Below are 55,819 nucleotides of genomic sequence, written 5' to 3'. Positions count from 1 at the left end.
TTATCTTCTAGAATTATAAAACTTTTCTATAAGATTTAAAATAGCATACATAATCCAAGCGCAAAATGCAAGTACAAATACTCCCATCATAACCAAATCTAACTTAAATACCTGGCTTCCATAAACTATTAAATAACCAATGCCAGCTCTTTAATGGGAAAAATACTTAGATTACTTTGTTAATTAAACTCTCTAATTTATATTTATTATTAATTGTCGCCTTTTTGTCGCCTAATTTAAAAGTATTATAGCATAGACTCAAAGATATTGATAGACTCTCTTTCTAATTTTTTTGTAACATGCGTATAAATATCCATTGTTGTAGAGATATTACTATGACCCAAACGTTCAGATACTGCCTTCATAGGAACACCACCTTCTATCAGCATAGTAGCATGACTATGTCTTAAAGAATGCAAATCAAAGTGTATTCCAAATTTTTGCTGAGTTCTAAGGTTCATATATTTTGTATCGTATATATTTATAAGTTTACCCGTTATAGGTTTAATACATACGAAATCTGTATTAGGATGTAACTTATTCATCTTTGTTTTATGCTTTCTAAGAATATTAACTAGAGTATCTCCTATAGCTATTTTTCTAAAAGATGTTCTAGTTTTGGGAGAATTTAATTCCCAAACACCACCATTTTTAAATGTAATACTGTGTTTTATGTGTATTGTTTTATTATCTAAATCGATATCATCCCAACGCAAAGCCAAAATCTCACCACGTCTAGCACCAGTGTGCCAAGCGATTTCTATAACTATATAAAAGTAATGGTTTTCATTTTTATAATAAGTTGCAACTCTATTAAAATCATTTTTAGATATGAATTTTATCTCACTATTATCATCATATCTGTAATCTCTTAAAGTAACATGTTCCATGGGGTTTTGCTTTAAGAATCCATAAGGGTAGACAGCCATTTTAAATGATTTACTTAAAACTCCATAACTTTTCTTTAAAGATTCTTTTGCATAGCCTTTTTTATATAAATCATCAAAAAAGTTTTGTAGTATAGCAGGAGTTATAGACCTCAATCTATAATGACCCATATATGGCTTTATATGAACTTCTATGGCATTTTTATGAACATTTTGAGTGTAGTACTTTAGATTTAATTTGCTATAATTCTTAAAAAAATAATCCATATAATCTGCCATACTCATATCGGTATCTATTGTAACATTTCCACAGTTTTCATACTCTTCTTGAGCCTTAATTAGAGCTAGCTCAGCTTCTTTTTTAGTTTTATAACCACCTTTTTCTTTACGTTGCCTTTTACCACCTACAGTGGCTAAATTAAAGTACCAAGACCATTTATCTCCACGTTTTCTTACTGGCATATAACCAACCTCCTAATTTTTTATAGTTGGTTAGTTAGAATAAAAATTTATTAATATTTATTGTATTACAAATTTATGAAAATATAAATAAAAAGTTTAGCTAGTATATTTACAACATAGCCTTAAATGTAGAAGTATAGTACTTAATGTAGTATAATGAAGTTGAATATGACTTTAATAATTGAAGGGGGGATTGGATGAAACTAGATACGAAGCAAAAAGTATTAATAGCCATATATACAGAATACCAAAAAGATATACCTGAGATACATAGTGAAGTGAGAGCCGAAAAGCTAGGAATAGATGAAGAAGCATTTGATATAGCTATTGTAAAACTAGAAAATGAAGGTTTAATAACTGATACATATTTAAATCGTACTACAATAAGTGCAGATAGTAAAAATAGATGGGGTATAGGCTCAAGGCTAGATGATACAAAGATGACACCTTGGGGAATAGAGTATGTAGAAACTAAATTAGGTTTAGAGAAAACCATGAGTGGTATGGAGAAGGTACAAGAAATTGCTAAGAAAAGTGCAACATGGGGTTGGAATGAATTTAAAGATATAACAGTAAAAGTACTGTCAGAAATGGGTAAACATGGAATAGACAAAATATTAGGAAGTGGGGAATAAGCATATGATAGTAGAAGATACAATAGTAATAGATGAATTTGAATTTGGTAAGAGTGTTAGGAAGTATAGTAAATACTTCAAAGATGATAAGAATAAACTGTGGAGAGAGATAGATTCATTGGAAAAAATAGATATGATGTGCAACGAAGTTAGGTTTAAAATAGATAATGCTTATAGGATGCACTCAAAGAATACAAAACTATATGTTAATGATATGGAGAATATAGGATACTCTATATATAGATATGGAACTTCTATACAAAAAGGAATAGATAAAGATTGTAAAATAAAAATATCAACTAAAGATGCTATTAAGCATATAAAGCAGTTTGAGAAATACAGTGAAGACTTTGATGATATATGGATGAAAATGAGCTGTCAAGACTAGAAAAAGGGTATAGAGATAAATAGTCTCTATACCCTTAAATATTATATTTATAATTAATAATCTTAAAAAATAAGGTGTATACATCCACCTATAAATAAACAATAAAATAATATCTTATTGCTGTATAGATGGACACATCTTATAAATCTACTATATTTGCAGTTAGCAACATCTAGTAAACAAGTACTAAACAGTACAGCTATTGCACTTATAATTGTTACTGCACTAAATATTAGACTCAAAAAATTATACATAAAAATTACCTCCAAATATTGTATTTGTTAGAATCTCAGTTTTAATAATGATTTTAGGTTCTAGACCTATTGGAATTACTAGTGTTCAGTACAAGCTTAGCTCATATAGAACGTTTTTCTGACCTTAAAGACTTGAAAAGGCTAAAGGACAAGCTCTACTATAATGAGGAGCGAAGGGACGAATGGCGAACGCAGTGAGTGGGTAGTAAAAAGAAAAATTAAATAAAAATTAATTTTCTATTCTAAAAATTTTATAACAAGGAATAGTGTTTTTAGAAACTCTTTGGTAAATATCTATATTGTAACCAATGGTGTTCAATAGAGACTTCATCTGTTTTTTATTAAAGTCTTCACGATATATCTTATTAACAAAGTCCGTAATCTCAATTAAATTTGGAATATTAGCACCACCCTTTGGACTTTTTGCAACATATCCATATCCTCTATTATCATCATAGAAACAGTTCTTTTCTATATAGTTTTTTATCTTATCTTCTTTACTAACTCTTTGTTGCTTGTTGTATTTATATACCAATTTAGCATTCTTAACTTGATAGTTATATTCTTTTACAAGAACATTTATAATTTCATTAAATCCATCAGATTCTAGCCAGCTCTCATCAACTTCTTCTGTTAAGCAATATACTAAATCTCTAATAATATCTTCATCTTGACTATATATAAGGTCTATAAATAGAGTATTAGTAAAGTCTCCTTTATTAACCAATACATCTTTTATAATCTCAAATTGCTCCAGTGGAGTAGGTGCATTAATAATGTTTTCTACTGCAACTAAAAAGTCTATATTCTTAAGTCTTAATTGTTCGTTCTCTATATAACAGTATTTATCATCTCCAAGTTTCTCAAATGCTTTTTTTATAATATCTCTTTCTTGTCTTTTTCCATGTCTATTACTAACTTGTAAATTACCAGTCGCAAGAAGGTTATCTATTTTATCTAACTGGCTTTTAGTAAAGATTCTATCTTTATTGTCTAAGATATACTGTAAAGTACCATTGCCTGCATCTATTGCATTAAATACAATTCCTTCTACATCTATTTCATTTCCTTCTTTTTGGTTATGTATATCTAAGATATTATATTTAGTTAAGTCTTCATCATTTTCTGTTGTATAACTATCTAAGAACACATATCTAAGATTAACCCGTTCTACCTTTCTAATACTATTTTTTGTAACTCTCTTTGTATAATAATCTCTACTAGAAGAAGTACGACTACCCTCTTGGTACAAACTCTTATAAGCTGTAGATTTTACTGCTTTTAATAGGTATGTATAAAGTATTGCACTTTTATCTTTGTCTTCTAGAATATTACAGAATTTATCTACTGTAGATATGTCTCCTACACCATCTAAGCTAGTAGTCTTATCTGAATAGTTATAAAGAGCTTGTAGAGCAGTTAAACGACCTTCTTGTAAGTGTTCTTCAATGTCAGATTTTTCTATGTCTGCATTAAATAGCTTATAGTATATATTTTCGCTTGCTTTAAAGTAGCTATCAAATCTAGTCTCTTGGTTGTAAATATCAATTTTCTTATGTTTCATATAAAACCCAAACGTCTTATATCTATTTCCCATAAAACTTTCAACCTTTGCGGGATATATTTGCTTTTCCTTACAACTTGGGTCTTTATCCAACAGCTCGGTGGTGGTATAGCACATCTCAAACATCTTATTTATCGCTTCTTTAGTTGTAGTACATTTTCTTAATTCATCTATTTTAATTAATCCCATATTATTTACCTTCCTTTTTCTCAATCTCATTCTCAAAACTAAAATAGAGTAGGGGAGTTGCCCTACTCATGACTCATGGTTATTCTATTGTTATCTTATCTATATCTACAGATGTATCTATAAGCTCATACCAGTCATCTGTAGGCTCTTTTGGTCTATCGTAGACTAAATATTCGATATACTCATTGGAGCTCTCTAGGCTGTTTAGAACGTATTCTAGAGTGTTTTCTATAGCATCTAAATAATTATCTATAATATCATCTATAAAGTTACCATCAGCTTGTGCATCCTCATTGGTTAGAAGAGACACAATATCTTCATCTATGTAAGTAGCAAGAGGTGTATCTAAAAGCTCTATAAGTTTTTCTACTCTTAGAGCCTTATCTTCTTTATCTATTGCAAAGTAGCTTTTTATATCTTTTATAAGTAATATCACTATCTAGCACCTCCCGCTTGCTCAAGAGATTTTATGACTTCTTTAAATGTGATATATACATACTTGTTACTAACTTCATTTGTGTTCATGTATTGAACTATTGGTCTGTATACATTAGCAGGAAGAGAGTAGATGATATCACTCAGTAGATTGGCTGTATAATCATTTCTAGATAGAGAAGATACTAGCTTGTCTAACTTCGATTTATTGTCTTTACAAGCTAATATAGAGCTTATAGCATCATGTTTCTCATTGAACCTCTTTGAAATATGCACTAAGTTTCCATTTTCATCAAATTTAATTTCTATATTCTCATCATGTATGTGCTTCTTAATGAAGTTTCTTTGTATACTATCTCTATATTTTTTCTTGCTCGATTGGCTATATAGTTGTTCATCAATTGATTTCAAGTCAGAATGTTCCATCACATATTTTAGGCTTTCTTCAGATAGACCTAGGTCACTATATTTTTTTATATAAGCTTTTTGCTTGTTGGTAAGCTTGTCTATGCTTTTAGCTAGATACTTTGTAATACCTTCAGTTCTTTCAGTTGGTTCGTCTATTGAAAGACTGGTGGTGTATCTCCTAATTTCATCAAGGTTCTCTGATTGAAGAGCTTTAACGGTTGCATAATCTAGAGCTATCATCTCTTTGTCATTACAGGTGGTAACAGGAGCATCGAAAGTAGTTAAATTAATTGTTTCATATACATCCTTGTATGTACCATCTTCATTGTAAACTCTCTTGTAAGATATATTAGTTGTTTTATTATCTCTTATTTGACTTATATACTTATTGTTTAAAGTAGCTAATATAGATGCTACTAGCATATTTACACTTTCTTTGTCTTTAAATAAAGCTTTAAAGTCTTCTATATTGTTAACAGAATACTTACTATGCTTATTAGAGTAGATATCGTGTAGTATCTCAATAACTGCACATCTAGCTATATCATTGTATTCTTCTGTGTCATTATTGCTTTCTAGCTCTCTAGCAAAGATAGCTCTAACTTTCTTTTCTGCACTTAAGAACAGAGTATCTAAATCTGTTTCTTTATTTTCTTTTTTAACTTTTTTAGCTACAAGATAGTAACCATAAGCCTTTTGCCATCCTGTTGCATTGTAGCTTTTTTCATGTTGATTATCCTCTTTAACCTCATAGCTTTGCTCGATTAAGTATTCAATTACATCTGTAAAAGAGTTCAATCCTTTTATGTGTTGTAAATTTATTGCATTTTTCATTTTTTCTTCTCCTAATTTTTAATTATTTTTTGGTATTGACTTTTTGTTATATCTAGTCTAAAATTAGAAGAGTAGAGGAGTCGGGAAACTTTCTACAATTCTAATTAAACTAAATTAACTATAAAGTTTATCTTTCTGCAAAGTAAAACTTGTATCCACCTGCTGTATGTCTCAAACCATAGCAACACTTGTAGATACTAGTAGAGCTTATTTCTAGCTCCCTGCTAGCAGAAGTGATAGTCTTAAACAGTCTAGGTGTTTCTTTAGAGCCGATTTTTTGAGCTATAACGAAACGTCTTTTTGTCGTTTTTGGACGTACAACCTTATCGTTATTTTCTTTTCTAGTAACCCATCTTAAGTTTCTATAATCATTATTTTTACTAATGCGATATGGTTCGATATGGTCAACCTCAGCACCCTCAAAGTATCCATCCACAAAAGCCAAAGCTACTAATCTATGTGCAGATATATACTTTTTGTGATGTCCACTAGACAGAGAATAGTCTATATATTCCGTTTTAGAGCCTTGTAAGAATCTATTTGTTTTAACATTAAACAAACGACCATCTGAGAAGATTATGTAATTCTCGAATTTCTCAAATCCCTTAATTTCACTAACTTTTTTTGTCATAACGTTTTCTTTATGTTGGCTATTTAAGCCCGTGGTGGTGGTTACATCATTATTACTATTATCTTTTTTCATTTTCTTTTTTCTCCTATTATCACTATTTTTTATTAATCTTGTATGTACTCAATCCAACTTGCTAGAGTAGAGCATCCATCACACTCAGCTGAGTGTCTTCCAAATATACCTTTAATCTTAGTTAACAACTGTGCCTGCTTAATGGTACTCATTTTGTTAACATCTTTACTTTTAATTAACTTTCTGCATAAATCCATATTGACAAAGTCATTTTCAGTTATCTCTAGTATCATTTGGTACATCTTGTCTTTCTTGGTGGTATCAGCTCTTAGAGCTATAATTTCTTTTTCTAATTCTTCATATTTTAACATCTTATATCTCCTTTTCAATTAAGTCTGTTATTTCTATGTTTAATAGTTTAGCTAGTTGAACAGCAGTATCAAAGTTCATTTGAGCCTGACCTTTACGATATCTCCAAAACATAGTTCTGCTTATATCTAGCATACTTGCAAGTTCTTCTGTAGTGTAAGAACTTTTCTTAATTTTTTCTTCTAATAAGTATAAATTCATTTTTCACTTAACCTCCCAGTAGTTTAATTTTTCTTATATTCATATACTCGTATACGTTTCCAATTTGAAACAAATTTAGAAAATTATTTTTAGATTTTGTGAATTATTTTTTATTGTGTATATACTTTTTGTAATGGCTGTTCCAATTAGATAATTTAATATCTTTTTCATCCTTCAGCTCTCTAATTAACTCATCTGTTTCATACCAAGAACCTATTGCAGTAGTAATTGGTTTTTCATATCTATCTATTGCTTTTTTTAATCTGCTTTCATATATTTTATCCTTACAGGTGGTTACAACTTTTTGCATATCCTCTGTAATACCATATTTCTCTTTAAATTCTTGTATTCTGTTTTCATCTTTTATACGAACTTTAGTAGCCTTAAAGCACATATTATAACCATATTTCTTTAGCAAAATCGAGTTGAACTCATTTTTAAATTTCTTTAATTTAACTAAATCTCTAGATATGTTTTTCTCTTTATTCCCATATGCTAGGTCAGAAAGTTTTTTAACACCGTATTTTTCTTTAAGCAATTCTTCCTCTATATCATCAATTTCTTTTTTTTCTTCACCTTCTAGAATTTTGTAGCTACTAAAAGGTATTTCACCGTTTCCATCACCAAATTCTTCAATGATGTCTCTATTGTCTATTACAGCTATCCTAACATCATGCTTATCTATAGAACCTTCATTTTCCATGCTTGCTAGAGTACTTTGGAACATATGATTTAAACTTTTACCTTCGACTCTGAAGAAATCATTTAATTCTTTATTTGTGATTTGACCTTCATTGTACTTTATGTTCATGTGTCCCCAAGCCTGTGTTGTAATCTTAGAGTATTCCATCCAATTATTAAAGCTACCTGTATATGTGTGGTTTGGTTTACTAATAATTAAGCTATAGATAAGAGGTTTAAATTGTTCTCTAATAGTGTCATATTCATTTCTTGTAGAACCTTTGTCACTTCTTCCTTTTCTAGTTTTTTCTTGAATAACTTCATGGATTTCATCAATGATAAATTTATTACCTTCCTTGTGGTAGCTAACATACCTTTCTAATTCTTTTAATTGAGCCTTTTTACTATTACCTGCTTCAACATTAATATCTAATATTGCACATAGTTCTTTATAATTTTTTAACACTTGCCCTTGATATAAATTTTGAATTTTCATATTTCTTTACCTACCTTTTTATATTTTTAATTTGTTTTGTAAAAGTTGAACAAATAATTTTTTGGTATAATACATAATTAGATATATAATACTATACCAAAAAATTAAATGTTCAACTTTTGAGATTTAACTTTCTTATAGTTAAACATTTATTATCTAGCTACTTGCTCTAAATAAGCTAATATTTCATCATCACTCATACTGTAAGCTTTAGCTACTTTAAGTAAATCACAGACTTTTATGTGTCTTTTTGACTGCTCATAAGAAGCAATAGCTCTCATGCTTAGGTTTAGCTTTAAAGCCATTTGAGTTTGAGTAAGACCTTGTCTTTTTCTTGCTTGTTGTAATATATTCATTTAATCACCTCTTTTTTATTGATACTCTTAGTGTTATATATAGTTAAAAATTTTCTAGGGATTAATGTTAATTCTTTTTTAACCCCTACAATTATAAGTACAAGGGAGAGTCGTAGTTTTTGACCAATTTTGACAAAAAGTTTATAACTTTTTTTCTAATCCTTCTAAAACCTTTAAAATATAGTCATATAATCTTTGTATCTCATTTCTAATGTATAAAATTTAATCAGATAAAGGTTTCCTTTGTGTTAAAAAATATATTGTTGGGAATCAAAGCAAGATGTGATGAATTTCCAATGTTGACTTATAGGTATATTGTATCATATTTTGTCGGATTTGTCAAGTGTAAAAATCTTGTAAGGGTTGCAAATGCTTGGGAAAGATGTTTTCCTATAACGGGGAAATAAGAGGTTTTAAAAGGATAAAAAATAATAATATAAGATTTATTTAAGTATAATTATAAAAAACTTAAATAAATAAAGTAACATGCCAGTTACCAAATAATTAACAGTACAATTAATGAGCCTACATTATTAAAGTAGGTTTTTTAAGGCGAATTTGAAAGTTACCTTACATTTTCGCCCACCCTACCTTACATTTTCACCCACCTGTAACGAAGATGTATGAGTATATGAATGAGAGAAAAGATACACCACTAACATAAGAAAAACACAACAACCTCTCGATGAAAACAAAAAAAGACAATAGACTGAGGGCTTGTCCCTCAGAAGCAGAATTAGGCAATGATTTACCGCCTAATTACAAGACATAATAAGGAATAATTTGGTATAATAGATAGATATAAGTAAAAATAAAGAGGGTGTTGATATGGATTCATTAAGATGTTCAGGATTATGGTGGATTCCTGAAAATGAAGAGAATAAAATACATGGGTCATTAGAGTTTAATAGTCAAAAAGGTTGTCAGATAGACTTAATGGGTGATTTAGGATTTGAAGGGGAAACTCCTATTATACTGGGAGTTACATCATCGGGAGAAAATATTACATTAATAGACAATATATGTATTAAATCAAACACAACATATTTGACTCAGGATTATAGTCAATTTAAAACTTCATCCATTATAGCTAATAAAATGATAGAGGGGTTACACTTCAATAGAAAGGATGAAATTAAATTTAATAAGGTTTCTATAAACTATTCAAATATAGAAGAATGGTTTTGGGCAAAGGATATAGACATAGATATAGAAGAAAATGGATGTAGTATTAAGTTTAACCATAGTCTATTTAAAACTATTAATTTAGATGATGGATATAAATTAAGTATACATAATCGCACTAAATACCCAACTATGTCTTTTGTTCAAAAGGAAGCAAGTATATATCAAAATACGTATGTCACAATATCTAGTGAAGTTATAAGTGAATATAGTCAATTTGAAAAACTACATATGTATGCGAGAAACTTTATAAGCTTAGGTATTGGAATACCTATAAAACCATTAGATATTGATGCGGTAGTACATTATGATAATATGCCGAATAAAAGTGTAAAAGTCTACTTTAAATGTAGTGAGTATAAAAAAGAACATATACTACCTCCATATATGTTATACAATTATAGAGATATAGAGGATAACATAGACTTATTCATAAATAATTGGTTTAATGTTTATAAAAAATTAGAAGATGTTTTTGACTTGTATTTTGGAAACCAATACAGCAATAATATGTACTTAAATAACAAGTTTTCTAACTATATTCAAGCAATAGAGTCTTATCATAGGTTGAGCAGAGTAAATATTTCTATGAACATTGATGAGCATGAATCAAGAATAGCTTCTATTTTAGAGTCAGCTCCTGAAGAACATAGAGCTTGGTTAACAAGTAGATTAGCATACAGTAATGAGCCTACATTAAGAGATAGACTTAAGGAGTTGGTTAGAGAATGCAACTACATTCTAAATCTATCATCCAATAAACAAAAAAGCTTTATCTATAAAGTTTGTAATACTAGAAATTATCTTACACATTATGACCCTTCACTAAGAGATAAATGTTTAGATACTATAGAATTAATAGAGATATGCAGATTATTAAAAAAGATTTTGCAACACTGTTTATTGTATGAAATTGGGTTTTCTGAAGATGAGTTAATGAATATTTTTAGTAACCCCAACAAATTTATTTATGAATCTCTATAGTTGTATTTAGTATTAATAGCAAATATGCAGAATCAGAAATGTATGAAGGTGACTGTACAGTTAGTGATGAGAAAAGAATGGAAGAGATTGAAGAAAAGCAAGGGGTTATTGAAGATATGATTGAGAAGCAACAGGAGCATGTAGAAAATATCCTATCAGAGTTAGGTAATAATTTAGGTGTTAACTAAAGAGAGGTTTGGCTTAGAATAGCGATTAGTTTAAAAATTAGAACCAATATTATATAAAGGAGTAACTGAATGTCGCAGTTGGATGTAAGAATACTTATGGGAGATAGTTTTGAGTACTATAATTTAGAGAATAAATTTGAGGACAAAGAGATAAGTAAGTATAAGCAATGGGTCTATTCAAGATTTAATGAAGTTTGTAACAAAAATATGAATAGCGAGCTTAATTCAGAATGGGTAGTAAGGCATTATTTAGCAACAAAAATGATTCTATCAGCAACAGTCATGCTGTCATCTTTGGAATACTGTATAGAAAAAAATGTGAGAATGAGTATACCATATTTATCATACTATTCAATACTAACTTGTTGCAGAGCGGTCATATTCACATTGCCTAATATAAGTTGGAAGAATGGTAAAGACTCAATTATGGAAATGAATCATAGTAAAACGATTAACAGTATAAAAGATTGTTTAATGAAATTAAATAAAAACTATGGAGAAGAGATATATAATCAAATTAATAGTTATAAAGATTATAGAGAATTATTTTCGTATAAATTTCCAGCATCGGGTACTGGCATAATGGATTATGATAATTATTCTTATGATAAAACAGTTGATATTTGTAGTACTTTATGTGAAATAGCTCAATTAAATAGTCAGCAAATAGAAAATTATATTAGAAAAAACTGTTTACATAATTTAGATGAGTTTAAAGAGTTAGATATGGAATACTTAAATCGTTGTTTTCGTTATAATGTAAATAATGCAAATATTGAGATTATAGACCATGAGGATTGGTATAGAATAGATTATATAAGGAGGAAACAACCATACCCAGTTAGTATTTATTATACGATGACAGAAGGTATGGTAGAAGATTTCTTTGGAACTTGGTGTTCTGATTTAGAAGATGAAGAAGAAGCATTATATAATCCTGATATAGATTGGAGAATTATATTTCCAGTACCATAAAATCAAATAGATAATAGATAACCTAATAGAGTCTTAAAGTTAATAAACAGCTCAATATATTGCTATTACTTGTATACAAAGTTGTTAATAAAAAATATCTAAACACAAGTTACACCAACAGTTTTAGCACTTTAACTCTTGTGTATCAGTTTTGATATGAGTGAGTAGATTGATTATCTTAAGGAGGTAATTAAAATGGCAAGAGCAATGACTAAAGAAGAATTTCAAAAGAAAATAGATGAGAAATATGGAGAGGGTGAGTGGACTGTTGAAGAGTATAAAGGGTCAAGACTTCCTCTTGTAATACTTCATAAGTGTGGTAAAGAAAAGAGATTAACTAGAGCTTCAACATTCTCTAGTGGTGGAAGAGACCATTGTGAGGAGTGTAAAGCTCTAGAAGTAGGAAGACCAAAACTAACTTTTGAAGAGTTAAGTGAAAGGATAACTGATGCAACATACGGTACTTATGAGCTCGTTGAACTAGTAGACTCAACTAATTTTACAGTGAACCATAAGAGTTGTAATAGACCGCCTTTTAAGACTTCAGTTACAAGGTTCTTTACAAGGGGTCAAAGATGTCAATGTTCAAAGAAAGGTATTGTGGGTAGGAAGCCTGATAGTGAGGTTGCTTGCTATGAATAATCATTATTATAATTATTTTTGTTTACAATAGTTTACATATAGAATTAAAAAGAAAATGATTACGAGTATATATATATAAAGATAAATTGACATTTGTCTTTCTCCTATGTATTACAATTAATTATTTTTAACTGAGACTACAAGTTTGTAGTCTATTTTTTATTGCACTTAATTAAATGATATTGCCATATTCAATTATCTTTTTTCATATATGTTCTCCTACACAAAGATTGAGTGCAATAAAAAGTAATTGGTTAAGATACTTACAATTAGAAGAGAAGGAAGGAATATCATAAATGGAATTAAATAAAGCAAATATAGAATTAAAGTCTCTTCTAATAGAAGAGATGCAGAAAGAAAATATTTCTTATAGAGAAGAAGATTTAGATAATATTATATTTCTCCTTATAAGAGTAATAAGTGACGCAGAGGTATATGATATGTTACTAGACTTAGATACAGAAAGCGAGGACATAGAAGCGTTATGAACACAGCATTTATATTAAATGAAAGTATATATAGCTTTAAGAAAGTAGATGTAAATGTCTTTGTTAATGTATGCAATAGTTTAGATATTAACATTACAGAGCTTAGAGATAAGTTAAATAAACAAGACTTAAGAGCTATAGTTCATATGATGTATTACTCTATAAGAGATAGAAAAGAATTAACTATAGAAGATATGTATAGATTAGATGTAAGGCATTTAGAGTTACTTTTAGATTTATATATTAAGACTAATAAGTAGGGGATTTAATGTCGAAGATATTATGTAAACATTGTATGAAGATACATGATAGAGAGTATGAATGTGGTTCTAAGAAGAAGCATAGAAGAATGAAACAACAAGCTAGAAGAAATGACAATAGATACAAAGTCTACAATGATTGTTACAATACTAGCAGATGGAAGAAAGTAAGAGAACAAGTACTTAAGGATGCAAACTACATGTGTGAGGTATGTATGGAGTTAGGAAAAATAAACTATACAGACATACAAGTACATCATGTAGAAAAGGTAAAGAACAATGTTGAGAGAATGTATGACATAGATAATCTAATAGTTGTATGTAGAGAACATCATAACATCATTGAAAATATGACAGCAGATGAAATTATAAATTATGTTGAAAATTTAAAATTAGAATTAAAAAGATAAAAAGGGATACCCCTTCTTAAAATGGAGAGATGGGAGGGCGTACAGACAGGGTAGGGTTTCGCTTACACAAAATTCCCACAGCGGTTTTTTTTACCCCCACAGAATAAGGTAGGTGATACAAATGGCTAAAACTAAACCAATAACACTGGCAACAGGACATAGAACTAAAGAAGAAATACAGCAAAGAAGAGAAAATGAAGAGCGACTAAGAGGAAGTTCTAATAAAGTCCATATAGCACCAAAATGGTTGTGCAAGGATGGCATGAAAGAGTATAAGAAATTAGTAAAGGATTTAGATAGTTCAGGGATACTAACTAATGTAGATATACCAGTGGTAGCAATTATAGCTGATGCTTATGCTAAAATGTCTCAGGCTAATAGTGTATTAAAAGAGGAAGGTATGTTTATAAAGAAGACTTCAGATAGAGGAGCTGAAAATATAGTTGAGCATCCTGCGATGAAAGTATATAGACAATATAACACTATATACAAACAGTATCTAGTAGAAGTAGGTTTAAGTCCATCATCTAGGGCTAAGTTAAGTGTTATAAATACAAATGCAGAAGATGATAGAAATGACCCATTATTAGCTATATTAAATAAATAAAATACCTAGTAGAAATAAATATTATAGGAGGTAATTATATGAGCATTTATGAACATCCAGCTTACAAATATGCTTTTGATGTAGTCAATAATAATATCAAGCTCAATAACACTTCTATAAGGCAAGGTAAGTATATTATTAAGCAGTGTAGAAAATTCTTAGATGATTTAGAAAATAATAATTGTAAGTATTTTATAGATGAAGATGAATTAGAGCGAATAACCAATTTAACAAAATTAATTAATATGGCAGATGGACTTAGAGCAGGTTTACCAGTATACGAATCATTGGTGGGTTTTCAATGGTTCTTTTTAGTTAATATGCTTTGTTGGAAGTATAAAGATAATACAAACAAAAGAAGATATGAAACATCGGTATTATTAATCGCAAGAAAGTCGGGTAAGTCAATGCTTATCGGGCTTATTTTCTTGATATTAATGATAATAGAACCTAAGTATTCTCAGTTCTTCTCAGTAGCTCCTGACAGGGAGTTATCTAAAATAGTTAAAGAAGAAGTAGCAAAATTATTAGAATCTAGTCCTGCATTAACTAAAAGATTCAAGATTAGAAATACAGATATATTTTGCAATCTAACTAGTAGTAAGTTTGTTCCGTTAGCTAATTCAGTCAATAGAATGGATGGTAGAAAAGCTAATGTATTTGTGGCAGATGAGGTAGGAGCATTAAAGAATAGATATCCTATATCAGCAATGAGGTCTTCTCAAATGAATATGTTGAATAGGACAGGAGTTCTAATATCTACCGCTTATGAATCACAGGTAAATCCAATGGTTGAAGAAGTTGAGTACTGCGAAAAAGTACTAGATGGTCTTATAGAAGATGATACAGTATTTGCATTGCTATATAAACCTGACAACACAGAGAACTGGACAGATGATTTAGCTTTATATCAAGCAAATCCACTTGCTATAGATGTACCTGAAAACCTAGAAGAACTATTTAAGATGAGAAAGAAAGCAATAGAAATGCCTTCTGAGACAACAAACTTTAAGACCAAGCATCTAAATATTTTTGTAAGTGGTAAAAAAGAAGAAGTATTTATAGATATAAAGGATTTAAAGAAATGTGAAATTGACTCTTATGATTGGACTAATAAAGATGTGGTATTGTCCTTTGATTTAGCTTTAAGTGGAGATAACACAGCAGTTAGCATACTTACATATGATTATTATCTAGATAAATATGTAGCTCAAAGTTGGGGATTTATACCCGCATCGAAGATTGAAATTAAGACACAAGAAGAGAAAGTACCTTACAACGAATACATAAGAAGAGGATGGTGCTTTGGCTGTGGAAATAAGGGAATTATAGACTATGGATTTATAGAAAGCTTTATTTTATCTATAGAGAGTAAATTAGGTTGTAAAGTAAGGGCGGTAGGATATGACAAATATAATGCATCTAGTACAGTATCAAAGTTAGAAAATGAAGGTCTTGATTGTACTGAAGTAGCACAAGGTTACATGACACTACATCCAGCTTGTAAGTTGATGAAGGAATCAGTGTTAAACGAAAAGTTTGCATATGTAAAAAATGATTTATTTGTGCTAAATGTTGCAAATGCTAGAGAAATTACAAATGCTCAGCAATTAACAATGGTTGCTAAAAAAGCAAGTAAAGGAAAGATAGACTTGTTAGCAAGTCTTTTAAATAGTTTTGCTTTAATAGAGCAAATAGAAGAAACCTCAGTTTACGAAACTGGTGGAATAACATTCATATAGAGAGGATGTGAGACAATGGCATGGTTTAAAAAGGCAAGACAGATAGATGAAAACACAGTTGAAATTGACCTAACGAATGATACAGTTGCAAATGGAGATACAGTTAAATTTAGCAAGGTACATGAAAGTACAGCTAATAAGATAGTTGCTCTAAATAGTGGTATAAATTTAATAGGCAATTCTATTTCGACACTACCTATTTATCTTTACAAAAGAGATAAAAATGGAGAAAGAGTAAAAGTTGATGACTATAGAAATCATTTGCTTAATGCTAGCCCAAACGACACAACTGTTGCGATGAATCTTAAATATAATATAGTTAAAAACTTAATATTAAAAGGGAATAGCTACATCTATATCAGGAAAGATAGAACAGGTAATATACTATCTTTAGAATATATAGATAATAATACTGTATCGATAGAGAAAGCAGTATACGCAAATGGTGAGACAGGCTTTATATATACATTTACAGACCTAAAAGGTGAGACTGTTGTAGCAAAACATTATGAAATGATTAACTTAATAAAAGACAATAAGGATTGTGGCTCACCCTTTGGGAAAGGTGTACTTGAAACAGGGAAAGAGTTAATTAATATAGCTAAAGCAGAAAGTAAATTTACTTTTAGCTCATTAGAAGGTGTTAATCTAAAAGGTTTTTTAGCAACAGCTAGTAAGCTATCTAGGGAAGCAAAAGAGAATTTAAAAGAGTCATGGAAGAAGTTCTATACTGGGTCAGATAAAAATGCAACTCCAGTGCTTGAAGAAGGGCTGATGTATCATCAGCTTAACCTAAAACCTTCGGATATAGAGTTAATTAAGAGTAGAGAATTTACTATAAAGCAGATAGCTCTATTACTTAATATACCATTTAGTTACCTAGTGGATAGTGCTAGTAGTTACAACAATTCTCAAGAAGAAGCATTAAGATTCTTGAAGCAGACATTAAATCCGTATATAAGATTAATAGAAGAGAACTTTAATAAATTATTATTAACAGAAGCAGAGAAAAGAGAAGGATATTTCTTTGAGTTTAATACAAGCGAACTACTAAAGGCTAGCCCAAAAGAACAGATAGAATATCTAGATAAAGCTGTAAAAGGTGGTTTGATGACATTAGCAGAAGCTAGGAAAAAGTTAAACTTACCGCACTTAGAAGGTACAGATATATTATTAGTACCAGTTAATATGGCTACTATTAGTAAAGGTAATATAAACGTTATTAGTACATCTAATATAGATAATAAGCTAAAGGAAGGTGGTGAATAACGTGAAAAAAGATAATTTAATAAATTTTTTACAAGTTAAGAACCAAACAGAAACTTCAGTGGATTTATATTTTTATGGAGATATAGTTAGTTCTTGGTATGGAGCTTGGGATGATGCAGACCAATATCCTGAGAGGGTAAGAGATTTTCTAAAAGACTATGAGAATAAAGATTTAAACATTTATATTAACTCAGGAGGAGGTTCTGTTTTTGCAGGTATGGCTATATACAACATGTTAAAACGTCATAAAGGAACTAAAACAGTTTATGTTGATGGTTTAGCTGGTTCAATAGCTAGTGTAATAGCTATGGCAGGAGATAGGATAGTAGTTCCTAAGAATAGTTTCTTGATGATACATAAACCACTTGTGGGTGTATCAGGAAATGCAAATGAGTTAAGAGAAACAGCAGATTTATTAGACAACATAGAGCAAGCAATTATTAATGTATATCAAGATAATATTGTTGAAGGTGTTGATATAGAAACTATCAAAGAGATGGTTAATGATGAGACTTGGCTAAATGGCGAAGAAGCATCTCAATACTTCAATATAGAGCTTGCAGAAGAAAATAAAGCTGTAGCTAAAGTAGAGTCTGAGTATCTTAACAAGATTTGCAAAAATATTCCTGAAAACTTAAACAACCAAGTTGAAGAAAATAAAGAAATTGAAAATAATACAAAAGATGAACCAATTATATTAACAAATTACAATGTAGACTACTATAAAGCAAAAATTAAAACTTATGAACTGTAAAGCATAAAGCACCATTAAGGTGTTATTTTTATGCCCATTTTTAAAAGAAAGGTGTGAAATGATGAAGCTAAAAGAGTTATTAGAGGCTAAAAACAAATTAATAGATGATATGAAAACTCTAGTAGAAGTTGAAGACAACTTTGATTTAGCTAAGTTTGAAGCTAAAGAACAAGAGTTACAAGAAATACAAAATAAAATCGAGTCTTTAAATAAATTAGACAAATTAACTGTAGATAACAGTACAGAAAAAATAGAAAAGGTAGGTAAAGAAAATATGGAATTTAAAAATACAATATTAGAAGGAAAAGAAATGAAAGTTGAAATAAAAAATGCTATGACAACTACTAATGTAAAAATGGAAAAAGTAGCAAATGGACAACATGTGGCAGAAAAAGCTCAAGAGAATCCAATACTGGCTCACATAAGACAAATACCTGTTAATGGAACTTCTATAGTACCAGTGCAAAAAGGAAAATTAGGAAAGTTAGTTAAAGCTGGTGAGTTAGCTGAGATAGCTAAGAAAGATGTTTTATTCGATAAGGTTGATTTAAGACCCGAAAAATATTCTTCTATAATAGCTGTATCTGAAGAGTTAATGAACTCAGAAGCTTATGATGTGGAAGCAGTTATAACAGAAGAATGTAGACAAGCTATAAATGATACAATAGCAGAATTAGTTGTGAAAGGTGACGATACAGCATTCGGATTAGAAAAAGCTACTAAAGAAATGGGAGCTAAAGAAGTTACTAGAAAAGTAGAAAGTGCTTTATCTTTAGATGATGTAAATTCTTTATACTTTGCACTAGAATCTAAGTTTAGAAAAAATGCAATATGGGTTGTTAATGATGCTGACTTAAGATTATTAATGACATTAACGGACAATCAAGGAAGACCAATAGTTCAGCCTGACCTAACTAAGAAGACCAATAGTTCAGCCTGACCTAACTAAAGAGTTTGCATTTACTATATATGGAAGACCAGTAGTTGAGTCAAATGATGCAACTAAAATGTACTTCGCAGACATGGCTCAAGGTATGGTAGTTGCTACTGGTGCTACTGCTGAGATAAAGAAATCTACTGAGTCAATGTTTGACACTGCTGGTATAGCTTTCAGAGTAACTTCTTATGCAGACGTTAAGCAAGCTATAACAAAAGCTATAGCTTTTATGGCTTAATTTAAGCATACAGTCAAAATATCCAATTGTTAAGGTGTAGAAGTGTTCCTTCTATGCCCTAATGTTTACATTAAAAATTAAATAGAAACACCTCTAAAACGGATTCTAGAAGGTGTTATTTTTGGAGGTGGTATATATGAAAATAAAAATAATGGAAAACTTTGCACATTTGGAACTTGGAATGTGTAAAGTCAATGAAGTAAAAGAAGTTAAGCAAAATTTAGCTAAGCAACTAATAGATGCTAAATTGGCAGAGAAAGTTACTAATAAGAAGGTGACTGAGTAATGGAACAAGTTACTTTTAGCAATTTAATGATAGAACATTGTAAGAAACATCTTAATATAGAAGAAGACTTCAAGGAAGATGATAGCTTAATAAACTTATGTCTGTATTCTGCTAAAGATTATGTAAAAACTTATACATCTTTAAGTGAAGAGAAATTAGATAAAATACCTTCTATTAATATAGCTGTATTACTATTAGTTACAGATATGTACTCTAAAAGAAGTGCAACAGAGCAAGTTAGTAATAAAGTAAATTTTGTGCTTAAATCAATACTGGACATGAACAGGGTATGGCTATAATGATTGATGCAGGCGAATTAAGAGAAATAATAGAGATACAAGAGCTTAAAGAAGAGCTTGTAGATGGATTTAGTTCTAAAAGTTATGTAACAAAATATAAGCTTAGAGCTAAGAAAAAGACTGTATCTACTAAAGAATATATAAATTCTAATGCTAATTCTACTAAATTAACTCTTAAATTCATCTGTAGAAATAGAAATATATCTACAGATAATTATGTTTTTTACAAAAATGAAAGATATGACATAAAGCATATACACGAATTTGAAGATAGAGCATTTATAGAGTTAACAGTAGAGAAGGTGGAGTAATATGGGATTAACTCATAATCTCCAAGAAGTATTAGATAGACTGGAAGAGTTAGAAAGAAAAGCACAAAAAGAAATAGCTACAAATGCTTTAAATGCAGGCGCAGATATTTTATTAGAGGGTCAAATAGAGACCGCTCCTGAAGATACTGGAGAACTAAAAAAGTCTTTAGATAAAGGTAAAATTAAAGGTACTGGAACTAAAGCTAAAATTACAGTAGGCATTGAAAATGCTAGTGAAGATGTAGTCAGATATGGATATTACCAAGAGTATGGAACAGAAAATATGATTGGTAATAAGTGGATGAAGAAAGCATGGAACAAGAATATTAAACAAGCATCTGAAGCAATTAAAGAATCTATAGTTAAAGACCTAACATCTAAGTAGGTGATTAAATGATAAGTAAAATATTTAATATATTAAAGTCTATTAATATAGATGCTTATTACCAAGAATGTACCAACAAAACAGATGAGTATGTTGTTTACAGTATATACCAAGAAAAGGATGCGGAGGTGGCGGATAATAAAAGTCGTGCCACTTTATATTATATTACTATCAACTACTGGTATAAAAAGGATAATAGGCTATTAGCAGACAAATACAAAGAAATAAAAAATATGATGAAATCTAATGGTTATAAATTCGATGGGTGTATTGACCTAATAGGTGAAACTCACTTTGGTAAAAACATGGATTTTAAAATAAAGATTTGGAATGAGGACTCTAACTAGAGTTCTTTTTTAATACAAAAATTTAAGAAAGATAAGGTGATTTTTAATGAGTAAAACTTATAATGAAAAAATAATATTTGGTATGTCTAACATACACGTTGCAACAGTTGGGGAAGATGGTGAATTTGGAGTTCCTGTTCAAATACTTGGTGGTAAAGCTGTAGAAGCATCATTTGAAGCATCTGAAAAGATAGTTTATGCAGATAACAAAGCTGTATATAACGATAAGAGAATAACTAAAGGATCAGGTAAATTATCAGTACTTGGATTAACTACTGATGAAAAATGCTTATTAGCTGGAACAGAAAATATGTCTGGTGGATTAGCATTAAATGCTAGTATGAATGCTCCTTCATTGGCTTTACTATTTGAACAAGAAAAGGCAGATGGTGGTAAATTATTAAATGTTTTATATAATGTACAATTCGCTATACCATCTATAAGTGCTGTCACAACAGAAGGGGAAATGGCAGAGCAAATATCTGATTTAGACTTTACTTGTTTACCTGACTTAAAGCAAGGATATTTCTTCTATACAGTGGATACAACTGATGCTAAAGTTGACTCTGAAATGGTAAATAATTGGTATACAACAGTACAAATGCCAAAAGAAAGCAGTTTATAATATTAAGTTAAAATAATTAGCTTAAAAATAAGAGTTTGGTAGGTTCTCTCAAAATCTACCACCAATTTAAAATAATTATAAAGTAGGTGTAATATGAATTATAAAAGCAAAATCTTATATGGATTAGATAAGATACATTACTGTAAAAGTGGAATAATAAAGCCAATTTTAGGAGCATTAGATATAGAAATTAATTTAGAACAGCCTTACCAATATGCTAAAAAACAAGGGTATGACTCTATTAGATTTAATGGAGCTTTAAAAGGTACAGGCAAATTATCTGTTCTTGGATTAACCTTAGAAGAAAAAGCAGATATATTAGGATGGAGTTACAATAATGGAGAGCTATACATAATAGATGAATTTAATCCTCAACCGATTAGCTTATTATTCTCTAGAGAAAAAGCAGATGAAGGTGAGCTATATACTGTAGTCTATAAGTGCATTTTTAATAATCCAACTGATGTTGCAAGTACGATGCAAGGCGAAATGAATAATGAAACTCAAATATTAGAGTTTGATGTTCTAGTAGACTTAGATAAGAAACTAACTTATTTTACATTAGATACAAAATCAGGGAATAAAGATAAGGTAGATAACTTCTTTAAAGAAGTGCAAATACCTAGTAAGGTGGCGAGATAATGAGTGTAATAAATGATGTGATAGAAATAAAGTTAAATGGTAAGAAATATAGAGCTAGATTAGATATGGGAGCAATAGCTGAGGCTCAATGGAATTTAAAACAAGTTAAAGACAATATAACAGTAGTAGAAATGTTTGACTTAGTCAAAAAAGAAAACTATATGGTTATAAATAACTTAATAATAGAGTCAATAAGAAGATGCCATCCTCAGTTAGAGGCAAAACATATACTTGAAGATATGAAATTACATGAGAGAAATAATATAACTTTACAAGTATTTGCATTAATGAAAGCTAGTTTACCTCAAGATGATGATAAAAAAAAACGAGTGGAATAGTTAATCCATATGCAAAAGTACAAGACTGGGATATGGGAGAAATGGAATATATATGGTATTCGGTGTTAAAAAGAGCTGATGACTTCTATAATATAACACCAAAATACTACTTTAAGCAATGGGATGCACATAGAAGATTTAACGGATTAGATAAACAGGATAATAAGAGAGAAGTTGTAAATGAAACTTCATTCGGATAAGGCATGGTCATCATTTTGACTATGCCTATTTTTTTTACAATTTTTAGAAATGGTGGTGTATATATATGAGTAGAAGTCAAGAGATAGCAAATTTACAGGTCGGTTTAGATTTAGAAATGCAAAGTTTTGCTAGGGAATTATCTAACACTAAGAAGAATGTTAGAAACTTAGCAAAAGATTTTGATGTAGCAAGTAAGTCTATAGATAATGCAGAAGATAAAGTAGAAGCATATACTAAAGCATTAGAAAAAGGTAATAGAGCATTTGATGCAACTGAAAAGAAGTTACAAATGCAAAATAAACAATTTGATGATTTGTATAAGAAAACGGATAAGCAAAAGAAACAATATGATGAATTAGCTGATGAGTTAAAGAAAGCAGAAAAAGCATTAGCAGATATGGTTAATAATGGCGATAAGAATAGTAATGCTTATAAAGAACAAGAAAAAGCTGTTAAAGACTTAAAGAAGGCATTAGCAGATAAATTAGAGTTAATACAAAAGAACTCTCATAAGCTACAACAGTATAGTACAGACATAGATAAAACATCTAATGATATGAATAAGCTAAAATCTTCTATAAGTGAGTTAGAAACTTCATTTAAAACTATGGGTGAAGGTACGGAAGAGCTAGCCCTAATAGGAGAAAGTGCAAATGATTCTAAATTAAGTTTAGATAATTTAGCATTAGGTGCTAAAGCATCTGCGGTAGCTATAGCCAGTGTATTTGCTAAGAATGTATATGATGGAGCAATAGCATTTGATGATGCTATAACAGGACTTAGATTAAGTTTAGGATTAGCAGAAGAGGATGCTAAAGCATTATATGAACAAATAAACAATATAGCTGGAGATGGTGGTTATAGCCTAGAAGGTGTATCTGAAGCAGTTAAATTATTAGAACAAAGATTTAATTTAGGTGCTAAAGAAACTGAAAGTCTAGCTCAAAGCATGGACTTATTAGCTAAAATGGGATATGAAAGTGCTGATGTAACTAGATTTATGACCTCAGCAGTAAATGACTGGGGGATGACACATTCTCAAGCACTAGATATGATTATAGCCGGGGAACAATCAGGACTTAATATGTCTCAAGATTGGTTAGATACTTTAGTAGAATATACTCCTATACTATCGACTTTAGGTGTAAGTGGACAAGAAGCATTTGCATTAGTCGATGAAGCGGTAAATGCTACGGGTATGAGTACAGACCAAGCTATGGATATGGTTAAAGAGTTCTTCTTAACTTTAACAGATGGTTCTACAACTAGTAAAGATGCTTTTAAAGATTTAGGAATAGATATAGAAGATTTAAAAAGTAAAATAGATAGTGGTTCTATAACATCTGTTGGTGCAATGGAACAAGTAATGAAAGCTATCATGGGTGTTTCAGATGAAACTGAAAGAGCTAGATTACTCCAAGAAATTTTCAAAGGCACAATCGAATATGGTTCTGAAGGTGTTGTACAGGCATGGACTAACATAGAAACATCTGTAAGTAATACAGCAGGAGCTATGGATGAGGCTAAACAAGCATATGAAGAATCTTACCAAGCTATGCAACAAGACTTATCCAATGAATGGAATGAATTAACACAAACAATAGGTTCAGGAGTATTACCAACTTTAACTAAAATTATAGATTTTGCAGGTAAAATTGTAGAATCAATGGGATTAATACCTTTTGCTATTACTGCTACATTTACAAAGATGGGTAATGATATAGGAAATGTGTTTGATGGTGCTTTAGCTAAGGTACTAGAGTTTGTTATGGGTGCTGGAGAAGGGATATCTAATTTTGCAGACTTTGTAGGTATGGATGATTGGGCAGATTCTATAGATAAACGTATGGAAGATGTTAAAGGTACATACGATGGTTTAGTAGATAATGTAAGAGAACGCAATGAAGAAAATGAAAGACTTAATGCAGAGCATAGTAGAAGATTAGAAAAAATTTGGGGAAATACTAAATTAGAACCAGATATAGAGGGAACTAAAGAAAAGGTAATAGAATTAACTACTGCATATGAAAATATACCTAAAGATGTTCAGACGGTTTTAAAGGCAGATAGTGAAGAATCTAAAGATAAAGCATTAAAACTATACAATATATATGAACAGTTACCTCCAGAAGTACAAACACTAATTAAAGCAGATAACTACAAAGCATTAGAAGGTGCTAAGACTGTACAAGATATATTGGCTAATATACCTGTAGAAAAGAGAGTAGCATTATTAACTAATATCCAAGAACAGGGAAATATGAGTGCAGAACAATTACAGTTAATACTAGATAGTTTACCTGAAGAAGAACGTGTGAAAATCGAGACTGCTGTTAATGGTAAAGAGCAAGTAGAACAAACTAAAAAGGAATTAGATAATTTACCTAAACAGTCTACATCTAAAGTTAATGTAGATATTGGAGATAGTAAGTCTAAGGTACAAGGTGTAAAGCAAGAAGCAGAAAGTATGAATGGTAAAGTATATAAGGCAACATTCAAAACAGACACTGCTAGTGCCAGCAAAAATGTAACGGGACTTAAAAATAATATATCGGATTATGATAGAAAGAATACTGGAAAAACTAAAACTACTAAGTTTAGTACAGTAACGGCACAAGCTAGTAAAAATGTAACAGGTCTTAAAAATAATATAAGTTCGTTTGTTAGCAAATATGCAAAAACATTTACTACTACCTTTAAAGTTGTTACAAAATACTCAACAGTAGGAACTCCAACCCCTCAAAGGCAAGGTGCTAAACCTAAGACTATATCTGTACCAACTCCAGTAGAACCAATTGTAGAATCTGCTAGAAGAACATTTGAACCATATGCTAATTATAACCAAGATAATGTACCAAATATGGATGCTAGAGCAGTATCAAGACCTACTATAGCAATAGGTGGTAATGATATATTTAACTCTATAAAGTATAATGTTGAACTTCTTCAAGAATTAGAAAATGCAATAAAAGACGTAAATAATCAACTATCGTTACTAGATAAGAAAATGAAAAATGCTAGTGGCAGAGATAAGGTTAAGTATCTTGAAGAGCAAAATGTATTATATCAAGAGCAGTTACAACTTCAAAAGGATTTAGAGGATAAGCTAATAAGACAAAAGAATTATTATGAGTATTTCTTAAAGAATAAAGGATTCCAATTTACACCTGATGGAAACTTAAAGAATTACGAAGAAAAACTTATCCTAATAGAAAAAGAGCTAGAAAAGCTGGAAGAAATAGCAGATGCTAAACAAAAGGCTGAATCTAGCTACAAGGGCGATAATGATAAGCATAAGGATAAATTATCTAAAGAGTATGACTTAGCTAAAGAAAATGTAGATAAGTATAAAAAAAGTTTAGATGAAATTAAAACTTATTTAGAAGAGTACATAGATGTTTCTGTAAATAAGCTACCTGATGTTAGAGAAGAATTTATAGAGATAAATAATGCTATTAAAGACAATATAAACTCTATTAAAGAGTTTGAAAATCAATTAAAAGACCTTAAAGAGGACTCTAGATATAAAGACCACAATAGAGATATTTTGGAAGTTCAAAATAAACTTGATAAGAATAAAGTATTATTAGATGGTGCTAGTGGACAAAAAGAAATTGACTTATTAAACCAAAGAATAGAGCTTACTAAGCAACTTCAAAAGGAAACTCAAGACCTTTTAGTCTTTGAAAACCAAAGAAGGAAAAAGCTAATGAATGAACTTGGACAATATGGTTTTAAGTTCAGGAATGACGGAAGTATTGAGGGATATGGTGGAAAAATAGAAGAACTTAAGAAGACTCTATCTGAAGATGAGTTTAGTAAAGTCTTTGAAAAAGTTGAAGAGTATCTAGATACTACCTATGATAAGATTCCTGACCTTGAGAATGAGTGGGAATCTTTAAATAATGAGATGTCTAATATGAAAGATACAATAGCTGATATTATAAAAGAACAAAATAAAATGTTTGAAGAGGCTAAGTATCAAGAGTTAACTGATGAGTTAAACGACTTATCTAAAGAGCTAGACTTAATTGAGAAAAAATTAAAATATGCTACAGGTAGTGAAAAGATAGGTTTATTAGATAAACAGCTAGAGTTACTTGAAAAGCAGAAAAAAGAGATTAATAAACAATATAATTATATATTAAATAAGCACTCAGAACTTCAAAATAAATTGAAATCAGTAGGTTTCAAGTTCGATTCTAACGGTGATGTAAGCAATTACTCAGAACAGCTAAAACACCTGATGAATACATCAAAAGATTTTGAGGATATACAAGAAGTATTAGAGGCTTACTTTGAGTTACAAAATGAGGAACTACCAAAGCTTGAAGGTGAGTGGATAGACCTAGAGAATACAATTAAAGATTCTCTTAAAGAGCAGTTAGATGTAGTCAAGGACATAGAAGATGAGATAACAAAAGTCTACAAAAAACAAGTAGAAGATAGAATAGATTTAATTAATAAAGAATTAGATTCTAGATTAGATGCTTTAGATAAAGAGAAGGATGCTTATAATAAAGCTAGAGAAGAGGCTAAATACCAAGACAATTACAATGACCAAATGGAAAAGGTAAAAAATCTTGAGAAGCAACTTGAAATAGCTAAAAAAGATATTTCACTAGCAGGACAGAAAAAAGTTCAAGACCTTTTGAATCAATTAAAAGAAGAACAGAAGAAACTTCAAGACATGGTTCAAGATAAAATCGATGACCAAGTTAATGATATGTTTGACCAAGAAAGTGATAGATTACAGGAAGAAGCTGACAGTACGATTAAAGATTTAGAGGATAAATTCTCTGACGGTAAAATAGCTGAACTAGTTGCACAAGCCCTTGGTAGTGGAGTATTTACTGATATAGAAGGTAATGTATCTAGTTTAGAAGATGCTTTAATTGATTTTGCAGAGGAGACAGGAGAACTATTTGGTGTACTTGGAAGTACTATTGAACAGGAACTGATAGGTAAACTACAACAAGCACTAGATACTTTTGAGGACTTAGATGATATCTTAGATAAATTAGATATAAACTCTAAAACAAGGTTCTCTATTCCGAATGTAGATTATAGCTCTAGCAGATACACTCCAAGTTCAAGTAATAATAGTACAACTAATAATACTAACAACAGAACAGTAGAAGTAAACTTTAATCAACCTCTTGTAAACATAGAAGGTAGTGTATCAGAGGATATTATGCCACAAGTTGAAAAAATGGTTAAGCAAGCTCAGGATGATTTACTTCATAGCATAGTTAGAGAACTAAGATAATAAACTAAAGAAAGGTGGTATAGTATGGATATTAATGAAATATTAAAAATGATATTAAGCGAGTATGGCTTTGCAGGAGCTATATTCGCTTCTTTACTATGGTATGTAATGACAGAAAATAGTAAAAGAGAATTAAGGTATCAAAAGACTATTGAGAAAAATCAAGACGTTATTTTAACTCAAGCTAAGAGCTTTGAAGTAGTTAAAGACATGAAGGAAGATATAGAAGTCTTGAAAGATGTTATATTGGGTAAGTAAAATTTAAGGCGGTAGGTATACAGGTAGTTGTGTATCTATCGCCTTTTTCTATTTTTAGGGCTATTCTCCAATATCATAAACTGCTTTCCTAATATCACTTAATCCCTCTGATATCTCGTGTAGATTAACTATCTTTATGATTTCAATAGCCTGCTTAAATGAGATATCACATTCTTTCATTAATGTAGTAATATGTCCATAGATTTCCTTCCCATCTTTAACAGCATACCTTTTTCTTGAACATGAATCACATTCAGTGCAACCAAAATCAAATATGTTATCTTTCCCACAAGTTTTACATAGAACCATATGTACACCTCCTAAAAATCTTTATAATGCATATTACTATATATGTTATAAGGACTAACTTATATGACTCCATGTTTTGTAATTCTTCAAATCCCTAATAGTTTGAGGTGAAACTTTATATTGTTCAGCTAATATAGATACTTTGATACCTTCACCAATTAATTTTCGTATATTTAATACATCTTCAGGTGTCAATTTATTTCGTTTTTTCTTATTCTTTGTTTTTAAGTTATATTCAGTTAAATGCTTGTTAAGTAAATCATCTATCTCACCTGAATGATATTTATGCTCAAACTCTTTAAATTGCTCAGGGGTATTGTTAGTGTGTCCATAAATTGAGTGAAAGGTTTTATGAATATACTCTTGCATAGGTACACCAAGACCGTACTGATAATGTAATTCTAAAAAGACCCTGTTTAAGTTATCTAGTTCTTCATTTGAATAGTCTTCTATATTTTCCTTTATGGACAAACCACACTTTCTAAACGATTCCTCCATAATATCTATGAAGTTTTTATTAACATGATGTATATGTAAATTATCATTATGTATAAAAGTAAAATAGCACTTATAATCAGTAGATTTCAAACTAGCTAATTTCCATTCATATAACTGACTTCTAAAATGTGGAACTATATGGCAATTTCCTTTCCAGTTGGGATTATTTTTACCTTTTCTGCTTTGGCTCATTTTTCTTCTAGCTTCTTCAGAGGGTTTTACACCGATATGAGATTCACTTCTTATTGTAAATAGAGCTTCATCTGTTCTTTGAATACCTAGTTTACTAGCCTTCATCTTTATAGATACCCAAGTTCTATCTTTAAAAAAGCTTTCTAGAAAGCACTGTTCTTTATCAGGATAATACTTTTTAAGGCTTTCTATTTCCTCTTTAGACCAATTATCATTCTTAGTTGTTTTCTTCAAACCCCATTTATAGATGATATTAGTCAAGGTTTTATAAGGTATTTTATGGTCAAAATAATCAAGTAGCTCTTGCTTTGTTATAGATAGATAGTTGTCATACATCCATTTAATATCTTTAAACTGCCATTTACTTTTAAAGTAGTTATCTCGTTCATCATACCATCTTTTGATATCTGTAACTTCTTTGTCTTTATATACACCCTTTTTACAGTTTTTACATTGAGCAGATAACTTTTTCCATTTGCTATCGTAGTAAAAGAAGTCAGCGGTATCAGGTAGCACCTCTTTACATTTAGTACATTGTTTAACCTTATCCATAAATCACCATCCTTAATGCTATAGTTTATGATTAAACCTCTATATTATTGACATGTATGAAAAATTGTAAACGTAGGGCTTGATGAAAATATTGTATAAAAGTGTACTTTTATTTATACTATATGGTATAGTAATGTTGAAGAATGCTTATTTAAGTATTTTTTATAATAAGATGAAATTGCAGGGGGGATGATATGGAGTTTACAATGCTTGAAAATGGACTAGATTTTATAATAAGTGCAATACGACATTTAAAAGAAGCCGAACATGAAGATTGTGAAAATAAGGAACAAGAAATTAAATACAGCTTATTACATTTATCATCAGGAATAGAGCTTATATTAAAGAGCAGGTTGTATAGGGAACATTGGACTTATATTTTTTCAGATATGAATAAAGCTAATAAGGAGCACCTAAGAGCAGGCTCATTTAAAAGTGTGGATAGTTCAACACTTGTTGAAAGGTTAAAAAGATTATGTGATGTTGAGATTGATAACAAGAGTGACAAGGCATTTGAAAGCTTAAGAAGGTTAAGAAATCAGATGGAACATTTTACAGTAAAGAGTAATTTTCATTCGATTGAAGCATGTATTAATAATGCTTTAGGTGCGATAACTAAATTTATCACCAAGAACTATAATGATTTTACAACTCCAATGTCAATTAATTTAAACGATGATGACGCTGAGTTTGGATTGACAAATAAGGAAGAGCGACTAATTAAAGAGTTGATAAGATGCACATCTGAGCTTAAAGAACATTATGACGATGCTGTGGAAATGGCTACGGCAAGAGCTAATGATGAAGCCGTACTAGAAGAATTAGTAGAATGTCCATCTTGTAAAGAAAGTTTATTAAAGCTCAATTACAATGGTAGTAATATGTGCTATTGTTTCTTCTGTGAATATAAGGAAGATGGAGAAAAAGCTTCTAATGAATATATTAGCAGTATACTAGGATTAAGTAAATACGAGATTCTTAAAGATGGAGGAGAATATCCATTATATGAATGTCTAGATTGTGAGGCATATTCAATGGTTGATATTGATGGAAGATATGTATGTTTTTCTTGTGGAGTTTACTATGATGAGAATGAAGTAGCATTTTGTAACGAGTGTGGGGTACTATACCTTAAAGATGGTAATGATTTAGGGATATGCTCTTCTTGCATAGAGCATAAAACTGAAAAATGGTAATATGTACCTTTAGTATTATATAAAGTAAATAAAGATTAAATTTATAAATGGATATATATTATTTGATATATCCATTTTTTATTATGTAACTTAAAAATTAATAATATATAACAAAATGGAATTTATCATTTTTATTACCTAGAAGCATACAGTTCATACTATAACGTCTTCTTCCTCTAAGTTTAACTTTCATTTCTTCATATGAATAATCATAATTATATACCAAGTCTTTTGTGTATGTAGGCTTAGATATCCTCTTTAGAAAAGGGAAATATATAAGTCTGTTTTCATCTACTAGTGGTTTACCACCTTTAGTATACCCAAGTTGAATTAGCTAACTAAACCATCCTATAATAAATGCTCTTTTGCCCTTGTTCTTTATTATTTCATCTTCAAGCCAATCAAAATCAGCTTGATACTCAGCCCAACTTTTACTGGCACATTTTCCACCATTACCAGCAGTCCAGTTCTTAAGATACTTAACCTCTACCTTAAAGTCTTTAGACTTCACATACAAGTCATGGTTAACTTTAATTTTACCGTTACGGTCTCCGACTGTGTAATGAAGGTTCTTAAATGGAGAGCCTATTTTAACACATATATCCATTTCATTGTAATCATTGTCAGCTACTTCTTTAAGTTCTTCCTTAGATAAGGACTTGTACATTTCATTAAACTCATCGATGGTAAATAAGCAATTGCTTATAAAATATTTCTCTATACTTGGTTCATCCATAATATATACCTCCTATCGTATTATCTACAGCACAATACTTTTCCAAATTTAGCTTCTTGAGATTTAGTAATAATATCAGATAGCTCATCTTCCTCATATTGCATAAAAGACTGCTCAAAGTTAGCAAAAGTATTTTTCTTACTGTAAGTAGTTTTAGCTGTATTACAATTAACAGTTTTAGCAACTGTAATTTTTACGTTAGTATTAACTCTATCTCTTAAAGACTTATAAACTTCATATACATATCCAAAGGCTTTTCCACCTTTAGCTACTGTAGTTTCAACTGCATCTTTTAATAAATCAAATTCCATATTTTCTATTAGCTTAACTTGTATATCTGTAACATCAAATCCATAGTCCTTAATTAATGAAACTTTTCCTGATTGATTGCTCTCAACAACAACAAAATCAGTATCTTTATTATTAGTATTATTTCCGTTTAAAATTTGAACTTCTAGGAGTTCATTTTTTGTACTTCTATTGATATCAGTACTGTTCACAGTTTTATAGTCTTCGATATCAGTGTTTCCAACAGGAGTACAATTTTTGAACTTCTTAGATGCATACTTTGCTCTATTTTCTTTTCTCTTAGATTTCAATGCTAAAAGCATTCTTTTATGTAGCTTTAGGTGTACATCTAAAGTATCCTTTGAAGTATCAACATGAGCTACATATAGTAGATTAGCTTTGCCTTGTCCCTGTTGGAGTTTCATTATAAGTTTATGTCTTTCTAATTCCTTCAAAGCTTTATTCGCTGTACCTCTAGCACAGCTTAAATATATTTCTACTTCATCAACTTCACAAATTATGTATGCCCTATCCTGAGAATCAAACCAATCATTCTCTATAGATAGAGTAGTTCTGTCTAATAACATTGCATATAGCAACTTTGCATTAGCAGATAGTTTTTTATATTTTACTTCATACATTAAAGCTTTTGGTAATTTGAAAAATAATTCCTTTGTCATATCATTTCTTGTTATAAATTTAAAGTTATTCATAAAACACCCTCCTAGTTATTACATAGAAGGAAAAGCTGAGCCAAAAAATTTTTATGCTTGAATATCCTACATTATATTTGGTATAATAGTAGTGCATAAAAACATTCAACTAGTTATTACTAGTATGTGGCTCTTATCTATTCGCAGTAGATAGGAGCTTTTCCTTTTATGTTTAAATTTTTATTCTAACTAACTAAGAGTTTAATTAATAAATTTGTCGGCATCTTGTCGCCTTTTTGTCGCCATTTAATTATGATTATATTGCAATATCAAGGTAATAGTTCATATATACATCTTTAACAAATAGCCTGAAACATTGATATAACCTATCTTCTAGAATTATAAAACTTTTCTATAAGATTTAAAATAGCATACATAATCCAAGCGCAAAATGCAAGTACAAATACTCCCATCATAACCAAATCTAACTTAAATACCTGGCTTCCATAAACTATTAAATAACCAATACCAGCTCTTGATACTAAAAACTCACCAACTATAACACCTACCCAAGCCATACCTATATTTATCTTAGTAAGATTTATTAAATTACCAATATTAGAAGGAATTATAAGCTTAAATAATATTTGTGATTTAGTAGCACCAAAACTTCTTAACATTTTAATTTTTTCTTCATCAACATTTATAAAATAGTTATAAGCAGAAAGTATAGTAACAACAACAGATATAGTAACAGCAGTAACTACAATACCTTCAATACCAGCACCTGCCCAAACTATAATAATAGGAGCTAGAGCTGTTTTAGGAAGAGCATTTAATATAACTAAAAATGGGTCTAAAATTTTTGATAATTTTTCAGACCACCAAAGTGCTATTGCAACTAATATTCCAAGCACTGTACCTATAATTAAACCAAGTAGAGTTTCATATACTGATATTCCAACATGAGTTAGAAGTTGGCCATTTTGAACATAGCTTATAAAAAGCGAGTATATATCACTAGGTTTGCTAAATAAGAATGTATTTATTATATTTAGATTAGCAAGTACTTCCCAAAGAATTAAAAATCCTGCAAATATTAATATCTGATATAAAAGAATTTTAGTTTTTTCTTTTTTAACGTTTTTTAGATAATTTTTATATCCATCTGAATCTTTACTTAATCTCATCACTATCTAGCTCCTTCCATAGTATGTCAAAGTATTTTTGAAAATCAGGAACTTTTCTGGTTTGAAGAGGTGTTAAATCTTCATTTTGTCTTAAGTCTATGTTATATACATTTTTAACAGTTGCAGGGCGTTTAGATAGTGCTACTACTTTGTCTGACATGGATATTGCTTCACTTATATCATGAGTTACTAATATAGCAGACTTATTCTCATTTTTAATTATTTTATAAACATCATCACTAACTAAAATCCTTGTTTGGTAATCAAGGGCTGAAAAAGGTTCATCTAAAAGTAATATATCTGGATTTACAGATAGAGTACGAATAAGAGACACCCTTTGCCTCATTCCTCCTGAAAGTTCTTTTGGATACATATATCTATATTCCCAAAGACCATAAGTTTTTAATAAATTTTCAATACGAGATATATTTTTATCAGTTTTTATATTTTGGATTTCAAGTCCAATTGTTATATTATCGATTATATTTCTCCATTCAAGTAAATGGTCCTTTTGAAACATATATCCTATATTTCCATTTATATTAATATCCCCGCTAGTAGGTTTTAAAAGTTTTGTTAATATATTTAGTATAGTTGATTTTCCAGAACCACTAGGTCCAAGTAGCGTTAGGATTTGTCCTTCGTTTAGGGAGAAACTTATATCTTTTAGAACTTCTAGTTCTCCGTCTTTTGTGTAAAAGGTTTGACACAGGTCGCTAACTTTTACAATTTCATTCATGTAATTCACCCCTAAAGTAGATTTTTGGTATATATTATATTATTAAAGTATGAGAGGATTTGTACCTATTTTAAAATATTTATAGTTTATATAAGTATAAATATTTTAAAATAGGATGACTAATAAAATATATATAAGATATAATTAGTAAATTAGTGAGTATAGCAAAGAAAAAGAAACAGTTTTATGGCTTCTTAGTATATATAGTTTAATAGATAATAAAAAGATAGCATGGAAATTATCACGCTATCTTTTTATTATCTACTAATAGTTTTTATTAATTAATCTTCAATCTCGTCATAAGTATCAGAAGATCCACACTTACATGGTTTTGAATCATGACAACCGTGATGATTATCACAACAACTATTATCACCAGGTTGTGAAATATCGCAATCACATTCTATATCAAGAGTTCCTTTTACACCTATTACATCTTTTATTATAGTATATACAGTTTCTTTAGGGCTAAAACATAATACTATATCAGCTTTAAATTTATATTTATTAGGTCCAGATTTAAGATTTACTAATTCACTAGAACTAGATTCAGAGTTTTCTGATTCACCAGAATCAGACTCAGAGTTTTCTAAACTAGAAGAACCATATATAGGGCATAATTCACTAGCTCTAGTAACACAATCTACCTTAAATTTACCATCGAATTTTTTGTAAATTAAAGAATCTCTTTCAAAAGGAACACATAGGTTACCGTAGAAATAAGGAGATGGAAGTCCTAAACCTGTTTCTTTAAGATTATTAAGCTTTATACAATCGCTTAACTTTGTAATTCCAGGGATTTCAAACACACCTAAAAACTCTTTATCTGGACAATCTTTTAAGTTGGCTTTTACTATTACCTTAAAATCACATACGTAATATTCTACATCATTATGATATATCTTTATCTTAATTCCTTCTGATTCATCATCACAGCCTTTAGTATTACAAATATCATCTATACAATAGTGCTTTTGAAATTTTTCCTTTGATATATATTCATTATATAAATTTTTACGTGAACCACCATAATCTTTACAAGAGCAAATAGGTCCGCTAATAGGTTTAAAACATAAATCTTCATCGTCTAAACATTCTTTAAGGATAGCATCAGGTGAATTTGGATTTTCGCTATAATTATTTCTTAAACCTAAGCATTTATATTTAACACCTACTACTTCTTTTATACATACTTTTTCACCAACTAAACCATAAGGCAGAGGTGTTACTACTTTAAATGTGGCATTTCTTAAAATTGTTGACAGTGTTGCACTTTTTAAAATTGCACAGCTAAATATTCTATTAGTTAATATTGGGTAGCATAATGTATGCTTACAATCCCATTTTAAACCCTTACAGCATCCATCAGAACAATAATCTGATGGTACAAATTTTTTTGTTGTCAAACCTCTAAAGTCATCCATCTATAAATATCCTCCCAATTATATTAATTTATAAAAAGATTTTAATCTTCTTACCCATATGATATGAGATAAAAGGGGAATTGTTACAGCTTGTATCTAAATAAAATATTTTTTTACAAGGTATAAATATTATCTATATGAATATATTGTAGTATTATTAAGGAGGGGGTAGGATGACATTTATACAAAATACTGAAATACTAATAAGAAAATCAGATAAGTGTATATCAAAGATATTTTTTAATAATGGAATCAATATAGTGAATTTTGATTCAAATTTCGAGTTAATATCTTCAAATAAGGTAATTGATAATATAAAAGGAAATACAGATATATGGTTTGATATAGATGAACAAGATAACATATATGGAATATATGATGATAAACAAGGAAGCTTAATTAAAATAGACATAAATGATAATAAAATAAATAAATCTAGTATTATTAGTTATGATAATTCTAAATATACAATAAGCTTTCCATATATAAGTAAGATAGGTAAAGATATTCATATCATATATTATTTAAAGGATAATAAAAGCAAATTATACAAATTAGTTCATAATATAAAAAGAGATAAAGAAGATATAATGTCAATTATAGATATAGTAGGATATGAAGATATAAATAATTTTATTGCAATATGTGATAATACCAATATAAATGTATTTTACTTTAAAATAGTAAAAGGATATGAAGAGGTATTTATGTGTACCTTAAATAATGAAAATTCAATTTGGTATAGCCCAATACAGATAACTAATTCAAACAAAGAAAAGATCCATTTATCAGTTACAAAAGGAACAAACAATACGTACCATATAGCCTATTCAGAAAACAATTCTAGTAAATACCAACCAATCTATAAAAGAGTCGATTTAAATAAAGAAGGCATATCGATAAGTGACAGTGTATATGTAAATGAATCCTCAGCTTGTAATATCCCTCATATAATAGAACATAAAAATATTTTACATATGCAATGGATAGAATGTGGAAATTTAAATATAAGTAAATCTTCTGATTTTGGTAAATCATGGGGCACACCTATTATAGATGATAATAGCATAGAGTATCCATTTATAAGATATTACTATAAATCAAATTGTGAGGCAGATAAAGAATATAAGGTATCAACTGTATATGGCTGCAGAAACTATATAAATATACTTGGAATATAAAAGGAATTAATGTATTTAGAATATAAAAAATAAGTATAAATATAAAATATTAATACTTGTTTTAGTAATATTTTAAGAATTTAAGATTATATTTATAGCATATAAATTATAGTGGTAGAAAGATATTATAATTAAGAGTAGGCAAGGGGGAGAGCGTGTTGGATAAATATAAAAGATATGCTTCAAAATCAAAGTCATCTAAAAATGATATAGAATGCGATAACTCCAAAGTTATAGAGCGTACGTATGATAAATATAAAAGAGAAACAGTAGGAAGGGGAGCGAAAGGAGAACAAGGTCCTCAAGGTAAGATGGGACCACAGGGACCAAGAGGAGAAAAAGGAGAGCAAGGGCTTCAAGGTAAGATAGGACCACAGGGACCAAGAGGAGAGAAAGGAGAGCAAGGACCTGAAGGGAAGGTAGGACCACAGGGACCAAGAGGAGAAAAGGGTGAACAAGGTCCTGAAGGTAAGATAGGACCACAAGGTCCAAAGGGAGAAAAAGGAGAGCAAGGACCTCAAGGTAAGATAGGACCACAGGGACCAAGAGGAGAGAAAGGAGAGCAAGGACCTGAAGGTAAAATAGGACCACAAGGTCCAAGAGGAGAAAAAGGAGAGCAAGGACCTGAAGGGAAGGTAGGACCACAGGGACCAAGAGGAGAGAAAGGAGAGCAAGGACCTGAAGGGAAGATAGGACCACAGGGACCAAGAGGAGAAAAGGGTGAACAAGGTCCTGAAGGTAAGATAGGACCACAGGGACCAAAAGGAGAAAAAGGAGAACAAGGACCTGAAGGTAAGATAGGGCTACAGGGACCAAGAGGAGAAAAAGGAGAACAAGGACCTGAAGGTAAGATAGGACCACAAGGGCCAAGAGGAGAAAAAGGAAATTCAACAGTTCAAAATAATGCTTATCTAGTTCAGTCAGAATCAGTAAGTATTAGCCCAACATCAAGATTTGTATTTAATTCTAGTTTTATAAATGGTACAGATATAAGTGTTAAAAATGATGGCATGACTGTAGTTTTATCTCCAAATGCCACATATTATATTAAGTATACAGTAACAGGAAATTCGTATAATACTTATATAGTTGGACTTAGAGTAAATGAAGCTTTAATCAAAGGATCACTAGCATACTGTGAAGAAGGTATTAAAAATTCAATTAGTAATGGAGCTATATATACTACTGGAAATTGTGAAGAGGAACTTGACTTATATAATTTTTCTAACAGAAATATAAAAACAATACCAAATTCAGTTAATATGCAAATAATAAGAATTAATTAACTTTATAAATAAGATTAATTAAAAATAATAAAAAGCTATCTTACAAAGTAAGATAGCTTTTTGTTTATGTATTTATAGTGGTTTATTTGTATATTTAAGCTCAATATTTATAATAATTATGTATTTTAATGGGAAATATACTATATCATGGACAAATTAAATTAAGGAGAAATGAAATGAATGAATCTTATTGGATTTTAAGCTCTAAGCATAGTGAGTTAGGTAGCTTAGAAAAAAATATAAAAACAAATATTTTAATAGTTGGTGGAGGAATAGTAGGAGTTACAACAGCTTATTTATTAGCTAAAAATGGTTTAAAATCTACTATTGTTGATGCTAATAAAATAGGTTATGGAGGTTCTGGGAGAAATACTGGAAAGATAACCTCACAACATGGAATAATATATTCAAAGATAAATCAAAAGTACGGAATAAAAGATGCTAAATTATACTATGAAGGTAATAATCAGGCACTTAATTTAATTGAAAAAGTAACAAAAGAACACAATATAGACTGTAATTTAAAAAGAGAAGACTCATATATACTTGCACAAAATGAAAATTACTTAGAAGAATTAAAAGAGGAATATGAGATTTGTAAAAAAATAGGGATTGATTGCGAGTACCATAAAAGTTTAGATTTACCAGTAGATGTGAAGGGAGCTATTAGTTTTAAAAATCAATGTCAATTTAATCCTAAAAAGTATATAGATGGATTACTAAAAGAATGTATAAACTTAGGGGTTAAAGTTTATGAAAACACACCTATAGTTGACTTTAATAAAGGAGAAGTTTGTGAATTAAGAACCAACAAAAATAATAAAATCTTTGCAGATATAGTTGTAATAGCATCACATATGCCTTGGTATGATGGTAAAAACCTTTACTTTGCAAAAGAAAAGGGAGGAAGGTCTTATTTAATAGCTGGCAAACTAGAAAAAGACATAATCCCAGGAATGTTTTTAGGAGTTGAGGAACAAGGGATAACATTTAGAACTTATAATGAAGGGAATAGAAAACTATTAATATTTGGTGGTGGAGATCATAAAGTTGGTCAGTGTAAAAATGAAGAAGAAATGTATGAAAAACTAAAAAATTATGCAAAAGATAAATTTAAAATTAAAGAATTTAAATATCAATGGTCAGCTCAAGATTATATGAGTTATGACTACCTACCTTATATAGGTCATATAAACAAAAAACAAGACAATGTATATGTAGCTACAGGATTTTCTAAGTGGGGAATGAGTAATGGAACTTTATCAGCAATAATAATAAGTGATCTTATAGCTAAAAAAGAATCTATATATGAAAATCTATTTAATCCATCTAGAAAAAGTAGCTATTTAACAACAGATTTTTATAAAGAAAATTTAAATATGACAATAGAGTATATAAAAGGGAAATTTAATATAGGAAAAGAAGAATTATATATAGAAAAAGGAGAAGGGCAGATTGTAACTATTGATGGAAAAAGATATGGGGCTTATAGACATCTTAATGATGAACTTTATATAGTTGATATAACTTGTACTCATCTAGGTTGCGAGCTTAGATTTAATTCAGCAGAAAAAACTTGGGACTGCCCATGCCATGCTTCTAGATATGATTATAAAGGAAATGTATTAGAAGGACCTACTGTAAAACCTTTAAAAAGATACGGAGAAGGAAAAAATCATATTCATATAAACTTGAATTAAGGTATATATAATATATTTAAAGACAGAATATAACTTAAAATTTACGAATTTTAAATTTATATAAAACGAGGAGCTATCAAAATGATTGCTCCTCATTTTATATCTTACAGTTGTATATTATTAATTAAATAAAATGTATATGCTTTGAATGTTAAATAATAATATTAAGATTACTTGAATATACTAAAGTGGACAGAAACTTTACAAAAACAATCTGCTCATATTTAGGAGGTAGATATGAGTATAAAAAACAATGTTCTCTTTCAAAAGCTAGAACTTAGACAATTTTGTACTTATAGATTTATATTTGGAATAAGTTATAGCTTTATGATTCCTATAATACCACTTTTCCTTGATTCAATTGGAATAACTACAGTTATGATTGGTACTATAATGTCTTTATATGGAGTAAGCAAAACACTAGCACAGATTCTATTTGGGAGAGTATCTGATTATATAGGAGATAAAAAAACTTTAATATTTGCTTTGATACTAATGACCTTTGTTCCATTTTGTTATACCATAACAAATAAGCATATAATAGCAGGAAGCTTATACATAGTACAAGGAGCAGTACTTGGTATGTTAGCACCTGCTACTTATTCTATATTATCAAGATCCGTAGAAGTAACTAGAAGAGGAGAGAGTACAGGATTAGCAGCAGCAGTTTTTACATTCGGTGGAGGAATAGGTGCTGCTATTGCTGGATACATTTTATCAAATACTGGTAGTTATGATATTGTATTTTATTTATCTTCAGGAGGGATATTGCTTACACTTATATATGTAATATTTAAGGTAGAAAAAGGCAAATTGGATCATTCTAAGTGTAGTAGCAAAAAGAAAGCTATAAAAGAAGAAATTAAAAGATATAGTTTAAAATATAAAATAATTATGTTATGCGCTATTGCATTTTTAGGAGACTATATATGGATGTGTAGTTGCTTTATTCCATTTTTATGGACAGGAAGTGCTGGGAGCTACTACATCGTACACTTCATCAATTATATCAATATACTTATTTGTATTTGGGTTAGGAGCACCTATTGCAGGGTGGGTAAGTGATAAGATAGGAAATAAAAGACAATTATTTTTATCTTTTTGTGTTATTAATATAACCTTACTTGGATTATCTTTTACAAGAAGCATATCTATATTTACCACTATAATAATAGTATATTTTCTTGGAGCAACTTTTTTAAATGCTTCACTTCAAAGTCTTTTATCAGAGTTTGGGGAAAATCCTAAAATAAAGGGTAGCGTATTTGGTATAGTTGGAGCATCTGAATCTTTTGGATATGCACTTGGGCCAATGTTATCTGCACATGCATATAATTTTAATAAGTCTTGGTTATTTTTAAGTCTATTATTAGTTTCAATGATAGTTTCAATTATTTATTTACTATTATATAAAAAAGCTAAAATATAAAATTTAATAAAATAACCCCTATGTCAAAACTTAAGACATAGGGGTATTTTTACATGTATGAAACACTTAATGCTATACAACATTGTGCAATGTAATAAACTAAAAGATTAAGACCTGCCATAAATTTTGGACAATCTCTATAAAAATATACAAAAGACAATATTAAATCAGAAACTATAAATAATAATGCTCCAATTATAACTAAAAATACTCCAAAATTATTAAATCCTACTAAATATAAAGATATTGATTTTATAAACATAAAGCTAATAAGTACAGCATAAAAGGCTATATATCTAAATACTCCTTTAAAATCAAAGTTTTTAATAGACTTTAGTATAGATAAAGAACCTATGGAAAGTATAGCAGTAAATAAAATATCATAAACAGTTAAAGAAGTAATAGATACAAAACATAAGGAAAAGAATATATGAGCTATACTAAAGCTTAAAAGACCATGAATAAAAGCATTACCCATAGAGTTTTTACTTCCATTCTCAAATATAAGAAATATATCTCCAAATAGTGAAAATATAAGCCCCATAAGTATAAGTATAAAATAAGTAAAATTATTACTAGAACTATATCCATTTATACATATTCCTATAAATAATAAGCTAGTTACAGTTTTTAAAATAGGCCTTAAATTTTTAAAAGGTTTATATGTAAAATAAATAAGGCTTATTAAAGATAAAGTCATAAAAAAAAATAATAAATAGACCATAACAACCTCCTCAATATACAATAAATAATATATAATTATAATAATACAATATATGTAAATTCACAGAAAAGAGATGAGAGATTGATAAAAGATATATTAAATAATCAAAGGTTATACTTTGAAAGCAATAAGACTAAAGATATAAACTTTAGATTAGATAAATTAAAAACTCTTAAAAAAGCTATAGTAGAAAATGAAGAGGCTATACTTAATGCACTTTATAAAGATTTAGGAAAATCACATTTTGAAGGATATGAAACAGAAATTGGTATAGTATTAGAGGAGATAAACTACGCTATAAAACATTTAAAAAGTTGGAGCAAAAATAAGAAAGTATCAACTCCTATAACTCAATTTCCTGCTAAAAGTTATATAGTAAGTGAACCTTATGGAGTAGTACTTATAATGGCGCCTTGGAATTATCCCTTCCAATTAACTATATCTCCGCTTATAGGTGCTATAGCTGGTGGAAATTGCTCAATACTTAAGCCATCGGAGTTTTCAGTTCATACTTCTAAGGTAATAGTTGATATTATAAATAAGTACTTTGAAAGAGGATATATAAACGTAATAGAAGGTGGAATAGGAGTTAATCAACAGATATTAGAAGAAAGATTTGATTATATATTCTTTACAGGTAGTGTAAATGTAGGAAAGATAGTAATGAATAAAGCATCTAAATATTTAACACCAGTAACCCTTGAACTAGGAGGTAAAAGCCCTTGTATAGTAGAAAAGTCAGCAAATGTAGACCTAAGTGCTAAAAGAATAGTATGGGGGAAATTTTTAAATGCGGGTCAAACCTGTGTAGCACCTGATTATATTATAGTGCACAAAGATATTAAAAAAGATTTAATAGATAATATGAAAAAATATATAATAAAGTTTTATGGAAATAATCCTATTGAAAGTGTGGACTATCCTAAAATAATAAATAAAACACACTTTGATAGATTAAATAATCTTATGAAAAACACAGATGTAATTATAGGTGGAAATATAGATAAATCTAAATTAAAAATAGCACCGACCATTATAGATAATATAGACCATACTTATCCTATAATGGATGAAGAAATATTTGGACCACTACTTCCTATAATAACTTATGAAGATTATAAAGATATAATAGAAATAGTAAAAAAACATCCAAATCCACTAGCACTATATTTATTTACTAAAAATAAAGATATTGAAAAATACATAACAAATAATATAGCTTTTGGAGGAGGGTGTATAAATGATACTATAATCCATCTAGCCACTTCAAATCTTCCATTTGGAGGTAGAGGAACTAGTGGAATGGGATCTTATCATGGTAAGAAAAGCTTTGATACTTTTACACATAAAAAGAGTATACTTAAAAAGTCAAATTTAATAGATATACCAGTTAGATATGCACCTTATAAGGGCAAATTAAAATTACTTAAAAAGATATTAAAATAAATATATTAATTTATAGATCAAATATTTAAAGTAGATTATAAATAAAGGTTTTGATATAATTAAATTAAAGTATATAATACTTGAATGTATAAAATTTAATAAATATAAAGTGCTTGGTGTCAAGTAGACTTAATAGGGAATTAGATGAAAATTCTAAGCTACCCCAGTAACCGTAAAACTGACGAAATCTTAAAAAGCCACTGATAATTCGGGAAGGCAAGAAAGTAGGAAGAAGTTGAGCCGGGATACCTGCCAGTACTTTTTAATCTATTGCCTTCTGAGGGTAGGGTATATAATTAATTTGAATAATTTAGCATACTCTAAGAGTGTGCTTTTTGTATTTAATTTATATAAATATCATTTCAGCTAATAACACTGCAGTTAAATATAGAAATAAGTGTTAAATCAAAATATTCTTATCTTTATATAACTTAAATAATAAGATATGTTTAAAAATAATAAAGTATAAATGTACTTCATTTGACATTAAAATGACACATTTTGACGCGATATAATGATAAACTAAGATTAAAGATTACATAATCCTTAGTAAAATGATAATTTGTATCTATAAAACTATAAATATTTAAAAGAAAGGAGGAGTAAGTTCAAGGATATGTCATTTAATAATAACTAAAAATTAATTAGATTAATGCATAGACATGAAAGGCAAAACAATGAAGTAGATGAGTTAAAATTTAAATTTGTAAATACCCCTTCAGGATGCTTCTATGTTGAATTAAATAAAGACAACGACATAGAATAAAAAACTTATAAGGAAAATTTAAAAATAAGGAGTAAAATATGAAAAAGAAAGTATTAAGTATAATAATGGCTGTAACCTTGGTAATGCTTACAGTAGTTGGATGTTCAAGTAAAGAAGTGGTTATAAAAGACAGAGAAGGCAGAGAGATTAAAGTACCAAATAAAATAGATAGAATAATATCAACAGCACCATCTAATACTGAAGTATTAGTAGAACTTGGACTTGCTGATAAGCTAGTAGCAGTAGATAAGTATTCAGCAGATGTCGCAGGTATACCAGATAATGTAGAATTAATAGATTTTTCCAAGCCAGATGCAGAAAAAATAATAGGATTAGAGCCTGACATAATAGTAGCATCAGGGCATAATAAAACTGGTTCAACTGAAGATCCATTTAAGATAGTTGAAGAATCTGGAATAAGTGTAGCTTACATACCAAGTAGTAATAGTATACAAGGGATATATGACGATATAACTTTTATATCTGAAGTAACTAACACTAAGGAAAAAGGCAAGAAAATAGTAGAAAATACAAAATCTCAAATTGAGGATATAGCTAAAAAAGGTAAAGATATAAAAAATAAGAAAAAAGTTTATTTTGAAATAGGACCAGCTCCAAATCTTTATAGCTTTGGTAACTCGACATTCTTAAATGAAATGATAGAATTAATAGGAGCTAAAAATATACTTAAAGATGAAAATGCTTGGATATCACCAAGTGCAGAAACTATAATAGATAAAAATCCAGATGTTATATTAACTAATGTTAATTACATAGAAAATCCAACTGATGAAATAAAAGGTCGTGAAGGTTGGGAAAATATAAATGCAGTAAAAAATAATCAAGTTTATCAAATAGATACAAATTCATCATCTCGTCCATCTCAACATATAATAAAAGCCCTAAATGAGATGGCAAAGGCAATATATCCAAATGTATACAACAACTAGAAAGTGGGCATTACTTTCTATCCCAATAGTATTTATAATATTTTGTATTGGAACTTCTATTGGAAGTTCCAATATTAATATAATAGACACTGCACAGATACTTTTTTACAAATTATTTAATCTATCACTAGGAGATAATATAAATCCTAAAGATGTATCTATAATATGGGCCCTTAGAGTACCAAGAGTATTACTAGCATTTTTAGTTGGTGGTTCACTTGCTGTAAGTGGATCAGTAGTCCAATCTATTTTAAAAAATGAACTAGCATCTCCATATACCCTAGGAGTATCATCAGGTGCATCACTAGGTGCAGGTCTAGTTATAATACTTGGGGTAAACATACCTTTTTTAGGAAATTTAACTCTACCTTTAATAGGTTTTTTATTTGGGCTTTTTACAGTATATGGAGTTATAGTATTTTCCTCTAAAATAGATAAAACAATGTCAAATAACACCATAATACTTGCGGGTATGGTATTTTCTTTATTTGTAAATGCGCTTTTAACAACTATAACGGCGTTATTTAGTGAAGACTTAAAAAGTATAAGTCTATGGCAAATGGGAAGTTTTGCTATGAAAGGATTCTCAGCAGTTAAAGCTATAATACCATTTTGTGTAATAGGTATAGTTGGTATTTTAATATATACAAAAGAAATGGATATATTAACTTTTGGTGAAGAACAAGCTAAAGCTGTCGGAGTAAATACTACTAAAGTGAAAAAAAGACTATTTATATTTTCAGCAATACTTACAGGAAGTGCGGTAGCATTAAGTGGGACTATAGGATTTGTAGACTTGATAGCACCTCATATAGTTAGACGTATATTTGGTTCTAAGCACTCTTACGTAATACCAATGTCATTTGTATTTGGTGGGAGCTTAATGGTAATAACAGACTTAATAGCAAGAACTGTAGTAACACCAGCAGAACTACCAGTAGGTGCTGTGACGGCTATAATTGGTGCGCCATTTTTTGCTTATGTATATTTTAGTAAAGGTAAGAGGTCATAATATGTTAGAAGTTAAAAATCTTTTTTGTAGTTATGATAATGTAGATATAATAAAAAATGTAAGTTTTAAAGTAGAAAAGGGTAAAAATTTATGTATAGTAGGTCCAAATGGATGTGGTAAAAGTACATTACTAAAGTCCATTGCAAATATTATAGATTATAGAGGCAGCATAAAAATAGACAATGATGAAGTAAATACTTTAAGTAGAAAACAATTAGCTACTAAAATAGCCCTTATGAGCCAAATAAGTCAAATATACTTTCCATATAGTATATATGAAACAGTTTCACTTGGAAGATATGCACACTCTAGTGGTATATTTAACTCTTTAAATAAAAAAGATAAAGAGTTAATATTAGATTCAATAGATAAAGTAGGATTATTAGACATTAAAGATAAGCCTATTACTGAATTATCAGGAGGTCAGCTTCAAAGGGTATTTTTAGCTAGAACATTTGCTCAGGATCCAGATGTAATACTTCTTGATGAACCAACTAACCACTTAGATTTAAAGTATCAAATAGAGTTACTAAAGCATCTATCTACTTGGGCTAAAGAAAAAAATAAAATAGTAATTGGAGTACTTCATGACTTAAATTTAGTACATTTTTTTAGTGATGATGTATGTTTAGTTAACAATGGAGAAATAGTAGCATATGGAAAGTCAAGAGATGTATTTAAAGGAGACAATTTAAAAGAAATATATAAGATAGATGTAGCTAAATTTATGATAGAAGTATTAGAAAAATGGAAATAAAAAACTATAGTGATAACTATAGTTTTTTTTATTTTTATAAATGATTTGATTAAAAAAATTATATAAAATAGCAATGTATTTTTAATTATACAAAGAATAATAATAGTTGTACTGTAGATAATATAAATATACAACAACTTAGTAAAAGGAGAATTTTAATGAAAAATAAGCCCACTAAAGTAATATTAACTATAGCTAGTATACTACTTTGTTTAGGTATTTTTACAAACAAAATATATGCTATTGAAAATAAAATAAGCACAGTGCCTGTAGTAGTACAAGACCTGCAAGACAAGGAAGCTCTTGCTAATATATTTAGAGAAATCAAAATGATAAGAGACAATATGAGAACTATAGATATAAATACTCAAACTATAAAGGAAAAAAGTGGGATACTAAAACCACAAATAACATCATATATGAATCAATTACAAGGGGTATCTAATAATCTAGAAAGACATAAAAGTATATATAAAGATTCTCAGCCAGATATATTTGTTGCAGATCAACTGCAAATACTATCATCTGTATATCAAGCACTTTTACGAGATCAATTAATATTGATAGATGGACTTTTAAAAGATGATCCAGAATCAAGCAAATTAGTTTTTTCTGATTATTTATACACTATATACTATTATGTGACATTAGGTGATCAAATGCTTAACTATATAAATGAAAACTACGGATTTTAAAATCATATTTTATAACATAAAATGAGCTATCTTTATATAAAGATAGCTCACTTTTATATAGAAATTTTAATTATCAACCTCATGAAATATATTATCAAAATGAATTTTAATATCTTGAATTCTTCTATTTTCAACTTTTAGAATAGTAAACTTAATATCATTTATTAAAAGCTCTGTATTTTCATCAGGAATTTCATCTAAATTAGTTATTAAATAACCATTTAAAGTATCATAATCTCCTTCATCTAAATCAAGTTCAAATTCTTCATTAAAATTATTTATAGATAGAGAACCTTTGACTATATAATTATTATCATCAATTTTTTTTATAGGTTTTTCTTCTAAATCATATTCATCTTCTATATCACCGACAATTTCTTCTATTAAGTCTTCTAATGTAACTATTCCACTAAAGCCTCCATACTCATCAAATAATAAAGAAAGATGTATTTTTTTTTCTTTTAAAACCTTAAATAGTTCATTAGTTCTTTTAATTTCTGGAACAAAATAAGGTTCATGAAGAAGGTTTTCTAATTTAACATTTTCAAATCCTACTTTTCTGGCTTCATTAAATAGATCTTTAATATACAATACACCTACTATATTATCTATATCATCTTTGAAAACTGGTATCCTTGAATAATTAAGATCACATATTTCATCTAATATAGTATTTATATCATCATCTATATCTATTAAAAAAGTATCACTTCTTGGAGTCATTATTTCTTTAGCCAACTTATCATTAAAGTCAAATACTTTATATATCATTTGCTTTTCATCATATTCTATACAGCCATCTTCTTGAGATTGTATTATAAGTGACCTTAATTCTTCTTCAGATATTTTTTCTTCTATATCAACGTCATTATTTTTAGTTAACTTTAAAACTAGAGAAGTGGACATAGAAAGTATTTTTATAAAGGGTTTAGCGATTATAGATATAAGATAAACTGGCTTTACAGAAAATAGTGCTATACTTTCAGCTTTTTTAAGAGCTATTCTCTTAGGTACTAATTCACCAAAAACTAGTGTAAAGTATGATAATAATAAAGTTATACTTATCATAGATATTTCACTAGTATATGGAAGGTTTAATGGAATTAATACTGTCTCTAAATAGCTAGATAACCCAGTAGCAGCAGATGCACTTGAGAAAAAACCAGCTAGTGTTATACCAATTTGTATAGTAGATAAGAAGTTACTAGGTTCTGCTATAAGCCTTTGAAGTAAGATTGCTTTTTTATTACCTTCATCGCTTAAAGATTTGATTTTTGATTTGTTAACAGAAACTATAGCCATTTCTGCTGAAGCAAAGAATGCATTAATACTTGTAAGTATTACTATTAAAACTAATTGTGGGATCAAGTTCCCGGGGTCTGAATCTAAATTACTCATTTTTTCCTCCTAAACATTTTAAATTTAATACATTATTTTAATTAATGAGATTTGTTAGATACTATATATGTAGTATATAATATAAGTTTGTCTAAGGTTATAAACCTTAGACAAATAATTTATTTAAAACATCTTGCTTAACTATACAATAGATAGACTTATAGACAAAAAGGGTAGTTGTTTATTAAGCAAGATATAGTAAGCTATTTTTTCGTTATAAATTTAGTTCCTTCCATTAGCAATGTACTAATAATTGCTAATACTAAACAAGTTATAAAGCTTGTAAAGTTGTAATTATTTGGTATTGAGAAAATATCTCTCATAAATGGAAGTAGTGTAAGTGAAAACATACCTAAGCAAGTAACAACAGCACCTAATGCATATTTATTAGATTTAAATCCGATCTTAAATATAGTTTCAGTGTTTGATCTTGATGCAAAAGTCTGTATTATTCTAGATAATGTTAAAGTTGAGAAGGCCATAGCTACTCCCATTTCAGGTGAAGTTTTAAGACCAATATATTGAGCTATTATAGTAACTAGACCAATAATAGAACCTCTAGTTAATACAGATTTTAAAGTATCTTTTGATAATATTTTTTCATTAATATCTCTTGGAGGATTTTTCATAACAGACTTTTCAGGCTGTTCAAGTCCAAGAGCAATTGCTGGTAGGGAATCTGTAACTAAGTTTATAAATAGTAATTGTATAGTTGTAAATGGATTAGGTAAGTTAGCAAATACAGAAAATAGTATAGCTATTATTCCACCTAGATTACCTGAAAATAAATAAGTTATAGATTTTTTTATGTTAGTATAAACTGTTCTACCAACTTCAACAGCATTTACGATACTAGCAAAGTTATCATCAACTAACACCATAGCAGATGCATCTTTAGCAACTTCAGTACCACTACCCATACCTATACCTATATCTGCTTGCTTAAGTGCAGGAGCATCATTAACGCCATCACCAGTCATAGCACATACTTTACCTTTTCTTTGCCATGCTTTTACTATTCTTATTTTATTTTCTGGTGAAACTCTAGCATAAACTGATATATGTTCTAATTTTTCATCTAACTCTTTATCACTTAATAAATCAAGCTCTTTACCAGTTAAAGCTATATCATCAGCCTCCATTATGCCAATATCTTTAGCAATGGCAGCAGCAGTAGTTTTATGGTCTCCTGTTATCATAACAGTTTTTATACCAGAATTTTTAGCATTTTTAACTGCATCATAAACTTCTTCTCTAGGAGGGTCTATCATTGCAGTAAGACCTATTAAAGTAAGATTATTTTCATCACTTATATCTAAATTAGTATCATTAACTTTCTTAGTTGCAAAAGCTAAAACTCTAAGAGCTTTATTTGAAAACTCTTCATTTTTTTTCTTATAATCTTCTATTATTTCATCAGTTATAGAAACTACCTCTCCATCTTCAAGTGAATAATTACATCTACTAAACACAATATCAGGGGCACCTTTAGTAAACATTACTAAGTCACCATCTATTTTATTAATAGTAGACATTAATTTTCTATCACTATCAAAAGGTAATTCTCCAACTCTTTCGTATTTTTCTCTTATAGATTTGTAGTCAAATTCATTTTTATTAGCATAGTTCATAAGTGCTATTTCTGTTGGGTCACCAATTTCAACACCTTCGCTAGTTATATCTGAATCGTTACAAAGACTTGCGCAAAGTATTAAAGAAGACTCATTAAGTGAAATATTATTAGTTAAAGCAATCTCACCATCAACATTATCAGCAAGTACTTTAGAAGTAGAACCATACATATAAGTATCTACAACAGTCATTTTGTTTTGAGTTAAAGTACCAGTTTTATCAGTGCATATGACACTTGTAGAACCTAGCGTTTCAACTGCTGGAAGTTTTCTTATTATAGCTTGTTTTTTAGCCATAGTGTTAGTTCCAACTGCTAAAACTATAGTAACTATAGAAGATAATGCTTCTGGTATTGCAGCAACTGCAATGGCAACTGAGAACATAAATGAATCAATAACACTTGCATTTCTTAAAAGCTGAATAGCAAATATAAGAGCTGCTAAACCTACTATACCAATTCCAAGTTTTTTACCAAATTCATCTAATTTAACCTGAAGTGGTGTTTGCTTATTTCCTGCATTATCTAGCATATGTGCTATCTTACCCATTTCAGTATTCATAGCTGTAGATGTAACAACATAAACACCTCTACCATATACTACCATTGAGCCACTAAATACCATATTTTTTTGATCGCCAAGGGCAACTTCTTCTTCTATCATATTTTCATGTTTTAGTACAGGTTCACTTTCACCAGTTAACATTCCCTCAACAACCTTAAGGCTTTGAGATTCTATAACTCTACCATCTGCTGGGACGTAGTCGCCGGCCTCTAGGATAACTACATCTCCAGGAACTAGTTCTCTTGAATCTACAGTAATCTTTATGCCATTTCTTATAACTTTAGCAGTAGGAACTGATAATTTTTTTAAACTATCAAGTGAACCTTCAGCTTTTTGGGTTTGAACAACTGATAATATAGAGTTTAGTATTAAAACTGCAAATATTATAACTGATTCAATTGCTTCACCTAAGAATATTTGAACTAGAGCTGCTACTAAAAGAATAATAACTAATGGATCTTTAAATGTTTCTAAAAACAATTTAAAAACAGAAGTTTTTTCCTTTTCTTTTAGTTCATTATAGCCATGCTTAGAGAGCTTCTTGTCAAACTCCTCCTGTGTAAGACCTTGTAAGCTAGAATCTAGCTCATTTAAGACTTTTTCAATATTTTTTTTGTAAAACATTAACATACCTCCATTTGCTTTTTTTGGCAAATAAAAAAGACCTCATGAATAAATTATTAAACGTAAATTTATTCTGAAGGTCTTGCTAACAAGTTATGTACTTGCTAATCAACCGGGATATTATCCGACATGACGATTGATTATCACAAAGTGTGAAAGCTACTCCCCCTCAGGGAGACTTATTTATTTATATAGTCATTATATTCCCATTATTATATATTGACAACACTTTTTTTTTATTTAACTTAGATTTAACATTTAAATGTTATATACCAATCTACAAAATTCGACCAATTATTATAAAAAAATATAGATAAAGCATTGATTTAACTGGTATTTAATATATTAAAATTTAAATATATATTAGCATACAATAAAGTGAAATTTTATTAATAGTAAAGTATATAAATATTATATTAAATATAAAAACTAGTGTATTAGTATATATAAATAACTGAATTTATATTATAATAGTTTCAATTAATAAATGTAACGAGGTGAGAAGATTAAAGTATTAATAATAAATAGTTTTGATTTAATCAATTTGTATTACATATATTAGGGAGGAAGAAATTTGAGTACAATATTAAAAAAACTTATTAGATTATTTTTAGGATTATGGTTTTGTGCTATGGGTATAGCATTTATGGTAAATGCTAAACTAGGACTATCACCATGGGATGTACTTCACCAAGGTATAGCTAATAAAATAGGAATAACAATCGGAACTGCTACAATAGCAGTAGGGCTTATATTAGTTATAATAGATGTCATACTAGGTGAAAAAATTGGTTGGGGAACTGTATTAAATATGATATTTATAGGAATATTTTTAGATATCATATTGTTTAGTGGCCTAATACCAGTTTCTAATAATTTAGTATTTGGCATAGTAATGCTTATAATAGGAATGACTCTTATGGGGTTTGGAATGGTTTTATATTTAGGAAGTGGACTTGGCAGTGGACCCAGAGATGGTATGATGATCGCTTTTCAAAAGATAACTAAAAAGCCTATAAAGGTAGTAAGAGGAACTATGGAAATTAGTGCTTTAATACTTGGCTACTTATTAGGTGAACCAGTAGGTATAGGAACTTTAATAACAGCATTTTGTCTTGGACATTTTATACAGTTAGTATTTAAAATATGTAACTTTAAAAGTGCTAACATAAAACATAGATTTATATATCAAGATATAGAATATGCTAAATCTTATTTAAGTAAAAATACTTAAGCAATTTATTTTGTATGTATTAGATTTTATATCATTAAATAATTATATTAAAAATAAAAGGAGTAAATCTAGTAATTAAAAATTATTTAGAAGTACTCCTTTTATTTTTAATACATATTTACCAATGCATCAAAACTTTATAGAGCTTACATTAGAAAATGTATAATTATTTATTTTTTTTAACTGCAACTTCATTATCTATTAATTGAAGATTATATTGTTTAATTAAATTTATTAAGTATTGTGCATAGACTTTTTTACCATTTGAATCTTCTATAGTAGAGTAACCAGCATTTTGTAAAGCAATCGCTTGAGGGATATATGTTTTTGCAGAAAACACTCCATTATTTTTATATCTCTTGTTTTCATATAAAAACTTGCCATGATCACGAATAGAATCGTATTTATTTTTATATTTTCTAAATTTATCATTTATAGTATTATTATAAAATTCATTAGTTTCAAGAAATACAGATTCCCCATTCCAATTAGTATCAGCCTTTATACCAAAGTAATTATTAAAATCTGAAGAGAGTCTAGATTCACCCCAATTAGATTCTAATATTGCTTGAGCTATAGTTATAGATGGTAATACTTTATACTTTTCATAATTATCTATTGCAACTTCTTTTATATCATTTATAAAATTCATATATTTAGTATTTGGTGAAGTTTTATTAGGTGTTAAACTATAATGCTTTAAATCATCTATATATTTATATACTAAAGAGGTCTTTTCCTTATCTAAGTTTAATTTCTTAATAACACTTTCTAGAGAATTTATATAATATTTACCTGAATTTTCTTTTATAAACATATTTGAAATTTTAAATATTTCACTATCGTCTACCTTGTTTTGATTATTATTGTTTAAAACACTTACTATAGAACATACGTATTTCCAATTTACTTGAACTTTATTTTCACTAGCTTTATCAACAATATTTATATATTTAGAAACATTAATATCATCCAAATCTATGTTTTTTTGTTTATTTAAAATTTTTGACCCTATAAAAATACATATTAAAACAGATATAACACATATGATTATAGTTTTATTTATCTTCATTTTATCATCTCCCTTAATATAAACTTGAACTTTATTGTATCATATATATTTAAATTAAAAATAGAATTTACAACTAATTTACAAGTTATATAATAAAGTAAGTTTTTATTAAGGTTTATTTAAGGTTAAATTTAAGCTTCTTTAAATTTGAAAGAATATATTATGTTTGTAAGAAAAAGAAGCATAATATAATTAGTATTTATTTAAGGTATAGAAATAGAGATAATTATATAGATGTAAAAGTTATTTGAGTATAAAGATAGTATAAAAATATAATTGTTACTAAAAATAATAATAATTATATAAAGAAAGGGAGTTATTATGAAAAAGTTATTATATATAAGTGTAAACTCAAAACCTGAAAATTTATCATCAAGCAAAACAGTAGCAAGAAAATTTATAAATAGATTTTTAGAAAGAAATAAAGGTTTTGTTGTTGAAGAAATTGATTTATATAAAGAACATATACCAAGACTTGAGTATCAATACTTTGAAAAAAGAAACTGCATAGTAAGTGAAGAAAATTCAAGAAAGTTAGATGATAAAGATAGAAAAGAAATACAAAAAATTAGAAAACTATGTGATCAATTTATCAGTGCAAATGTATATGTTATAGCAGCACCAATGTGGAGTTTATCATTTCCAGCACCACTTAAAGAATATATAGACTGTATTATTCAAGATAAAAAAACTATAAGTTTTAGTAATGAAAATAAAAAGCCTAAAGGTCTACTTGATGATAAACCTAGAACAATGATTTATATTCAATCATCGGGCGCTCATGTACCTTGGATATTAAAGCCTGCTTTTAACAAAGGAGTGAACTATATAGAAGATATAGCTAAATTTATGGGAATTAAAAAATTTGAAGATTTATTAGTAGATGGAACAGGTTATACAGAAGAAGAAAGATTAGGCGCTATAAAAAAAGCAACAGATCATATAGATGATGTTATAGATTCTATGAAATTTTAAGTAATCATATGTTTAGTTATATAATTATCTTAAGTTATATATATTATAAAATAATAAAAAAGGAGATATTTATGCTAAAATATCTCCTTTTTTATGTTTAGTAAAACTAAATAAAACAAAAATTTTTATAAACTCAAAATTATATATACTAAACTA

60 protein-coding genes and 1 riboswitch are annotated in these 55,819 nt (G+C 28.9%); of the genes, 39 read left to right on the top strand and 21 right to left on the bottom strand.

What is annotated here, in order from left to right; genetic code table 11:
• Positions 1-245: 245 nt before the first annotated feature.
• Positions 246-1,349, bottom strand: a complete 1,104-nt coding sequence (locus I4U66_RS11215; protein WP_195928977.1) for a site-specific integrase — start codon at positions 1,347-1,349, stop codon at positions 246-248.
• Positions 1,350-1,546: 197 nt separating this feature from the next.
• Between I4U66_RS11215 and I4U66_RS11210 the strand changes: the two genes are divergently transcribed.
• Both I4U66_RS11210 and I4U66_RS11205 read left to right on the top strand, forming a co-directional pair.
• Entirely contained in the window at positions 1,547-1,984 is a 438-nt protein-coding gene (locus I4U66_RS11210) for a YjcQ family protein (protein WP_195928975.1), read from the top strand.
• Between the two features lie 4 nt (positions 1,985-1,988).
• Complete coding sequence (locus I4U66_RS11205) at positions 1,989-2,372, top strand: hypothetical protein (RefSeq protein WP_195928973.1); 384 nt, start codon at positions 1,989-1,991, stop codon at positions 2,370-2,372.
• Between the two features lie 62 nt (positions 2,373-2,434).
• Here the strand turns inward: I4U66_RS11205 and I4U66_RS11200 are convergent, their stop codons facing one another.
• From I4U66_RS11200 to I4U66_RS11160, 9 genes are all read right to left on the bottom strand, one after another.
• Positions 2,435-2,626, bottom strand: coding sequence for a hypothetical protein (locus I4U66_RS11200; RefSeq protein ID WP_195928971.1), 192 nt, complete (start codon positions 2,624-2,626; stop codon positions 2,435-2,437).
• Positions 2,627-2,855: 229 nt separating this feature from the next.
• Complete coding sequence (locus tag I4U66_RS11195) at positions 2,856-4,379, bottom strand: hypothetical protein (protein WP_195928969.1); 1,524 nt, start codon at positions 4,377-4,379, stop codon at positions 2,856-2,858.
• 79 nt (positions 4,380-4,458) lie between these two features.
• Positions 4,459-4,815 (bottom strand): hypothetical protein, encoded by a 357-nt coding sequence (locus tag I4U66_RS11190; RefSeq protein ID WP_195928967.1) that lies wholly within the window; start codon positions 4,813-4,815, stop codon positions 4,459-4,461.
• The gene (locus tag I4U66_RS11185) at positions 4,815-6,056 is read right to left on the bottom strand and encodes a hypothetical protein (protein ID WP_195928965.1); all 1,242 of its coding nucleotides are present in this window, start codon (positions 6,054-6,056) and stop codon (positions 4,815-4,817) included. Before I4U66_RS11185 ends, I4U66_RS11190 begins: the two co-directional genes overlap by 1 nt.
• A 127-nt stretch (positions 6,057-6,183) precedes the next feature.
• Positions 6,184-6,687, bottom strand: a complete 504-nt coding sequence (locus tag I4U66_RS11180; protein WP_195928963.1) for an HNH endonuclease — start codon at positions 6,685-6,687, stop codon at positions 6,184-6,186.
• Positions 6,688-6,791: 104 nt separating this feature from the next.
• Positions 6,792-7,070: a hypothetical protein gene (locus I4U66_RS11175; protein WP_195928961.1), complete on the bottom strand. Its 279-nt coding sequence runs from the start codon at positions 7,068-7,070 to the stop codon at positions 6,792-6,794.
• Between the two features lies 1 nt (position 7,071).
• Positions 7,072-7,269 (bottom strand): helix-turn-helix domain-containing protein, encoded by a 198-nt coding sequence (locus I4U66_RS11170; RefSeq protein ID WP_195928959.1) that lies wholly within the window; start codon positions 7,267-7,269, stop codon positions 7,072-7,074.
• A 103-nt stretch (positions 7,270-7,372) separates the two neighbouring features.
• The gene (locus I4U66_RS11165; RefSeq protein ID WP_195928957.1) at positions 7,373-8,446 is read right to left on the bottom strand and encodes a hypothetical protein; all 1,074 of its coding nucleotides are present in this window, start codon (positions 8,444-8,446) and stop codon (positions 7,373-7,375) included.
• A 152-nt stretch (positions 8,447-8,598) separates the two neighbouring features.
• Positions 8,599-8,802: a helix-turn-helix domain-containing protein gene (locus I4U66_RS11160; protein WP_195928955.1), complete on the bottom strand. Its 204-nt coding sequence runs from the start codon at positions 8,800-8,802 to the stop codon at positions 8,599-8,601.
• A gap of 828 nt (positions 8,803-9,630) precedes the next feature.
• Between I4U66_RS11160 and I4U66_RS11155 the strand changes: the two genes are divergently transcribed.
• The 24 genes from I4U66_RS11155 to I4U66_RS11040 all read left to right on the top strand — a co-directional run bounded on the left by I4U66_RS11155 (position 9,631) and on the right by I4U66_RS11040 (position 28,442).
• A complete protein-coding gene (locus I4U66_RS11155) occupies positions 9,631-10,971 on the top strand; it encodes a HEPN domain-containing protein (protein WP_195928953.1) in 1,341 nt (446 codons plus the stop codon).
• A 38-nt stretch (positions 10,972-11,009) separates the two neighbouring features.
• Entirely contained in the window at positions 11,010-11,159 is a 150-nt protein-coding gene (locus tag I4U66_RS11150; RefSeq protein WP_195928951.1) for a hypothetical protein, read from the top strand.
• A 69-nt stretch (positions 11,160-11,228) separates the two neighbouring features.
• The gene (locus I4U66_RS11145) at positions 11,229-12,134 is read left to right on the top strand and encodes a hypothetical protein (protein WP_195928949.1); all 906 of its coding nucleotides are present in this window, start codon (positions 11,229-11,231) and stop codon (positions 12,132-12,134) included.
• 195 nt (positions 12,135-12,329) lie between these two features.
• Positions 12,330-12,776, top strand: coding sequence for a hypothetical protein (locus tag I4U66_RS11140; protein WP_195928947.1), 447 nt, complete (start codon positions 12,330-12,332; stop codon positions 12,774-12,776).
• Between the two features lie 296 nt (positions 12,777-13,072).
• Complete coding sequence (locus I4U66_RS11135) at positions 13,073-13,264, top strand: hypothetical protein (protein ID WP_195928945.1); 192 nt, start codon at positions 13,073-13,075, stop codon at positions 13,262-13,264.
• Positions 13,261-13,524: a hypothetical protein gene (locus I4U66_RS11130; protein ID WP_195928943.1), complete on the top strand. Its 264-nt coding sequence runs from the start codon at positions 13,261-13,263 to the stop codon at positions 13,522-13,524. The genes I4U66_RS11135 and I4U66_RS11130 overlap by 4 nt, the downstream gene beginning before the upstream one ends.
• A gap of 8 nt (positions 13,525-13,532) precedes the next feature.
• A complete protein-coding gene (locus I4U66_RS11125) occupies positions 13,533-13,934 on the top strand; it encodes an HNH endonuclease (RefSeq protein WP_195928941.1) in 402 nt (133 codons plus the stop codon).
• A gap of 121 nt (positions 13,935-14,055) precedes the next feature.
• Positions 14,056-14,541 (top strand): phage terminase small subunit P27 family, encoded by a 486-nt coding sequence (locus tag I4U66_RS11120; RefSeq protein WP_195928939.1) that lies wholly within the window; start codon positions 14,056-14,058, stop codon positions 14,539-14,541.
• A gap of 38 nt (positions 14,542-14,579) precedes the next feature.
• Complete coding sequence (locus I4U66_RS11115; protein ID WP_195928937.1) at positions 14,580-16,283, top strand: terminase large subunit; 1,704 nt, start codon at positions 14,580-14,582, stop codon at positions 16,281-16,283.
• Between the two features lie 15 nt (positions 16,284-16,298).
• Positions 16,299-17,552, top strand: a complete 1,254-nt coding sequence (locus I4U66_RS11110; protein WP_195928935.1) for a phage portal protein — start codon at positions 16,299-16,301, stop codon at positions 17,550-17,552.
• 1 nt (position 17,553) lies between these two features.
• Positions 17,554-18,306 carry a head maturation protease, ClpP-related gene (locus I4U66_RS11105; RefSeq protein WP_271957167.1) on the top strand — a complete coding sequence of 251 codons (753 nt, stop codon included), beginning with the start codon at positions 17,554-17,556 and terminating at the stop codon, positions 18,304-18,306.
• A gap of 61 nt (positions 18,307-18,367) precedes the next feature.
• On the top strand, positions 18,368-19,246 hold the full coding sequence (locus tag I4U66_RS11100) for a phage major capsid protein (RefSeq protein WP_195928933.1): 879 nt from the start codon (positions 18,368-18,370) through the stop codon (positions 19,244-19,246).
• Positions 19,233-19,481 (top strand): phage major capsid protein, encoded by a 249-nt coding sequence (locus I4U66_RS11095; protein WP_195928985.1) that lies wholly within the window; start codon positions 19,233-19,235, stop codon positions 19,479-19,481. Before I4U66_RS11100 ends, I4U66_RS11095 begins: the two co-directional genes overlap by 14 nt.
• 121 nt (positions 19,482-19,602) lie before the next feature.
• A complete protein-coding gene (locus I4U66_RS11090; RefSeq protein ID WP_195928930.1) occupies positions 19,603-19,767 on the top strand; it encodes a hypothetical protein in 165 nt (54 codons plus the stop codon).
• A complete protein-coding gene (locus I4U66_RS11085) occupies positions 19,767-20,066 on the top strand; it encodes a head-tail connector protein (protein WP_195928929.1) in 300 nt (99 codons plus the stop codon). The genes I4U66_RS11090 and I4U66_RS11085 overlap by 1 nt, the downstream gene beginning before the upstream one ends.
• The gene (locus I4U66_RS11080; RefSeq protein ID WP_207743631.1) at positions 20,057-20,377 is read left to right on the top strand and encodes a head-tail adaptor protein; all 321 of its coding nucleotides are present in this window, start codon (positions 20,057-20,059) and stop codon (positions 20,375-20,377) included. The genes I4U66_RS11085 and I4U66_RS11080 overlap by 10 nt, the downstream gene beginning before the upstream one ends.
• A gap of 1 nt (position 20,378) precedes the next feature.
• Positions 20,379-20,762, top strand: a complete 384-nt coding sequence (locus I4U66_RS11075; RefSeq protein ID WP_195928925.1) for an HK97-gp10 family putative phage morphogenesis protein — start codon at positions 20,379-20,381, stop codon at positions 20,760-20,762.
• 8 nt (positions 20,763-20,770) lie between these two features.
• Positions 20,771-21,109: a hypothetical protein gene (locus I4U66_RS11070; RefSeq protein WP_195928922.1), complete on the top strand. Its 339-nt coding sequence runs from the start codon at positions 20,771-20,773 to the stop codon at positions 21,107-21,109.
• Between the two features lie 46 nt (positions 21,110-21,155).
• Positions 21,156-21,734 carry a major tail protein gene (locus tag I4U66_RS11065; RefSeq protein ID WP_195928920.1) on the top strand — a complete coding sequence of 193 codons (579 nt, stop codon included), beginning with the start codon at positions 21,156-21,158 and terminating at the stop codon, positions 21,732-21,734.
• A gap of 93 nt (positions 21,735-21,827) precedes the next feature.
• Positions 21,828-22,376 (top strand): major tail protein, encoded by a 549-nt coding sequence (locus I4U66_RS11060; RefSeq protein WP_195928918.1) that lies wholly within the window; start codon positions 21,828-21,830, stop codon positions 22,374-22,376.
• Complete coding sequence (locus I4U66_RS11055; RefSeq protein ID WP_195928916.1) at positions 22,376-22,714, top strand: hypothetical protein; 339 nt, start codon at positions 22,376-22,378, stop codon at positions 22,712-22,714. The genes I4U66_RS11060 and I4U66_RS11055 overlap by 1 nt, the downstream gene beginning before the upstream one ends.
• Before the next feature lie 41 nt (positions 22,715-22,755).
• On the top strand, positions 22,756-22,914 hold the full coding sequence (locus I4U66_RS11050; RefSeq protein ID WP_207743630.1) for a hypothetical protein: 159 nt from the start codon (positions 22,756-22,758) through the stop codon (positions 22,912-22,914).
• A 65-nt stretch (positions 22,915-22,979) separates the two neighbouring features.
• Entirely contained in the window at positions 22,980-28,184 is a 5,205-nt protein-coding gene (locus tag I4U66_RS11045; RefSeq protein WP_195928913.1) for a phage tail tape measure protein, read from the top strand.
• A gap of 24 nt (positions 28,185-28,208) precedes the next feature.
• On the top strand, positions 28,209-28,442 hold the full coding sequence (locus I4U66_RS11040; protein WP_195928911.1) for a BhlA/UviB family holin-like peptide: 234 nt from the start codon (positions 28,209-28,211) through the stop codon (positions 28,440-28,442).
• A gap of 60 nt (positions 28,443-28,502) precedes the next feature.
• On the opposite strand, the gene I4U66_RS11035 is transcribed toward I4U66_RS11040, so the two are convergent.
• Together I4U66_RS11035 and I4U66_RS11030 are read right to left on the bottom strand one after the other, a co-directional pair.
• Complete coding sequence (locus tag I4U66_RS11035; protein ID WP_195928909.1) at positions 28,503-28,751, bottom strand: hypothetical protein; 249 nt, start codon at positions 28,749-28,751, stop codon at positions 28,503-28,505.
• A gap of 54 nt (positions 28,752-28,805) precedes the next feature.
• Positions 28,806-29,993 (bottom strand): NUMOD3 domain-containing DNA-binding protein, encoded by a 1,188-nt coding sequence (locus I4U66_RS11030; RefSeq protein WP_195928907.1) that lies wholly within the window; start codon positions 29,991-29,993, stop codon positions 28,806-28,808.
• Positions 29,994-30,187: 194 nt separating this feature from the next.
• Here I4U66_RS11030 and I4U66_RS11025 point away from each other — a divergent pair, with 194 nt between their 5' ends.
• Positions 30,188-31,189, top strand: coding sequence for a hypothetical protein (locus I4U66_RS11025; RefSeq protein WP_195928905.1), 1,002 nt, complete (start codon positions 30,188-30,190; stop codon positions 31,187-31,189).
• A gap of 334 nt (positions 31,190-31,523) precedes the next feature.
• On the opposite strand, the gene I4U66_RS11020 is transcribed toward I4U66_RS11025, so the two are convergent.
• The 5 genes from I4U66_RS11020 to I4U66_RS11000 form a co-directional block, all read right to left on the bottom strand.
• Positions 31,524-31,925, bottom strand: coding sequence for a hypothetical protein (locus I4U66_RS11020; protein WP_195928903.1), 402 nt, complete (start codon positions 31,923-31,925; stop codon positions 31,524-31,526).
• Between the two features lie 20 nt (positions 31,926-31,945).
• Positions 31,946-32,926 (bottom strand): replication initiator protein A, encoded by a 981-nt coding sequence (locus I4U66_RS11015; protein WP_195928901.1) that lies wholly within the window; start codon positions 32,924-32,926, stop codon positions 31,946-31,948.
• 326 nt (positions 32,927-33,252) lie between these two features.
• Positions 33,253-34,056 carry an ABC transporter permease gene (locus I4U66_RS11010; RefSeq protein ID WP_092925719.1) on the bottom strand — a complete coding sequence of 268 codons (804 nt, stop codon included), beginning with the start codon at positions 34,054-34,056 and terminating at the stop codon, positions 33,253-33,255.
• Positions 34,043-34,795, bottom strand: a complete 753-nt coding sequence (locus tag I4U66_RS11005) for an ABC transporter ATP-binding protein (protein ID WP_092925721.1) — start codon at positions 34,793-34,795, stop codon at positions 34,043-34,045. Before I4U66_RS11005 ends, I4U66_RS11010 begins: the two co-directional genes overlap by 14 nt.
• Positions 34,796-35,076: 281 nt before the next feature.
• Positions 35,077-36,219 carry a hypothetical protein gene (locus I4U66_RS11000; RefSeq protein WP_092925723.1) on the bottom strand — a complete coding sequence of 381 codons (1,143 nt, stop codon included), beginning with the start codon at positions 36,217-36,219 and terminating at the stop codon, positions 35,077-35,079.
• A gap of 173 nt (positions 36,220-36,392) precedes the next feature.
• On the opposite strand from I4U66_RS11000, the gene I4U66_RS10995 reads away from it, so the two are divergent.
• The 5 genes from I4U66_RS10995 to I4U66_RS14755 all read left to right on the top strand — a co-directional run bounded on the left by I4U66_RS10995 (position 36,393) and on the right by I4U66_RS14755 (position 41,815).
• Positions 36,393-37,400, top strand: a complete 1,008-nt coding sequence (locus tag I4U66_RS10995; protein ID WP_092925725.1) for a hypothetical protein — start codon at positions 36,393-36,395, stop codon at positions 37,398-37,400.
• A 158-nt stretch (positions 37,401-37,558) separates the two neighbouring features.
• The gene (locus tag I4U66_RS10990) at positions 37,559-38,686 is read left to right on the top strand and encodes a collagen-like protein (protein ID WP_243278803.1); all 1,128 of its coding nucleotides are present in this window, start codon (positions 37,559-37,561) and stop codon (positions 38,684-38,686) included.
• 176 nt (positions 38,687-38,862) lie between these two features.
• A complete protein-coding gene (locus I4U66_RS10985; RefSeq protein ID WP_092925727.1) occupies positions 38,863-40,386 on the top strand; it encodes an FAD-dependent oxidoreductase in 1,524 nt (507 codons plus the stop codon).
• A gap of 237 nt (positions 40,387-40,623) precedes the next feature.
• Positions 40,624-41,451, top strand: coding sequence for an MFS transporter (locus tag I4U66_RS10980; protein ID WP_242871319.1), 828 nt, complete (start codon positions 40,624-40,626; stop codon positions 41,449-41,451).
• On the top strand, positions 41,357-41,815 hold the full coding sequence (locus tag I4U66_RS14755; protein ID WP_242871320.1) for an MFS transporter: 459 nt from the start codon (positions 41,357-41,359) through the stop codon (positions 41,813-41,815). Before I4U66_RS10980 ends, I4U66_RS14755 begins: the two co-directional genes overlap by 95 nt.
• 49 nt (positions 41,816-41,864) lie before the next feature.
• Here the strand turns inward: I4U66_RS14755 and I4U66_RS10975 are convergent, their stop codons facing one another.
• Positions 41,865-42,539 (bottom strand): lysoplasmalogenase, encoded by a 675-nt coding sequence (locus I4U66_RS10975; RefSeq protein ID WP_195928899.1) that lies wholly within the window; start codon positions 42,537-42,539, stop codon positions 41,865-41,867.
• Between the two features lie 24 nt (positions 42,540-42,563).
• Between I4U66_RS10975 and I4U66_RS10970 the strand changes: the two genes are divergently transcribed.
• The 5 genes from I4U66_RS10970 to I4U66_RS10950 all read left to right on the top strand — a co-directional run bounded on the left by I4U66_RS10970 (position 42,564) and on the right by I4U66_RS10950 (position 48,165).
• On the top strand, positions 42,564-43,985 hold the full coding sequence (locus I4U66_RS10970) for an aldehyde dehydrogenase (protein WP_330617316.1): 1,422 nt from the start codon (positions 42,564-42,566) through the stop codon (positions 43,983-43,985).
• A gap of 96 nt (positions 43,986-44,081) precedes the next feature.
• Positions 44,082-44,256: riboswitch (cobalamin riboswitch) on the top strand.
• Between the two features lie 533 nt (positions 44,257-44,789).
• Complete coding sequence (locus tag I4U66_RS10965) at positions 44,790-45,701, top strand: ABC transporter substrate-binding protein (RefSeq protein WP_195928897.1); 912 nt, start codon at positions 44,790-44,792, stop codon at positions 45,699-45,701.
• Positions 45,685-46,713 carry a FecCD family ABC transporter permease gene (locus I4U66_RS10960; RefSeq protein WP_092925736.1) on the top strand — a complete coding sequence of 343 codons (1,029 nt, stop codon included), beginning with the start codon at positions 45,685-45,687 and terminating at the stop codon, positions 46,711-46,713. The genes I4U66_RS10965 and I4U66_RS10960 overlap by 17 nt, the downstream gene beginning before the upstream one ends.
• 1 nt (position 46,714) lies before the next feature.
• Complete coding sequence (locus tag I4U66_RS10955; RefSeq protein ID WP_092925738.1) at positions 46,715-47,470, top strand: ABC transporter ATP-binding protein; 756 nt, start codon at positions 46,715-46,717, stop codon at positions 47,468-47,470.
• A 158-nt stretch (positions 47,471-47,628) separates the two neighbouring features.
• Positions 47,629-48,165 (top strand): hypothetical protein, encoded by a 537-nt coding sequence (locus tag I4U66_RS10950; protein ID WP_092925740.1) that lies wholly within the window; start codon positions 47,629-47,631, stop codon positions 48,163-48,165.
• Between the two features lie 66 nt (positions 48,166-48,231).
• Here I4U66_RS10950 and I4U66_RS10945 read toward each other — a convergent pair whose 3' ends face one another.
• The gene (locus I4U66_RS10945) at positions 48,232-49,563 is read right to left on the bottom strand and encodes a hemolysin family protein (RefSeq protein ID WP_195928895.1); all 1,332 of its coding nucleotides are present in this window, start codon (positions 49,561-49,563) and stop codon (positions 48,232-48,234) included.
• 203 nt (positions 49,564-49,766) lie between these two features.
• The gene (locus tag I4U66_RS10940) at positions 49,767-52,382 is read right to left on the bottom strand and encodes a cation-translocating P-type ATPase (RefSeq protein ID WP_092925744.1); all 2,616 of its coding nucleotides are present in this window, start codon (positions 52,380-52,382) and stop codon (positions 49,767-49,769) included.
• A gap of 574 nt (positions 52,383-52,956) precedes the next feature.
• Between I4U66_RS10940 and I4U66_RS10935 the strand changes: the two genes are divergently transcribed.
• Positions 52,957-53,616, top strand: coding sequence for a YczE/YyaS/YitT family protein (locus tag I4U66_RS10935; protein WP_242977290.1), 660 nt, complete (start codon positions 52,957-52,959; stop codon positions 53,614-53,616).
• Positions 53,617-53,782: 166 nt separating this feature from the next.
• Here the strand turns inward: I4U66_RS10935 and I4U66_RS10930 are convergent, their stop codons facing one another.
• A complete protein-coding gene (locus I4U66_RS10930) occupies positions 53,783-54,688 on the bottom strand; it encodes a glycoside hydrolase family 73 protein (RefSeq protein WP_092925746.1) in 906 nt (301 codons plus the stop codon).
• Positions 54,689-55,009: 321 nt separating this feature from the next.
• Between I4U66_RS10930 and I4U66_RS10925 the strand changes: the two genes are divergently transcribed.
• The gene (locus tag I4U66_RS10925) at positions 55,010-55,663 is read left to right on the top strand and encodes an FMN-dependent NADH-azoreductase (RefSeq protein ID WP_195928893.1); all 654 of its coding nucleotides are present in this window, start codon (positions 55,010-55,012) and stop codon (positions 55,661-55,663) included.
• Positions 55,664-55,819 lie beyond the last annotated feature (156 nt).

Source organism: Romboutsia sp. D33t1_170424_H2, assembly GCF_015669105.1.
Lineage (GTDB): Bacteria > Bacillota > Clostridia > Peptostreptococcales > Peptostreptococcaceae > Romboutsia_C > Romboutsia_C hominis.
Note: the sequence above shows the minus strand (reverse complement) of the source record. Positions and strands in the feature narration are given on the sequence as shown.

What these genes read in the sequence shown, in the direction of transcription:
- I4U66_RS11215 (WP_195928977.1), bottom strand. Translation starts at nt 1,349, where the DNA reads ATGCCAGTAAGAAAACGTGGAGATAAATGGTCTTGGTACTTTAATTTA.
- I4U66_RS11210 (WP_195928975.1), top strand. Translation starts at nt 1,547, where the DNA reads ATGAAACTAGATACGAAGCAAAAAGTATTAATAGCCATATATACAGAA.
- I4U66_RS11205 (WP_195928973.1), top strand. Translation starts at nt 1,989, where the DNA reads ATGATAGTAGAAGATACAATAGTAATAGATGAATTTGAATTTGGTAAG.
- I4U66_RS11200 (WP_195928971.1), bottom strand. Translation starts at nt 2,626, where the DNA reads ATGTATAATTTTTTGAGTCTAATATTTAGTGCAGTAACAATTATAAGT.
- I4U66_RS11195 (WP_195928969.1), bottom strand. Translation starts at nt 4,379, where the DNA reads ATGGGATTAATTAAAATAGATGAATTAAGAAAATGTACTACAACTAAA.
- I4U66_RS11185 (WP_195928965.1), bottom strand. Translation starts at nt 6,056, where the DNA reads ATGAAAAATGCAATAAATTTACAACACATAAAAGGATTGAACTCTTTT.
- I4U66_RS11180 (WP_195928963.1), bottom strand. Translation starts at nt 6,687, where the DNA reads ATGACAAAAAAAGTTAGTGAAATTAAGGGATTTGAGAAATTCGAGAAT.
- I4U66_RS11175 (WP_195928961.1), bottom strand. Translation starts at nt 7,070, where the DNA reads ATGTTAAAATATGAAGAATTAGAAAAAGAAATTATAGCTCTAAGAGCT.
- I4U66_RS11170 (WP_195928959.1), bottom strand. Translation starts at nt 7,269, where the DNA reads ATGAATTTATACTTATTAGAAGAAAAAATTAAGAAAAGTTCTTACACT.
- I4U66_RS11165 (WP_195928957.1), bottom strand. Translation starts at nt 8,446, where the DNA reads ATGAAAATTCAAAATTTATATCAAGGGCAAGTGTTAAAAAATTATAAA.
- I4U66_RS11160 (WP_195928955.1), bottom strand. Translation starts at nt 8,802, where the DNA reads ATGAATATATTACAACAAGCAAGAAAAAGACAAGGTCTTACTCAAACT.
- I4U66_RS11155 (WP_195928953.1), top strand. Translation starts at nt 9,631, where the DNA reads ATGGATTCATTAAGATGTTCAGGATTATGGTGGATTCCTGAAAATGAA.
- I4U66_RS11150 (WP_195928951.1), top strand. Translation starts at nt 11,010, where the DNA reads ATGTATGAAGGTGACTGTACAGTTAGTGATGAGAAAAGAATGGAAGAG.
- I4U66_RS11145 (WP_195928949.1), top strand. Translation starts at nt 11,229, where the DNA reads ATGTCGCAGTTGGATGTAAGAATACTTATGGGAGATAGTTTTGAGTAC.
- I4U66_RS11140 (WP_195928947.1), top strand. Translation starts at nt 12,330, where the DNA reads ATGGCAAGAGCAATGACTAAAGAAGAATTTCAAAAGAAAATAGATGAG.
- I4U66_RS11135 (WP_195928945.1), top strand. Translation starts at nt 13,073, where the DNA reads ATGGAATTAAATAAAGCAAATATAGAATTAAAGTCTCTTCTAATAGAA.
- I4U66_RS11130 (WP_195928943.1), top strand. Translation starts at nt 13,261, where the DNA reads ATGAACACAGCATTTATATTAAATGAAAGTATATATAGCTTTAAGAAA.
- I4U66_RS11125 (WP_195928941.1), top strand. Translation starts at nt 13,533, where the DNA reads ATGTCGAAGATATTATGTAAACATTGTATGAAGATACATGATAGAGAG.
- I4U66_RS11120 (WP_195928939.1), top strand. Translation starts at nt 14,056, where the DNA reads ATGGCTAAAACTAAACCAATAACACTGGCAACAGGACATAGAACTAAA.
- I4U66_RS11115 (WP_195928937.1), top strand. Translation starts at nt 14,580, where the DNA reads ATGAGCATTTATGAACATCCAGCTTACAAATATGCTTTTGATGTAGTC.
- I4U66_RS11110 (WP_195928935.1), top strand. Translation starts at nt 16,299, where the DNA reads ATGGCATGGTTTAAAAAGGCAAGACAGATAGATGAAAACACAGTTGAA.
- I4U66_RS11100 (WP_195928933.1), top strand. Translation starts at nt 18,368, where the DNA reads ATGAAGCTAAAAGAGTTATTAGAGGCTAAAAACAAATTAATAGATGAT.
- I4U66_RS11085 (WP_195928929.1), top strand. Translation starts at nt 19,767, where the DNA reads ATGGAACAAGTTACTTTTAGCAATTTAATGATAGAACATTGTAAGAAA.
- I4U66_RS11080 (WP_207743631.1), top strand. Translation starts at nt 20,057, where the DNA reads ATGGCTATAATGATTGATGCAGGCGAATTAAGAGAAATAATAGAGATA.
- I4U66_RS11075 (WP_195928925.1), top strand. Translation starts at nt 20,379, where the DNA reads ATGGGATTAACTCATAATCTCCAAGAAGTATTAGATAGACTGGAAGAG.
- I4U66_RS11070 (WP_195928922.1), top strand. Translation starts at nt 20,771, where the DNA reads ATGATAAGTAAAATATTTAATATATTAAAGTCTATTAATATAGATGCT.
- I4U66_RS11065 (WP_195928920.1), top strand. Translation starts at nt 21,156, where the DNA reads ATGAGTAAAACTTATAATGAAAAAATAATATTTGGTATGTCTAACATA.
- I4U66_RS11060 (WP_195928918.1), top strand. Translation starts at nt 21,828, where the DNA reads ATGAATTATAAAAGCAAAATCTTATATGGATTAGATAAGATACATTAC.
- I4U66_RS11055 (WP_195928916.1), top strand. Translation starts at nt 22,376, where the DNA reads ATGAGTGTAATAAATGATGTGATAGAAATAAAGTTAAATGGTAAGAAA.
- I4U66_RS11050 (WP_207743630.1), top strand. Translation starts at nt 22,756, where the DNA reads ATGGAATATATATGGTATTCGGTGTTAAAAAGAGCTGATGACTTCTAT.
- I4U66_RS11045 (WP_195928913.1), top strand. Translation starts at nt 22,980, where the DNA reads ATGAGTAGAAGTCAAGAGATAGCAAATTTACAGGTCGGTTTAGATTTA.
- I4U66_RS11040 (WP_195928911.1), top strand. Translation starts at nt 28,209, where the DNA reads ATGGATATTAATGAAATATTAAAAATGATATTAAGCGAGTATGGCTTT.
- I4U66_RS11035 (WP_195928909.1), bottom strand. Translation starts at nt 28,751, where the DNA reads ATGGTTCTATGTAAAACTTGTGGGAAAGATAACATATTTGATTTTGGT.
- I4U66_RS11030 (WP_195928907.1), bottom strand. Translation starts at nt 29,993, where the DNA reads ATGGATAAGGTTAAACAATGTACTAAATGTAAAGAGGTGCTACCTGAT.
- I4U66_RS11025 (WP_195928905.1), top strand. Translation starts at nt 30,188, where the DNA reads ATGGAGTTTACAATGCTTGAAAATGGACTAGATTTTATAATAAGTGCA.
- I4U66_RS11020 (WP_195928903.1), bottom strand. Translation starts at nt 31,925, where the DNA reads ATGGATGAACCAAGTATAGAGAAATATTTTATAAGCAATTGCTTATTT.
- I4U66_RS11015 (WP_195928901.1), bottom strand. Translation starts at nt 32,926, where the DNA reads ATGAATAACTTTAAATTTATAACAAGAAATGATATGACAAAGGAATTA.
- I4U66_RS11010 (WP_092925719.1), bottom strand. Translation starts at nt 34,056, where the DNA reads ATGAGATTAAGTAAAGATTCAGATGGATATAAAAATTATCTAAAAAAC.
- I4U66_RS11005 (WP_092925721.1), bottom strand. Translation starts at nt 34,795, where the DNA reads ATGAATGAAATTGTAAAAGTTAGCGACCTGTGTCAAACCTTTTACACA.
- I4U66_RS11000 (WP_092925723.1), bottom strand. Translation starts at nt 36,219, where the DNA reads ATGGATGACTTTAGAGGTTTGACAACAAAAAAATTTGTACCATCAGAT.
- I4U66_RS10995 (WP_092925725.1), top strand. Translation starts at nt 36,393, where the DNA reads ATGACATTTATACAAAATACTGAAATACTAATAAGAAAATCAGATAAG.
- I4U66_RS10985 (WP_092925727.1), top strand. Translation starts at nt 38,863, where the DNA reads ATGAATGAATCTTATTGGATTTTAAGCTCTAAGCATAGTGAGTTAGGT.
- I4U66_RS10980 (WP_242871319.1), top strand. Translation starts at nt 40,624, where the DNA reads ATGAGTATAAAAAACAATGTTCTCTTTCAAAAGCTAGAACTTAGACAA.
- I4U66_RS10975 (WP_195928899.1), bottom strand. Translation starts at nt 42,539, where the DNA reads ATGGTCTATTTATTATTTTTTTTTATGACTTTATCTTTAATAAGCCTT.
- I4U66_RS10965 (WP_195928897.1), top strand. Translation starts at nt 44,790, where the DNA reads ATGAAAAAGAAAGTATTAAGTATAATAATGGCTGTAACCTTGGTAATG.
- I4U66_RS10960 (WP_092925736.1), top strand. Translation starts at nt 45,685, where the DNA reads ATGTATACAACAACTAGAAAGTGGGCATTACTTTCTATCCCAATAGTA.
- I4U66_RS10955 (WP_092925738.1), top strand. Translation starts at nt 46,715, where the DNA reads ATGTTAGAAGTTAAAAATCTTTTTTGTAGTTATGATAATGTAGATATA.
- I4U66_RS10950 (WP_092925740.1), top strand. Translation starts at nt 47,629, where the DNA reads ATGAAAAATAAGCCCACTAAAGTAATATTAACTATAGCTAGTATACTA.
- I4U66_RS10945 (WP_195928895.1), bottom strand. Translation starts at nt 49,563, where the DNA reads ATGAGTAATTTAGATTCAGACCCCGGGAACTTGATCCCACAATTAGTT.
- I4U66_RS10940 (WP_092925744.1), bottom strand. Translation starts at nt 52,382, where the DNA reads ATGTTTTACAAAAAAAATATTGAAAAAGTCTTAAATGAGCTAGATTCT.
- I4U66_RS10930 (WP_092925746.1), bottom strand. Translation starts at nt 54,688, where the DNA reads ATGAAGATAAATAAAACTATAATCATATGTGTTATATCTGTTTTAATA.
- I4U66_RS10925 (WP_195928893.1), top strand. Translation starts at nt 55,010, where the DNA reads ATGAAAAAGTTATTATATATAAGTGTAAACTCAAAACCTGAAAATTTA.